This window comes from Maribacter antarcticus DSM 21422, from assembly GCF_000621125.1.
GTDB classification, from domain to species: domain Bacteria; phylum Bacteroidota; class Bacteroidia; order Flavobacteriales; family Flavobacteriaceae; genus Maribacter; species Maribacter antarcticus.
Genome location: NZ_JHZC01000005.1, coordinates 230,687 through 288,357 on the forward strand (window position 1 = coordinate 230,687; position 57,671 = coordinate 288,357).

At 35.9% G+C, this 57,671-nt stretch carries 45 protein-coding genes (2 of these 45 running past the window's edge); 25 read left to right on the forward strand and 20 right to left on the reverse strand.

Features of this window, described 5'->3' with window-relative positions:
- The 11 genes from Q360_RS0104505 to Q360_RS0104560 all read left to right on the forward strand — a co-directional run.
- Positions 1 to 38, forward strand: partial view of a hypothetical protein gene (locus tag Q360_RS0104505; protein WP_027076033.1) — the 3' portion only. Its footprint begins 418 nt before the window's first position; 38 of the gene's 456 nt are visible here — the last part of the coding sequence; the start codon falls outside the window, past its left edge; the stop codon is at positions 36 to 38.
- 346 nt (positions 39 to 384) lie between these two features.
- Positions 385 to 906: a hypothetical protein gene (locus Q360_RS0104510; RefSeq protein WP_027076034.1), complete on the forward strand. Its 522-nt coding sequence runs from the start codon at positions 385 to 387 to the stop codon at positions 904 to 906.
- 232 nt (positions 907 to 1,138) lie between these two features.
- Complete coding sequence (locus tag Q360_RS0104515; RefSeq protein ID WP_027076035.1) at positions 1,139 to 2,485, forward strand: M20 family metallopeptidase; 1,347 nt, start codon at positions 1,139 to 1,141, stop codon at positions 2,483 to 2,485.
- A gap of 600 nt (positions 2,486 to 3,085) precedes the next feature.
- The gene (locus Q360_RS0104525; RefSeq protein ID WP_027076036.1) at positions 3,086 to 4,390 is read left to right on the forward strand and encodes an NCS2 family permease; all 1,305 of its coding nucleotides are present in this window, start codon (positions 3,086 to 3,088) and stop codon (positions 4,388 to 4,390) included.
- Positions 4,391 to 4,398: 8 nt separating this feature from the next.
- The gene (locus Q360_RS0104530) at positions 4,399 to 5,184 is read left to right on the forward strand and encodes a 5'-methylthioadenosine/adenosylhomocysteine nucleosidase (RefSeq protein ID WP_169734627.1); all 786 of its coding nucleotides are present in this window, start codon (positions 4,399 to 4,401) and stop codon (positions 5,182 to 5,184) included.
- Positions 5,185 to 5,246: 62 nt separating this feature from the next.
- Positions 5,247 to 5,957 (forward strand): DJ-1/PfpI family protein, encoded by a 711-nt coding sequence (locus Q360_RS0104535; RefSeq protein ID WP_084273356.1) that lies wholly within the window; start codon positions 5,247 to 5,249, stop codon positions 5,955 to 5,957.
- 702 nt (positions 5,958 to 6,659) lie between these two features.
- Positions 6,660 to 7,568: a hypothetical protein gene (locus tag Q360_RS0104540; protein WP_156950006.1), complete on the forward strand. Its 909-nt coding sequence runs from the start codon at positions 6,660 to 6,662 to the stop codon at positions 7,566 to 7,568.
- Between the two features lie 110 nt (positions 7,569 to 7,678).
- Positions 7,679 to 8,458, forward strand: coding sequence for a hypothetical protein (locus Q360_RS0104545; protein ID WP_027076040.1), 780 nt, complete (start codon positions 7,679 to 7,681; stop codon positions 8,456 to 8,458).
- Positions 8,459 to 9,126: 668 nt separating this feature from the next.
- A complete protein-coding gene (locus Q360_RS0104550; protein WP_027076041.1) occupies positions 9,127 to 9,606 on the forward strand; it encodes a hypothetical protein in 480 nt (159 codons plus the stop codon).
- 109 nt (positions 9,607 to 9,715) lie between these two features.
- Positions 9,716 to 10,183: a hypothetical protein gene (locus tag Q360_RS0104555; protein WP_027076042.1), complete on the forward strand. Its 468-nt coding sequence runs from the start codon at positions 9,716 to 9,718 to the stop codon at positions 10,181 to 10,183.
- On the forward strand, positions 10,183 to 11,997 hold the full coding sequence (locus Q360_RS0104560; RefSeq protein ID WP_027076043.1) for an adenylate/guanylate cyclase domain-containing protein: 1,815 nt from the start codon (positions 10,183 to 10,185) through the stop codon (positions 11,995 to 11,997). Before Q360_RS0104555 ends, Q360_RS0104560 begins: the two co-directional genes overlap by 1 nt.
- A 61-nt stretch (positions 11,998 to 12,058) precedes the next feature.
- Here Q360_RS0104560 and Q360_RS0104565 read toward each other — a convergent pair whose 3' ends face one another.
- The 5 genes from Q360_RS0104565 to Q360_RS0104590 form a co-directional block, all read right to left on the reverse strand.
- Positions 12,059 to 12,736: a type 1 glutamine amidotransferase domain-containing protein gene (locus Q360_RS0104565; protein ID WP_027076044.1), complete on the reverse strand. Its 678-nt coding sequence runs from the start codon at positions 12,734 to 12,736 to the stop codon at positions 12,059 to 12,061.
- Positions 12,737 to 12,862: 126 nt separating this feature from the next.
- Positions 12,863 to 14,023: an iron-containing alcohol dehydrogenase gene (locus Q360_RS0104570; RefSeq protein WP_027076045.1), complete on the reverse strand. Its 1,161-nt coding sequence runs from the start codon at positions 14,021 to 14,023 to the stop codon at positions 12,863 to 12,865.
- A gap of 48 nt (positions 14,024 to 14,071) precedes the next feature.
- Positions 14,072 to 14,704 (reverse strand): NAD(P)H-dependent oxidoreductase, encoded by a 633-nt coding sequence (locus Q360_RS0104575; protein ID WP_027076046.1) that lies wholly within the window; start codon positions 14,702 to 14,704, stop codon positions 14,072 to 14,074.
- A gap of 36 nt (positions 14,705 to 14,740) precedes the next feature.
- Positions 14,741 to 15,325 carry a TetR/AcrR family transcriptional regulator gene (locus Q360_RS0104580; RefSeq protein WP_027076047.1) on the reverse strand — a complete coding sequence of 195 codons (585 nt, stop codon included), beginning with the start codon at positions 15,323 to 15,325 and terminating at the stop codon, positions 14,741 to 14,743.
- A gap of 297 nt (positions 15,326 to 15,622) precedes the next feature.
- Positions 15,623 to 17,803, reverse strand: coding sequence for an amino acid permease (locus Q360_RS0104590; RefSeq protein WP_245603188.1), 2,181 nt, complete (start codon positions 17,801 to 17,803; stop codon positions 15,623 to 15,625).
- Positions 17,804 to 18,240: 437 nt separating this feature from the next.
- Between Q360_RS0104590 and Q360_RS0104595 the strand changes: the two genes are divergently transcribed.
- The 3 genes from Q360_RS0104595 to Q360_RS0104605 are packed head-to-tail and all read left to right on the forward strand — an operon-like array spanning position 18,241 to position 22,164.
- Positions 18,241 to 19,614, forward strand: a complete 1,374-nt coding sequence (locus Q360_RS0104595; protein WP_036195042.1) for a family 4 glycosyl hydrolase — start codon at positions 18,241 to 18,243, stop codon at positions 19,612 to 19,614.
- A 37-nt stretch (positions 19,615 to 19,651) separates the two neighbouring features.
- Positions 19,652 to 21,445, forward strand: a complete 1,794-nt coding sequence (locus Q360_RS22280) for a sodium:solute symporter family protein (protein WP_051554565.1) — start codon at positions 19,652 to 19,654, stop codon at positions 21,443 to 21,445.
- Positions 21,446 to 21,477: 32 nt separating this feature from the next.
- Positions 21,478 to 22,164, forward strand: a complete 687-nt coding sequence (locus tag Q360_RS0104605) for a galactosamine-6-phosphate isomerase (protein WP_169734628.1) — start codon at positions 21,478 to 21,480, stop codon at positions 22,162 to 22,164.
- Between the two features lie 660 nt (positions 22,165 to 22,824).
- Here the strand turns inward: Q360_RS0104605 and Q360_RS0104610 are convergent.
- From Q360_RS0104610 to Q360_RS0104630, 5 genes are all read right to left on the reverse strand, one after another.
- Positions 22,825 to 25,161 (reverse strand): ABC transporter permease, encoded by a 2,337-nt coding sequence (locus tag Q360_RS0104610; protein WP_027076051.1) that lies wholly within the window; start codon positions 25,159 to 25,161, stop codon positions 22,825 to 22,827.
- A gap of 617 nt (positions 25,162 to 25,778) precedes the next feature.
- The gene (locus Q360_RS0104615; protein WP_027076052.1) at positions 25,779 to 27,746 is read right to left on the reverse strand and encodes an aconitate hydratase; all 1,968 of its coding nucleotides are present in this window, start codon (positions 27,744 to 27,746) and stop codon (positions 25,779 to 25,781) included.
- Between the two features lie 242 nt (positions 27,747 to 27,988).
- Entirely contained in the window at positions 27,989 to 30,244 is a 2,256-nt protein-coding gene (locus tag Q360_RS0104620) for an FUSC family protein (protein WP_027076053.1), read from the reverse strand.
- Positions 30,245 to 30,556: 312 nt separating this feature from the next.
- The gene (locus Q360_RS0104625; protein WP_027076054.1) at positions 30,557 to 31,747 is read right to left on the reverse strand and encodes a PAS domain-containing sensor histidine kinase; all 1,191 of its coding nucleotides are present in this window, start codon (positions 31,745 to 31,747) and stop codon (positions 30,557 to 30,559) included.
- Positions 31,748 to 31,771: 24 nt separating this feature from the next.
- The gene (locus tag Q360_RS0104630) at positions 31,772 to 32,569 is read right to left on the reverse strand and encodes an alpha/beta fold hydrolase (protein WP_027076055.1); all 798 of its coding nucleotides are present in this window, start codon (positions 32,567 to 32,569) and stop codon (positions 31,772 to 31,774) included.
- A gap of 457 nt (positions 32,570 to 33,026) precedes the next feature.
- Here Q360_RS0104630 and Q360_RS0104635 point away from each other — a divergent pair, with 457 nt between their 5' ends.
- The 5 genes from Q360_RS0104635 to Q360_RS0104655 all read left to right on the forward strand — a co-directional run bounded on the left by Q360_RS0104635 (position 33,027) and on the right by Q360_RS0104655 (position 39,330).
- Entirely contained in the window at positions 33,027 to 34,121 is a 1,095-nt protein-coding gene (locus Q360_RS0104635) for a nickel-binding protein (RefSeq protein ID WP_027076056.1), read from the forward strand.
- Between the two features lie 130 nt (positions 34,122 to 34,251).
- Positions 34,252 to 34,755: a YybH family protein gene (locus tag Q360_RS0104640; protein WP_027076057.1), complete on the forward strand. Its 504-nt coding sequence runs from the start codon at positions 34,252 to 34,254 to the stop codon at positions 34,753 to 34,755.
- 21 nt (positions 34,756 to 34,776) lie between these two features.
- A complete protein-coding gene (locus Q360_RS0104645) occupies positions 34,777 to 36,159 on the forward strand; it encodes an FAD-binding oxidoreductase (protein ID WP_027076058.1) in 1,383 nt (460 codons plus the stop codon).
- 740 nt (positions 36,160 to 36,899) lie between these two features.
- The gene (locus Q360_RS0104650; protein ID WP_027076059.1) at positions 36,900 to 37,916 is read left to right on the forward strand and encodes a homoserine dehydrogenase; all 1,017 of its coding nucleotides are present in this window, start codon (positions 36,900 to 36,902) and stop codon (positions 37,914 to 37,916) included.
- A gap of 10 nt (positions 37,917 to 37,926) precedes the next feature.
- Positions 37,927 to 39,330 carry an aldehyde dehydrogenase family protein gene (locus Q360_RS0104655; RefSeq protein WP_027076060.1) on the forward strand — a complete coding sequence of 468 codons (1,404 nt, stop codon included), beginning with the start codon at positions 37,927 to 37,929 and terminating at the stop codon, positions 39,328 to 39,330.
- 73 nt (positions 39,331 to 39,403) lie between these two features.
- Here Q360_RS0104655 and Q360_RS0104660 read toward each other — a convergent pair whose 3' ends face one another.
- From Q360_RS0104660 to Q360_RS0104680, 5 genes are all read right to left on the reverse strand, one after another.
- The gene (locus Q360_RS0104660) at positions 39,404 to 39,901 is read right to left on the reverse strand and encodes an Lrp/AsnC family transcriptional regulator (protein ID WP_027076061.1); all 498 of its coding nucleotides are present in this window, start codon (positions 39,899 to 39,901) and stop codon (positions 39,404 to 39,406) included.
- 472 nt (positions 39,902 to 40,373) lie between these two features.
- On the reverse strand, positions 40,374 to 43,640 hold the full coding sequence (locus tag Q360_RS0104665) for a hypothetical protein (protein ID WP_156950007.1): 3,267 nt from the start codon (positions 43,638 to 43,640) through the stop codon (positions 40,374 to 40,376).
- Between the two features lie 11 nt (positions 43,641 to 43,651).
- Complete coding sequence (locus tag Q360_RS0104670; protein ID WP_027076063.1) at positions 43,652 to 44,524, reverse strand: ABC transporter ATP-binding protein; 873 nt, start codon at positions 44,522 to 44,524, stop codon at positions 43,652 to 43,654.
- A 20-nt stretch (positions 44,525 to 44,544) separates the two neighbouring features.
- Positions 44,545 to 44,961 carry a DoxX family membrane protein gene (locus Q360_RS0104675; RefSeq protein ID WP_027076064.1) on the reverse strand — a complete coding sequence of 139 codons (417 nt, stop codon included), beginning with the start codon at positions 44,959 to 44,961 and terminating at the stop codon, positions 44,545 to 44,547.
- A gap of 2 nt (positions 44,962 to 44,963) precedes the next feature.
- Positions 44,964 to 47,321: a TonB-dependent receptor gene (locus Q360_RS0104680; RefSeq protein ID WP_084273358.1), complete on the reverse strand. Its 2,358-nt coding sequence runs from the start codon at positions 47,319 to 47,321 to the stop codon at positions 44,964 to 44,966.
- A 143-nt stretch (positions 47,322 to 47,464) separates the two neighbouring features.
- Here Q360_RS0104680 and Q360_RS0104685 point away from each other — a divergent pair, with 143 nt between their 5' ends.
- Positions 47,465 to 48,469 (forward strand): helix-turn-helix transcriptional regulator, encoded by a 1,005-nt coding sequence (locus Q360_RS0104685; RefSeq protein WP_027076066.1) that lies wholly within the window; start codon positions 47,465 to 47,467, stop codon positions 48,467 to 48,469.
- A 564-nt stretch (positions 48,470 to 49,033) separates the two neighbouring features.
- On the opposite strand, the gene Q360_RS22285 is transcribed toward Q360_RS0104685, so the two are convergent.
- The gene (locus Q360_RS22285; RefSeq protein ID WP_051554566.1) at positions 49,034 to 49,768 is read right to left on the reverse strand and encodes a M23 family metallopeptidase; all 735 of its coding nucleotides are present in this window, start codon (positions 49,766 to 49,768) and stop codon (positions 49,034 to 49,036) included.
- A 6-nt stretch (positions 49,769 to 49,774) separates the two neighbouring features.
- Positions 49,775 to 50,485, reverse strand: a complete 711-nt coding sequence (locus Q360_RS0104700; protein ID WP_027076067.1) for a hypothetical protein — start codon at positions 50,483 to 50,485, stop codon at positions 49,775 to 49,777.
- Between the two features lie 145 nt (positions 50,486 to 50,630).
- Here Q360_RS0104700 and Q360_RS24440 point away from each other — a divergent pair, with 145 nt between their 5' ends.
- The 5 genes from Q360_RS24440 to Q360_RS0104720 all read left to right on the forward strand — a co-directional run bounded on the left by Q360_RS24440 (position 50,631) and on the right by Q360_RS0104720 (position 53,900).
- Positions 50,631 to 51,653, forward strand: a complete 1,023-nt coding sequence (locus tag Q360_RS24440; RefSeq protein WP_051554567.1) for a sensor histidine kinase — start codon at positions 50,631 to 50,633, stop codon at positions 51,651 to 51,653.
- 9 nt (positions 51,654 to 51,662) lie between these two features.
- Positions 51,663 to 52,337 carry a LytR/AlgR family response regulator transcription factor gene (locus Q360_RS0104710; protein WP_027076068.1) on the forward strand — a complete coding sequence of 225 codons (675 nt, stop codon included), beginning with the start codon at positions 51,663 to 51,665 and terminating at the stop codon, positions 52,335 to 52,337.
- A 367-nt stretch (positions 52,338 to 52,704) separates the two neighbouring features.
- Positions 52,705 to 52,956, forward strand: a complete 252-nt coding sequence (locus tag Q360_RS26275; RefSeq protein ID WP_211251568.1) for a cyclic nucleotide-binding domain-containing protein — start codon at positions 52,705 to 52,707, stop codon at positions 52,954 to 52,956.
- Between the two features lie 9 nt (positions 52,957 to 52,965).
- Complete coding sequence (locus Q360_RS26280) at positions 52,966 to 53,298, forward strand: Crp/Fnr family transcriptional regulator (protein WP_211251569.1); 333 nt, start codon at positions 52,966 to 52,968, stop codon at positions 53,296 to 53,298.
- 74 nt (positions 53,299 to 53,372) lie between these two features.
- The gene (locus tag Q360_RS0104720; protein ID WP_027076069.1) at positions 53,373 to 53,900 is read left to right on the forward strand and encodes an NADPH-dependent FMN reductase; all 528 of its coding nucleotides are present in this window, start codon (positions 53,373 to 53,375) and stop codon (positions 53,898 to 53,900) included.
- Positions 53,901 to 54,399: 499 nt separating this feature from the next.
- Here Q360_RS0104720 and Q360_RS22300 read toward each other — a convergent pair whose 3' ends face one another.
- The 3 genes from Q360_RS22300 to Q360_RS0104740 form a co-directional block, all read right to left on the reverse strand.
- Entirely contained in the window at positions 54,400 to 54,855 is a 456-nt protein-coding gene (locus tag Q360_RS22300; protein ID WP_036195046.1) for a hypothetical protein, read from the reverse strand.
- 24 nt (positions 54,856 to 54,879) lie between these two features.
- Positions 54,880 to 56,652 carry an FAD-binding protein gene (locus tag Q360_RS0104735; protein WP_051554568.1) on the reverse strand — a complete coding sequence of 591 codons (1,773 nt, stop codon included), beginning with the start codon at positions 56,650 to 56,652 and terminating at the stop codon, positions 54,880 to 54,882.
- A 134-nt stretch (positions 56,653 to 56,786) separates the two neighbouring features.
- Positions 56,787 to 57,671 carry the 3' portion of a LysR family transcriptional regulator gene (locus Q360_RS0104740; RefSeq protein ID WP_027076071.1) on the reverse strand. 21 nt of this gene lie beyond the right edge of the window, so the window shows 885 of its 906 coding nt (coding positions 22–906); its start codon lies beyond the right edge, outside the window — the gene reads right to left on this strand; it ends in the stop codon at positions 56,787 to 56,789.

Below are 57,671 nucleotides of genomic sequence, written 5' to 3' on the forward strand. Positions count from 1 at the left end.
TGGTAGATTCTCGAACGTCAGAAGGATTAAAAGAATAGATAGTCATGAGCGTTTATAACGGGTAAGGAGATTCTGTTGTTTTAACTAGCTATAAGCTAGTAATTTCTATTGTTTGGTTCTTTAGTTATTTCCACTTCCTTATAGTTTTTCAGATTACCAGAGTTCTTTGTATTCCACCAAATTATTCCCAAAACAAGTACTATTACCTTAGAGGGTTAATTTGACAAGGACACGTGTAGTACTAAAATATACTCCTAAAAGTAAATACAAACATAATAGCGGTACCAGTACAGCGCATAAAGACAATAGATAAAACTTGAACAAGCTATTGTGGTTTTATAAAACACCTATTAAATTAGTATTTTGATACCTAGAGTTTACAACATGACATTATTAGGTATAGGATCACGAATACATCACTCACAACACGGGAAAGGTGTTGTAACAAATATATCGTCCAAACAGTATTGGGTAACTTTTATAGAAAAAGGTATGGAAACCATAGACATAGCTGATGATTTTGAGGTCATTGAACGCTTGGAAGGTAAAGTGGATACCGTAAGTTTTTTTGACGTTGAACGTTCTTTAGTTAAGATATTGGAAAAGTGGAACGATACCCACGAGAAAGTAGCCCTAGCGGACAAATGGCGTGGAGGAAAATTAATTTTGGAACCGGGTGATGCCGTTGCCTATAAGGAAATTCCTATCGATACCTTCTTTCATAAAATAGTAATGGTACGCGACCGTATCCGTGTGATGGAACAAAAAATAAACAGCAGTAAAAACTTGGATGACCAAGAGAAGATAGACCTTCAGCAATACATTACCCGTATTTACGGCAGTTTGACTTCTTTTAATGTTTTATTTAAAAACAAAAACGATTATTCTGTGGGGCAACGCACATAACTGAGAATATCTATTCTAAAGCGCCACTATTTAGTAGGAATAACAAATTCCAGAACTACTTAACCTAATTAACTATCAAATGCCATACTACATTTAGTAAAATAAATGAACATATGGGCGCTTTTGCTGCTAGCAACAGCTCCCAATTTGTATTGGGGGTGTTTTGAACCTTAAAATTATGGAGTCCTAAAAATTTAATTTATCTTTTATGTCCTAACCGATATGAAGCTATATGTGCACTGAACACCAAATACCAAGAAGAACATTCATTAAGACAACAGCTAAAGCAATGGCAGCAATTCCCATGCTACCAGTACTAAAAACCCATAAACCCTCAAACAAAGCTCTTAAATTGGCTGAAAAACATAGAAAGGAGCTTATCGACGTATTGGAAAAACTGATACGGGTACAGAGTATCGAAGGAGAATCGGCCGCCAATGCACAAAAGGTGGTAAGCGACTACCTCTCAAAGCTACCCTACCGCATAGAAGAAAGCGAAGACCAACCAAGTCACTATGAAGAGCATCCTGAATATATGGCCCCTAGCCCAGCGGGTGATGGTCCATTTGTTAATATCGTAGGATGGCCAAAGAAGCAAGGAAGCCAACAATTTGCAATGTTCTCTCATATCGATACCCATTCGATAGAAGAAGGATGGTCCACCGACCCTTTTGAACCTAAGATAGTAGGTAATAAGCTATACGGTTTGGGAACATCCGATGATAAGGGTGGGGTAGCGGCCATGCTCGTTGCCGCCACTATTCTTTCCAAAACCGGAAAACAATTACCCGTTGTCATGAGCCTTCACGGTAAAGGTGGTGGCGGTCGTGGAAGTCTACCCGTTTTTGAACGGATACGAAAGACAAACCATAATATTGGAGCTGTACTTTATGTACACCCTGCCGAAACAGGTCGGGGAATGGAAGATATCAAAAATTCAGTACAAGGCATTGCCGACTTAAAACTAGAAATGACCGGATGGCGTGGAGAACCACTGGAAATTGGAAGTATCGACTCTGCGAAATGGAAGGATGGCGGAAGTGCAGTTGACCTTTGCTTAGCGTTATTGGAAACCTTGAGGAAGACAATCTATAAAGATGTTATGGTTAATATTGGGATTATAGAAGGCGGCGATCGCATTGGATCTGTCGCCGATAACGTCAGCGTCACTTTTCGGCTAAAGTTCAAGGAATCTAATACCTGGAGGGCACTTTTTGATGATTCAAATAAAGTAATTACCGAGTTTGTGAAGGCTCGGTCAACATCCGGACATTCATATACGGCAGAACTTAAAAGTGTTGGCTATATGACCAATCCGGGCGCTGTAGATTGGGAAGCATCAGAGAGTAAAATAATTCGAAACTCAATTACTGAAATTACGGGTAAAGCACCAACGGCATATCCTAATCATTATGCTGGCGACATTAGGTATCCTATACGCTTATTAGGTGTTCCAGCCTATGGTATTGGTTCTCTTGGTGGAAATTTTTATATGCCTAACGAATGGGTAGATATAGATGATTTAGTTAAACTGGTCGCAGTTCTCGTCGACACTATTGGTAATTGGCAAAAGGATTGATTCTGTGATGATTTTTGCATATAACTTGTTTCATAACGAATTAAGCTATGCGGCATAAAAGTAAAAAATCTAGCAAACCTTGTGTTTTTTGAACGTGAGTGTGCTTCGCCATCTTTGGCATTTATTTTTCTTTGCCAGCGCTACAATTCGCCTACGTTTTTAAAAGTACTCCGCCTTTAAAAGTTATAGTGTCTAAAAAAGAATAAGACTGAACGCTTTAGGTATTTTATAAAAACCATTGACACCTAATTAATCGTCAAGGTATTAACAGGTAGTATACGAGTTCACTAGCTTGTTCGTCCTAGGTTTTTGAGAAGGAAGATAGTTGGAACGTGGCATCGAAGAAGGAGCTGCACACATACCTTATTTGAGTATAGACAAGGTATTTGTACCTGCGTGTGAAATGGTATTGCACTCAAAAGGGAAAAGTGCAAAAGCATTATTTTTACACCGTATTACAGGTTGAGATTCACTAATAAAAAGAGATATTTAGTAGGCATATGATAAAATAAAACCGCTCCATTGCTCATTTTATAATTGCACAAAAAAATCACGCTCAATCTGTAAAAAAGAAGTCACTTATCAGTACTTTACGAGTTCTTGAAAACGAATAGGAAATTTATACAGACTGAAATTCTTGCTGGGATAAGCTCTTTCCTTGCGACTTTTTACATCATAATTGTAAACCCTGCTATTCTTTCAGAGACAGGTATGCCATTTTCAGCGGTCGTAACTTCTACCGTTCTTGTATGCGCTTTTGGTAGTATAATGATGGGGGTTTATGCTAAAAACCCATTTGTAATTGCACCAGGAATGGGTCTTAATGCCTTTTTTACCTATACAGCTGTTTTAGGCTTAGGACTTAGTTATGAAACTGCTCTTGGAGCCGTTTTTTGGGCGGGAGTGCTATTTTTAATATTAAGTATATTAAAGGTTCGAGACAAAATAGTACAATCTATTCCACATGCATTACGCTTCGCTATCGCCGCAGGCATAGGTCTTTTCATTTGTTTTATCGGTTTTCAAAATGCTGGTTTTATTGTCGATGATGCTGCAACCTTAGTTAGTCTAGGCTCTATAAAAGACCCCATGTGTCTTACTTTTTTAATTGGATTGGGAATAACCGCTGTTTTGGTCGCTAAAAAAGTGCCAGGCGCAATGATTATAGGTATTTTGTTGACCACCGTTTTGGCTTGGCCTATAGGAAGGTGGTGGGGAGACGCTTCTTTAATTAATTACGGAACACCAACACTAGTAAATTACACAGGAATCTTTTCGATGCCAAATTTCAGCCTGTTCCTCAAAGCGAATCTGGTGGGCTCCATTCAATATGCGTTCCTTCCCATAATTTTTGTGTTTGCCTTCACCGATTTATTTGATAGCCTTTCGACATTTGTTGGTCTTGCAGAGGCATCTGGCTATAAAGATGAGGAGGGAAATCCAAGAAATCTTAAAAAATCACTCTTTGTAGATGCGGTCACCACCATCTTTTCAGGCCTTGTTGGCAGTAGTTCTGGAACTGCATATATAGAATCCGCAGTAGGTATTCGCGAAGGTGGAAAAACAGGACTCACAGCAATCACAGCTGGAGTGTTATTCTTACCCTTTTTGTTTTTCTCTCCATTATTATCTGTAGTTCCTAGTATTGCCAGTTCCATTGCCTTGGTTTTGGTAGGCTCTTTTATGATGAAACCTTTAACCAAAATCAACTGGAGTATGCTAGATGAGGCCATACCTGTTTTTTTTACCATGATTCTAATGCCCTTAACATACAGCATTACTACCGGAATTATTTTTGGTTTCTTAAGCTGGACTTTACTTAAATTGTTTGCTGGTAAACGAAAAGAAGTAAATCCTGTACTCATTATAATTAATATATTCTCGCTCCTCTACTTATGGTTATAAAACAAATAGTGCTCGTTCTAATATTCCTTATTGTTTACACAGCAACAGGACAACGTATTGCTATTATGGGCGCTATGGATGAAGAAATAGAATTACTAAAAGAGGAATTAAAAAATAAAAAAGAGATACAGAAAAACGGCGTAACTTTTTTTACAGGAAAACTTAAAGGACAAAAAGTTGTGCTTTTAAAGGCGGGTATCGGCAAGGTGAACGCAGCCTATAGCACAGCCATTCTGATGACTAATTTTAAGTTAGACGCCCTGTTATTTACAGGCGTTGCTGGGGGCTTACATCCAGATATTGAGCCGGGAGATATTGTCATCTCCGATAAGCTCATACAATACGATTTTGGAGAACTGAAAGCGGGTTCATTTGAAACCTGGCCCACAAAAAATCTGGCCAAAAATAATAGAAATCCACTATATCTTACTGTAGACCAGGATTTATTAGCATTAAGTAAGAAGGTATCCGATCGTATTACCTTGAAACCGCTAAACGATAGAATTCCAAAATTCTTTGTAGGTGTTATTGCTACTGGAGATACCTTTATGAGCGACCCCAAAAAGGCAAAAGAATTATATACCAATTTCAAAGCGCTTGCCACTGAAATGGAAGGCGCCGCCGTTGCTCAGATATGCACCATGGCAGCAATACCTTACATTGTGATTAGAAGTTGTAGTGATAACGCAAATACCCAAGCACATGCAGATTATTTTAAGTTTATTACCGTTGCCGCTGTTAATTCTGCTCAAATGGTACTAGGAATATTGGAAAATTACGAACTAAAAAAATAGTTGTAGGTACCTAAATACTTTCCAACATAAAAGCAATATATAAACTACTAAAAGCAAAGACGATGAAGTCAAATTCAATTTATAAACTTTTCTCGCGGTATATCTTAGTGGTACTTCTTATATTCAGCAGTCACTCTTTTGCTCAAGAAAAAATGACCGACCAATCTAAAACAGAAAACAAAGAAATAGCCTTTTTACTTTTCGACAATTATGAAACCCTTGATGTATTCGGCCCTGTTGAAATTTTTGGCCGTCTGGCGGACAAATACACCTTAAAATTCTATTCGCTTGAAGGGGGGGTAATCAAAAATAGTCATAAGGTATCTGTTATGACAGAAAAGTTAACTACCGCTACTAAAAACTCCTATATATTCTTAATACCAGGTGGTATGGGAACACGAAAAGAAGTCAATAATGAGGTACTCATTAATTGGATTAAGGAAATTTCAAACTCCAGCGACTATGTATTGACTGTTTGTACCGGTAGTGCACTTTTGGCCAAGTCTGGGCTGTTAGATGATAAGCAGGCCACTTCCAATAAAAGGGCGTTTTCATGGGTGGTCACAAATGGGCCTAATGTAATTTGGGACAAGAAGGCACGTTGGAAAGTTGATGGAAAATACTATACCTCTTCGGGGGTCAGTGCCGGAATGGATATGGCATTAGGATTTTTGGCGGATAGACATGGAGTTGATTTCGCAAGTAACCTTGCCTTAGAGATTGAATATAATTGGATAAAGGATAAGGATAACGACACGTTTAAAGCCAAGTAAAAACTGCTATTCAAAATTCATCTAGCAAACTTCGATTGTAAAGACACTTAAACACCCCTAGGTTATAGGGCTACTACTATTTATACACAGTGCCTATCAAGAACCTGAACTCAAAGTAATATTGGAGGTAGCACGTATTCATATCTACTTTCCAGGCCGTGTCTAAAACACCGTCACGCTTTGTATTTTGGCGATTGCAATAATTTAAATGGTATTTTGTGTGATAATTTTATGGAATTGGATACCAATAGGGTGAACAAAAATTGTACTACTATGAAAACAGCATCTAAAAACCAGCGTATCCGAGAAAATCTAATAAAATGGTATCTATGTGAAGTACGCCTTTTTAAACGCATATTTGGTATAAAATAAAAGTACTACAATAGCTTTATATTTTATACGTATAAAATTCCCGAGTATGTTTATACTGGCTAGAAAAACAAAGACACAACGCCTTGAGATACTATTCATACCAATACAAAAAAGGGCCTAGAAAGCCCTCCCGAGAGTACCTTTAACCTTTCCATATTACACGGTATTGTATTGATACCATTCATGATCTTTAAGCACCATTTAATATAAAAAGAAGTAGGTAATTGTGTTACCTTTATCTCTGCGTTTATAGGTTGAATAACGCCACGCTATAACAGCTACTAGGTTTAGCTAAGCCGATCAAAAAAAACGTGAATACAAGTTTGAGAAATGAGTCATATCCGAATAAAAATGTTGCTAAAGAATTCTATGCCCTACTACGCATTAATAGGCCTTATGCTATTAGGGTGCACGTCTACCAAAAAAATTAAACAGAAGACAATTCTTTGGGGTGCTAATCAAAATTCTACACAAGTACATAGCAGTAGTGGAGATACAGCAACTGCTGCTGCTGCTGCGTATGAGTATGGTTTTGATTATCATAAATATATTAGCCTAAAACCAACGCTAACAACGCCAATCCTATCCATTGCTAAAGATTCATTGGCACATATCCATACTAATACAGCGGTAAGCAAAAGTACATCACCGGCTCTAGTAGAAAGTAAAAGTCTAGTAGCAGATAAGATAGTAGAAAATTATCTAAACAGCGAAAATAAGGAGCCTGGAGGTCATTGCCTTTCGGTAAGTAAAGGTCGTTTTGAACAGGCGTATAAACAGGTTCATGGTCATTTGCCTTATCAAGACCTTCCAGATAGTATGGCCTCAAAATTCCATACCCCTAAACAGGTGTTTAATTTGCTATACGTTTCCGCTTCTGAAAAACACCCGGAATGGCAAAGCCTTCCAGAAGAATATAGGGGTAAGGGCAATGCTGGTGCTATTGCTTATGCCGGTATGGGAACATTGGTTGATACGTCAGGAATTTGGAATGGCCAATTAAAACCCGGAGCACTCATACAAGTTTGGTGGCATAAAGCAGATTATGAAAAGGTAATGCTAGGTGCAAATGTCAAAAAACTAGATCCTTATGGACATTCGTTTATTTTTATAAGCTATGTGCGCAATAAAGACAATGAAATTACTGGGCTTAAAATAGCCGATCAAGGTTTTCAAAGTTACAGACCTTTAATCCCTAGAGATTATGAAGTGTGGTGGGCGGTGAACCTTAGTGTTTAGAGGACTAATATTTAGTAACCTAATAATTTAGAATTTTTAATGTAATTTCTTCTTACCTAATACGTTATAAATATGGAGCATGACTCCTAAATTTATAATCTATAAAATCCATGTTACTTTTTTCCCTACTATTTTATTTAGGCTTTACGACCGAAATGCCACCTAAAATAGACCAGCTGGCAGCCTATAGCCTTGTCGCTAAAAAGCTGCTGCCTATAGCGAAAACCAGAAGTTTTAAGGCAGGGACAACCGTTGAGTTTAAAATAGATTTAGATAGTATTGGTGATTCTTATGCCAACGCTAAAGTTGATGCCAAGGAACTTCGTTTGCGTTTAAAAGAAGGCCTACGGTCGGGTACTATTTCTTTTGACAACATCAAAACAGCTTTTACCAATCAATTAGTAGATAAGATTATACCACACTGGTATGGTACTCAATGGAGTTTTGGGGGCCATACAGCTATGCCTAACCAAGGTAAAATTGCATGCGGTTATTTTATATCAACCACCCTGCGCGATATGGGTATAAATATCAACCGGTATGAATTGGCTCAAAAATCACCTATTGACGAGGCTAAAATGATCAGTTGTGGCTCGGTAATTAACAAGGTTGTTGAGGATACCCCGGAAAAAGCATTCGAAGAGATTGATCAATTAACCAAAGAAGGACTCTATTTTATAGGTTTTGACGCGGGGCATGTGGGTTATCTTTTAAAACGTGAAGGCGAACTATTTTTAATCCATTCCAATTATCTATCTCCGGTATCAGTTTGTATGGAAACGCTCAAAGAATCACGAGTTTTCAAGAGTTTTACTAAATTTCATTTGGTAGCTATTTCTCATAACGATACCCTTTTACAACGGTGGTTAGACAATGGTACAGTGTTGTAACAGAGAACACCACACCCAAGGCACTTCTTTCTTATTATTTGAACCTATTCGCTAGATAGTTACTACATCTTCATATATTTTTTCTGTTGAAGTTTCTTCTCAAAAGGGAATGAAACCGGAGTGTGGGGTTCACGAATATCCTTAAAAAAACAAACATGTAATGCTACACGCATTAACTAACTCACGCTAGCAGGTCAGGCTCTGTGCGTGAAGTGGGATTTTACTTTGTTATTTATTTCCTAACGCATACCTCTGGCGCATTCAACTAGGTTCTAGATTTTGTATACTAGATGTTCAAATGAACTAAGAAGAAAACAATAAAATCTTTGAATTAAAATCGGACGTCCTATACAAATAAGCGCTGTTTCTTGTTTTAATTAATAATACGCTCTCTATTAAGGACTAGGCTTGTTAAAAAAATTATGGAGAAATAATAGAAATGTAGTATCTTAACCCTTGTAAATTTCTCCCAATTATGTATGTTTTGATAAATAAATAGCTCCTTTCGAGTAGTATTTATAAACATTCATCCTTAGCTATTAGTTTTTTTTTCGAATTACACTATGTTGACATCAATTGAATAGTCAAACTAAAACTTGATACCATCATAAAATGAGTCATTTAAAACCTTAAAAGATAAAACATCAAAATACTTTTTTTTATTCATAATGATAGTTGAAAAAGATACAGAAATAAGTGCTACAGATATCCTATTTATTTTAGAAAATATATGGGAAAAATCTAAACCAGAGTGGTTGCTGACGACGGAAGATGAGCGCAAGGAAACCTTGGTGTTTATTCAAAACCGACTTAAATCTGCCCACCCTTATGGATATGCTAAAATTTGGAAAACAGCCACTGGTGAACCTATAGGCATTCTTGGAGCATATAAAATTGAAGATAAAAGATATGAGACGTTTTTTATCTGTAGCCGACACATGGAGGAACATGCTATGAAACTGAGCTTTGAAATGCGAAAAATCCTTCTAGACTTATCCATTGAATATAAAGGTTGTGCCCTTGGCCAATATGCAGAGGCGCACCGTACAGACCAACGCTCGTGGTTTCGTTTTCTGGGATTTAGCTATAAACCCGAAGGTAATGTTGGAAACAGGCGGTATTTTGAATATGTGTCTCCCAACACATGATACGATAAAAATTTATGTGATACTTGAGTATTTATAACCTAAAATCTAAACGCTTACTATTTGATATTCAGTAATTAATCTATTATTAACCAAACTAAAAACTACAATTATGTGCAATGGAAACAATCCACCGGCAACACCGGTAAATCATTCAATTATTCTAAAAGTAAACACATCAGGTATTCCGGCACCGGAGAACCCACCAAACAATGTAGATGCCTATTGTTCTTTTGAAGGCCAGACGGGAGGAGTAACCAATGAAAATTTTGAAGTTTCGGTTGCCAATGGTGATACCGTAACCTGGAGCGGTGTACCAAACCCTGCAAATGCGAGTGATGTGATAAAAATTACCGAAATTGACTATGAAGCGGGTACCAATCTATTTGGAACTGCTGATTTGTCTCCCATCGGTGGTGCAGCTACGATTACAGGAACTATTGCAAATCTCACAACAACGGATGTTGAAACCTACACTATAAAATTTGAAGTATACAACAATAGTATTCTTAAATCTAGTGGTGGTACCAGTGTATACCAAATAGATCCAAAGCTTAAAATGAAACAAAAAGCAAAATAATGAAATGTAGAAAATTAGCCTATTGTTTTCTGATAGGCTCATTTTATTTTTTCAGCAATGTTATTCTTTCACAAGATCAACGAATTGCGGATAGTTTGGTGGTTATTTATAATGCAGATACCGCGCAGGGGTTAGAAAAATTGGACTTGCTTCATGCCTTGTCGTTTAATGAAATAAATAATTTTGATGTAGCATTAAAATATTCAGAAGAATTAATACACTTATCCAGACAAAGTAGCAATTATGAATACCTGAGTTATGGATATTTTCAAAAAGGATATGCCAAACAATATAGTGGAGATTTGGAGGATGCTTTGTCAGCCTATTTTCAAAGTGCTGATGTTGCTAAAAAAGAAAAAATAGTATCCAGTGAAGGTAGTGCCTATGCTGCTATCGCAGACATATATTCGATTTCCGATAATTTTGATAATGCAATGCTCTATTATCAAAGGGCAATAAAAACACTGAGAAAATCACCACAAAAAAGAGAAGACACAGTACTTTTAGCAACCTCTATATTGAATGCAGGCGATGAGTTGCTTATTCATAAAGTATATGATTCAGCCTTAGTTTATTTTAAAGAATCAGGAGAACTTTTTGAAGAAGTAGATTATACCGCAGGAAAAGCATTTAATTTGGGGAATATAGGCATGGTACACGCCTATACCGGTAAAAATGACCTTGCTGAAAATAACATTCACCAAGCAATTCGTATTTTAGAAAAATCTGAAAATTATTATCCCATTAGTGTGTATTTGATGGCGATGGCCGATATTTATGTAGAGAAAAAGGAACACCAAACTGCTATTGATTACGCCCAAAAGAGTCTTAGCTTGGCAAAAAAATATGGTTTAATAGAACAGCTTGCCGATGCCAATGAAAAATTAGCCAAGCTTTATGAGGGTGTTGGGGACCAAGTGACCTCGTATAGCCACTATAAAGACCATATTGCCTACCGGGATAGTTTACTTAATATTGAAAAAGTCCAACAATTGGCCAATCAACGTACCGACTTTGAGGTTTCTCAAAAGCAAGTAGAAGTCGAGCTATTAGAAACACAGAAAAGAAATCAGTTAATCGTCTTGGGTTTTATCGGATTGCTATTAGTAGCTTCCTTATGGTTTTACCGCACCATTTCAAAAGAGAAAAAAAAATCAGAAAAACTTTTGTTGAATATCTTACCAGAAGATACCGCCAAAGAACTAAAAGCAACTGGTGCGGTAAAAGCCAAAAAATACGATTCGGTAACGGTATTATTTACAGACTTTAAAGGTTTTACTAGGTATTCAGAAAAACTATTGCCAGAGGCCTTAGTAGAAACGATAAGTTTTTACTTTTCAAAATTTGACGCTATTATAGACAAGCATGGTTTAGAAAAAATTAAAACCATTGGCGATGCCTATATGTGTGCAGGTGGCTTACATGATACTGAAGAAGATCATGCCCAACGCATGGTCCATGCTGCATTTGAGATAGCTACTTTTGTAGAAGAAACAAAGAAAGATGTAGCGGCGAGTGAATTGACTTTTGATATCCGCATTGGAATCAATTCAGGCCCTGTAGTAGCTGGGGTAGTGGGTACCAAAAAATTCGCCTATGATATTTGGGGCGATACGGTAAATGTAGCCTCTCGGATGGAATCGATGTCTGAACCTGGAAAAATTAATGTGTCCAACAGTACCTTTGAGCTTATAAAATCCGATTTTGATTGTGACTATCGTGGAGAAATAGAAGCAAAGAATAGAGGAAAAATAAAGATGTACTTTGTTACCGGTGCTAAAAAGGAAGTGTTAGCGATGACTAATGGGTGCTAAAATAAAAAAAGGGTGTCTCCAAGAGACACCCTTTTTTTCTGTTATTAAACCATCGCTAGTGCTACTTTAAACTTTCCAATAGTTTTTCGGCAACCAACTCTGATGATGCAGGGTTCTGGCCTGTAATCAAATTACCATCTTGTATAGCATAGGCTTCCCAGTCTCCTTTTTTAGAATAGATTCCGCCATTGTTATTCAGCATATCCTCTACTAAAAACGGAACCACATCGGTAAGTTGTACCGCAGCTTCTTCCGTGTTCGTAAATCCGGTAACTTTTTTACCGTTTACTAAGGGTTTCCCATTGGTGTCCTTTACCTCTTTTAGTGCTGCCGGAGCATGACATACAAATGCTATAGGCTTGGCTTGACTATTAAAGGTTTCAATTAATTTTATGGATGTAGCATCATTTGCTAAATCCCATAAAGGTCCATGACCTCCAGGATAGAATACAGCATCAAAATCATCTGGATTCATATCTGCCAATACTTTAGTGTTAGCAATACGCTCCTTTGCTTCGGCATCCGCATTATACCTTTTTGTAGCGTCAGTTGCGGCATCTGGGCCATCACTGCTTGGGTCTATCGGTGCCGCGCCACCTTTTGGTGTTGCAATGGTAATATTGGCACCCTTGTCCAATAAAGTGTAATATGGACTGGCGAATTCTTCTACCCAAAATCCTGTTTTTTTACCGGTGTCTCCCAGTTTATCGTGCGATGTTAATACAAATAATACCTTCATTTTTTTACCTTTTTAAATTTCTGTTTTTTCTTCTGAAACGTTTTCAGAAGGTCTTTCTCCTTTGTTCTCTTCGTAGCGTAAAGCTATAAATATTGTTAACCTTGGTGTTAATAATTCTAATATAAGTTAGTACGCCATTTTTATAATTTTTTCAACTTTATCTGGGGATAAAGATTGATGCTCACCTAAGCCCAACCAACCACGATCGGTAAATCGTTTGGAAATGGTTTCGGCTGTTCCTTCGTAATTCTTAGTATAATCAGATAATTTAGTATCGATGCCTAATTCATGGAAAAACGCTTCGGTTTTTTCAATAGCAGCATACGCTTTATCATCTATACTGCCTTCTGTTATGTTCCAAACACGCTCGGCATACTGGGCTAATTTTTCTTTTTTAGCTTCAAAATTAAATTTGTAATGACTTGGAGTAATTACGGCTAAAGTACGTGCGTGATCTATACGGAATAATGCAGTTAACTCGTGTCCAATCGCATGTACAGCCCAATCTGTTGGTACACCTTTTTGTATTAATCCGTTTAAAGCCATTGTACAACTCCACATAAAATTAGAAGCCGCTTTATAATCTGTTGGGTCTTTTAATACTTTTGGGGCCACTTCTATAACTGTCTGCATAATGCTTTCAGAAAAACGATCTTGTAATAAAGCACCAATTGGATAGGTCATATATTGCTCCAAAACGTGTGTAAAGGCGTCCATAAGTCCATTTGCCAATTGGCGCTCTGGAATAGAGTGAACCACCTGCGGGTCTAAAATAGAAAATACAGGAAACAGCCCTGGTCCGCCCATCGCTAGTTTTTCTTTGGTTTCCTTTCTTGTTATTACGGACCCTGAATTCATTTCGGATCCTGTTGCTGGTAATGTTAACACGGTACCGAAAGGCATTCCTTTTTCGGTCTTCATATTTTTACTTAAAATATCCCAAGGCGTATCGCCTTTAAATAAAGCTGCAGCCGATAAAAATTTGGTACCATCTATTACAGAGCCGCCACCAACAGCTAATAAGTAGGTGATGTTTTCGTCTTTAATCACTTTTAAAGCCTCCATTAAAACAGCATACTCAGGGTTTGCAGGGATACCTCCAAACTCAATGACGTCTACGTTTGCCAAAGCTATTTTTACTTGGTCGTAAATGCCGTTTTTCTTTATGCTTCCGCCACCGTAAAGGAGTAATACTTTAGCATCATTAGGAATTTCGTTTTCTAATTTTTTTATAGTGTCCTTTCCAAAAATAATTTTGGTCGGATTTTTAAATTCAAAATTGTTCATCTTTTTTTCTTTTTTTAATCTTAATTTTTGTGATTTTCAGCAAATAGCTTACGCCATTACAGTCACTAAATGATGCATTGGTTTTCTCACTTTTGTTAAGTTTACTAACCAGTCATTATCTTCTTTTCTATACCCTATGGGCAATAAAACAGTACTTCTTAAGCCTTTTTCGCGTAGGCCTAAAATTTCGTCTACCTTGTCTACACTAAACCCTTCTATTGGTGTACAGTCCACTTTTTCGTAAGCTGCGCCAACCATGGCTGTACCCAACGCGATATAGGCTTGCTTAGCAGCATGATTAAAGTTTTCTTCTGCATCTTTCTGTGGATACGAGTTTAAAAGCATCTGACGGTACTTTTCCCAACCTTCGTTTTTAAATCCACGAATTTCGTTCGTTAAATCAAACATGTAGTTAATTCGGTCTACCGTATAGGTATCCCACGCTGCAAAAACGAGTAGGTGAGAGCAGTCCGTGATTACAGATTGGTTCCAAGCTACAGGTCTTATTTTTTCTTTTAGTTCCTGATTTTTAATTACAAAAATCTCGAAAGGCTGCAAACCACTTGATGTTGGTGCCAAACGAGCTGCTTCTAAAATACGTTCTATTTTTTCTTCAGCTACTTTTTCTGCATTCATTGCTTTAGCAGCATATCTCCAGTTTAGTTTATCTAATAATTCCATATATTCAATAGTGTATCTTAGTTTTATTTGTAATCATTATGTTATGACCTTTATACTGTTCCAAGCAGATAGATAGGCTTCTTCAATATGTACTTTATCTAATTTAAAAGATCCACGCTTTTCAGACATGATTAAAAAAGATAATGGATTTATTGCATAAGCATATAGTAGATAGTTGGACAAAGGCTTGATAATACCTTCTTTTTTGCCACACTCCCAAAGGTCCAATAAGGGCTGTAAATGCTTAATACCTTCTTGTAAACTAGGTTCATCAATCATTGGTGTATTGTCACATTGCGCTAAAAACATAGCATTTTCACATTCTTTAAGTTTAAAATCTGCAATACGCTTCCAAATGATTTTAAAACCTTCTTCTACAGGCATATTTTGGTTGTAGGTAGCAAACGCATATGTGGTATATTTTGCTTTTACTTCCATATAGGTTTGATTTACTAAATCTTGCTTATTTTCAAAATACAAATAAATAGTAGCAGGAGATACGTTTGCTATTTTTGCAATTTTACTCATTGGAGTGGCATGAAAACCATTATTGTTCACTAGCTCAATAGTTGCTTTTATGAGTGCATTACGTTTATCAATACTTTTTTGAAGTGGAGCCATTTTGTTTTTGATTCTTGTACAAAGATATATAAAAATGAACGTTCATTCTTTTATTTAGCAAAGATTTAGGAGTTTCATACCTAATAGCACGTCAACAATGCTATTGATAACAAAATAGTCTAGACATCAATACGATCTTGAATTTATAACAAATGGTTCGTACACCCCTTGTATCCCTTTGGCGGAGAAGACAAAGAGGTGTATGTGGCCTTTTGTAGGCGTACAGGTCTAAAAAGTACTATTGAATCTGGTGCTCAAAAGGACAAAATCAGTATTGCCTTTTAGCATCCCTATGTTTTATGCCTTTTCTTTACTGAAATTCAAGTCCAATACATTAAAATTATTAGCTGCCTTTACTAAAAGGGTAGAGCCAATAGTTTCAAACAACTGATTGTTTTTAAGGATAAACTCAGCTTGTTTTTCTATTTTAAAATTAGGGATACCTACTAAGGTTAAATCTGTAGTTTTAGAATGTTGCTTAATTATGGTGTAAAAAGATTCTTGTTCTACGGCATTATTGATAATTATAATTTCAACATTAACCCGTAAATCCTCCACAAGTTTAGAAATTTTTGAGTTGATTAAAGCCTTGTTTACATTGTTGTTATTTACAAACAAAACGCGAATATTTGTATTGTTCCATTTAGGGGATGCAATGATAAATCGCGCTATATTTAACATCATTTCAGCATTTTTACTATCGGTTTCCCGCCACCAAAGATCTACCGTATGGTAGTTGCCAAACTTTGTCTTTCTATCAAAATCCAAATACAATAAATTATAATCCAGATACAAGAGTGTTTGCGTCATTTCAGCATATTCTTCTGAACTTTCCAAACCTTTAGGCCAGCCCATCATTATCGTATTGGGTTCAACACCAGAAAACCCAAACGTTGTAGCTATGTTGGTAATCCCTTTATAAATATTATCCACTTTTATCTGCCGTGCAAAAATACCAAGGTCTTTAAAATTATCGTCTCTAATAACCTGTTCGGTTTTTTTAAATGGCCTATGATTATTTTTATCGAGAATCAATTTAAAATTGGTAACGATACCCGTGCGTCCAGAAATGGTTTTAGCCAGCTCCAATAAATAGGACTGATGGGTGCTTTGTCCACTAAACAGAATAACATTGGGGTTCCAATTGGAATCTATATTAACTACGCGGGCATCTATCCGTTTTAATCCTTTGTTCACCACATTTTCCCAAACACTTCGCCAAACATCGTTAGATTGTAATTGCACTTCTTTTTTCTGTAACCCAAAATATAAAGCCCCAATGACTGCCAGGGCAGCGAGCATAGCAAACATATCTAGCTTGAACATCACCGTAAAACAAGCAATAAAACCGAGGAGGCCAATCCAGCGTTTAATTTTAAATGTGGGTTGAAAGTCTGGATTTGCCCAACTTTCTAAGAAAAATGAAATATTAATAAAACCATATGCTGTTAAATAAAACATAGAAACCACACGTGCAATAATATCTAATTCACCAATCAAAATTCCGGCTTCGGCGATAATAAAAACCAATAGCATGGCATTTACGGGTTCCTTATTTTTTCCCTTACCAAAACCAAATAGTTTAGGTGTCACCTTATCAATAGACATGGCTTGTATTATTCTAGGTCCTCCTAAAATTCCTCCCAATGCAGAGGATAGGGTAGCACCCCAAATACCGGCGACCACTGCAGGCGCGAAAAGTGCTATTTTCATTAAGATATTATATTCTGTTTTTAGCACTTCAGAATCAACCGTTACCGCTAAAAATACAGCAAGGGCAAGGTAGATTAAAAGCCCCCCACCAATGGCAAATAAGGTGCCACTAGGAATAGATTTTTTAGGGTCTTTAAGATCACCACTCATAGCGATACCGGCGGTAAAACCGGTCACAGCAGGGAAAAATACAGCAAATACAACTTCTAAAGGCACGGCATCCATTGTAGAAAAAAGAGGAATACTATTTGGTGTAAATTCAGATGCCCCAAAAAAGACCGAAACCAGAGAAATAATAATAGCAGCTAGAATAATATACTGTGATTTTAGGGCTACAGAGGTGCTTATTAGTGCTAACAGCGTAAGTGCGATTAATGCTAAAGTGCCTGTTAATCGAAAATCATTAATGGACATACCAAAGCCAAAAAAAGCATTAAAGCTTTCTGCAAAACCAATTAAATATAAGGCAATTGAAAAGGCAGTTCCTATAGATAATGCGATACCTATAGAACCTCCGATTGGAATTCCCATGCTGCGTGATAGCACATGGTAAATACCACCAGCACCTATTTTTTTATCCGTAGCTACTGACGATACACTTAAACCTGTTGTAACTGCAATAAGGTGCGCGAGTACGATGATACCTATGGCTCCTATAAGTCCGGCATTACCAACAACCCAACCTAGGCGCATATACATGATAACCCCTACAATCGTTAAGATAGAAGGGGTGAAAACGCCACTAAAAGTTCCAAACTTTTGCATTTTTCCCATTAAAAAAATAGCTCTTTAATTTTGGTAAGGGAAAGTAACTATTCTTTTTGTAATTACAGGAGATTCAATCTAAATGAAGGACAATTAATGTTTTCCCTTTAAGACAACTAAAATCGCAAACCAAAGCGATTGGTATAGTTTAAATATTCCTAAAGAATAAATAGAAGTACTGGAGTGTGTTATCCGAGTTAGTATAGGTAAACATCATATCCATTGTAAAATGCTACGAAATGATTCGGTAAGAATACAGCAACTAGTTAGGGTATAAGTTCAGGACGCGGCTTTCTTCATAATAGCTTAAGCCTTTACGTGGAAACTTTGGTTATCGGCATTGTGCTAAAAGAAAATGGGCATGCGCTCGGTAATTTGTTTCCGCCATAAAAACCAATTATATTTAGGCCACTATTAAAAATACAAAAGCGAAACACATGGTTAAAATCGCCTATATCGGTGCAGGAAGCTTACAGTTTGGACCGATTATAGTACAAGACATTCTAATGAGCTCAACATTGTGTGAAAATGGTTTAGAAATCCATTTGATGGATATTGAAATAAGCCATTTAGATCATGTAATCAAGCACGGAGAATATGTCAAAGAAAAGTTGAACCGTCAAGCTAAAATCCTAGCAACAACAGACAGGAATGAGGCTATTAAAGACGCTGATTTCGTCATTTGCGCCCTTGAAAAAGACCGTAATGTATACTGGTCTCAAGATTTTCATATCCCTAGAAAATACGGTTTCAAACAAGTATACGGTGAAAATGGGGGCGTAGGATCGCTATTTCATGCCTTGCGCAATATCAAGGTGATTATGGATTTAGCGCGGGCAATGGAACGCTTATGTCCAAATGCCATGCTTTTGAATTTTTCCAATCCCGAACATAAAATATGTGAAGCGGTTACACGCTTGACCGCTATAAAAGCAATTGGATTATGCCATGGTGTTTTTATGGGTAGAGAACAACTGTCTGAATTATTGGATGTTCCCTTAAGCGATTTGCAAACCAAAGCCTGCGGTATGAATCACTTTACTTGGTTTCAAGAGATTGTTCAAAAATCTACAGGAGAAGATTTATATCCAAAATTGCGAGAGGTAGAAAAAAAAGGCGATTGGTTGGCCAAATGGCACGAACTGGCCTTAGGTAGAATTTTATTTAGACGGTTTGGACAATGGCCTTCGCCAGCTTCCAATCATTACGGAGAATATCTTCGTTGGGGAGAAGAATTTGTGATTCCGCAAGTGCAGTTTTTCTACGACCCTTATGAGGGTCATCCTTGGGAAAACAATCAAATCCCTGAAGGGGTATATACCGTTGATCGCGTGGATTATGAACGCGAATGGACCAAAGATTGGAATAAAAAACTTTTACCGGTAGGCAGTACCGAAGAAATTGAATTAGAAAATGAGGATGGTAGTTTTAAGAGCTCCGGCGAAATAGCCACCCAAATTATGGAAGCTGTAGTGAGTAACAAAAAACAATGGCTTGAAGCTGTGAATGTGCCTAATAAAGGGGCGATTCCAAATTTACCGAACGATTTGGTAGTCGAGCTTCCCGCCTATTGTGATGCAAGCGGTATTACGCCTGTTCCCATGGAACCCATTCCAGAAGGCATTGCGGCGACTATTAGATTGCATGCAAGCATTCACAAACTCTTAGTGGAAGCCTACGATGAGCAATCTAAAGACAAGTTAATACAAGCAATCTTAATTGAACCAACAGTAAACTCATATCGGAATGCTATAGATATGTGTATGGAGATGCTGACGTTGCAAAAAGAGGTGTTGCCTCCGCTCCATTAAATGCGTAGCGGCTGCCATAAACTAAAACGGTATACCTATGGGACTTGAATTCCTAGATTGGGCCGTGATTGCAGGCTATATGCTGGTATCTGTAGGCCTTGCCTTTTTTGTAGCAAAGCATAAATCAAATAATATCATAGATTTTTTTGTCGCTGGTCGCAACTTACCCTGGTGGCTTTTAGGTACTTCAATTGCTGCCACGTGGTTTGCTACAGATGCACCATTAGCGGTAACGGCATTGGTGCGTAGCAAGGGTATTTATGGTAATTGGCTTTGGTGGTATTTAGGTACCGGCATTATGATGATGGTGTTTTTCTATGCTAAATACTGGCGTAGGGCAGAAATATTAACCGATGCAGAAATGATAGAGCTACGCTATAGCGGTACATCTGCTTCGGTGCTTCGTGGATTTACAGCGGCGTTCTTTGGTATTTTCAAAAACTGTATTTCTTTAGGATGGGTAATTCTAGCCATGCTAAAATTTTCGAATGTTATGTTGGGTTGGAGCGCTGAATTTGCGCTTGGTATTACCTTAACTTTTGCGCTGGTTCATACCCTAACTTCAGGAATTAAGGGTGTTGTTATATTGGATATGTTACATTTTTCTGCCGGTACCATAAGTACGATTGTACTAGCTATTTTGATATTAGTTGAAGTAGGCGGGCCAACAGCGCTAGCCAGCCAAATTGCAGCAAGAACGGATGCACCAGAAGGCGTATTGGACATGTTCCCTGACTTTTCACATATCGGAGCTACAGAAATGATTTCATTTGTATGCCTCATAGGGGTATTATGGCTCGGGCAGGCCCAAGGGGACGGTTATATCGTGCAGCGGCTATTTTCTGCAAAGAATGAAAAACATGCAATCAAAGCATCGCTATGGTTCGCTGTAGCGGCCGTTGTAATTTTAACTTGGCCATGGATTGTGGTTGGCTTGGGGTCTATCGTTATTTTACCCATTTCCGAAGCTTCACCAGCCTTATTAGCAGACCCTGAACTGGTCTATCCTATGATGATAAATGCCGTACTGCCTGTTGGGCTTAAAGGGCTTCTGGTAGCGGCCTTTATGGCGGCTTTTATGTCTACAGTGGATACGCATTTGTGCTGGGGTGGCTCGTACATGGTCAATGATATTTACAAACGTTTTGTAAACACTAAAGCCAATGACAATCATTACCTCATGGTTTCTCGGTTGAGTATTGTGCTGCTATTATTACTATCAACCGCCGCTGCTTGGCAAATGGATAGTATTGCTGGGGCTTGGATATATATTATTGAAATTGTTTCAGGAATCGCCATCATTTTAATGCTACGTTGGTTTTGGTGGCGTATCAATGCCTGGTCAGAAATTACGAGTATGATTTCGGCTTTAGTTTTAGCCAACGGTTTTTTATGGATTAAATGGATTCATAACTTCGGATGGATTAGTGACTCCTTATATGAACAAGTACGTGGCTGGTACCAAGATGATGTTGCCCTAATCCGAGCAACGGTGATTCTGCTACTTTGTACATTAATAAGTCTTATCGTCACTTTTGCAACGAAGCCTGTAGCTAATGACAAACTACTTTCTTTTTATAAAAAAGTACGCCCAAAAGGATGGTGGGGGCCTATAGCGGCACAATTACCAGACCTTGTAGACACCAGTAGTTCGCGAGATTCTTGGCTAGGTTTTATTTTTGGCGTCATCTTTTTAAATAGTGTTTTATTTAGTGTAGGGCATTTGGTATTGGGCGGGTATACCATGGCACTAGTATTGCTTTCTATTGGCGGTATAAGCGGATGGGTGACCCTGAAATTAGTAGCAATGGCAAAAACTCAAGAAGCATAATGAACATTAGTTATTTTTCTAACGCTAGCGCAATGAGTCAAAAGGCGGCGGCTATTGTTTTGGAGGACCTAGACAAAAATCCTGAGCTATTACTTTGTGCCGCTACCGGAAGCTCCCCAAAAATGCTCTATCAACTTTTAGCCGAAGAAGGTCAAAAGCCATCGAGCTTTTTTCAAAAAACTCGGGTCATTCCTTTGGATGAATGGATTGGCTTAACCACTTCTAAAGGATCTTGCCATGCCTATATCCAAGAACAACTAGTAGTGCCTTTGCAAATCTCAAAAGACAGGTACTTTGGTTTTAATGCAGAAGCAGCTGATTTAGATAAGGAATGTGAGCGTATCCAAAAGTCACTTCAACAGGAAGGTCCTATTGACTTGTGTATTTTAGGTTTAGGAAAAAACGGACATTTAGGTTTTAATGAACCTGCTACCGAATTAAAATTACATTGTCATGTGGCTACCTTAGCTCCCCAATCGCAAGAACACGCTATGATTGGTAGTGCGCCAACAAAGCCTACAAAGGGCCTTACCTTGGGCATACAAGATATACTTGACGCTAAAAAGATACTATTACTGGTTTCTGGGGATGGTAAAGCGGAGGTAACAAAGCAATTGCTTTCTGGTAGTATTACAAATGACTGTCCTGCTACTTGGCTTTGGAGGCATAGCCATGTAGAATGTCTTATTGAGCATGATATTGTAAACACAGCTACTTAAAAGACTAATCAAAACTATTTCAATACCATTTCAACCCTTCTATTTTTCTTGCGGATGTTGGACCACAGGTATATTTGGCACTTCACTTTCTTTTCCCAACGGTACTTCTCGCTCAAAATTTCAGAGATACTAAATCTCTAATTTTAAACTGACTTCAGAGGTAGCAGAACACTTGTTATCGGAGCCCAACGTGGAGGGGAGTGAAATCAAAAAAGCAGCTTAGGTTTGAGATTCCGGAGTTCATTAGCACAAACAAACACGCCATAAATAAATGTATGTGCAATGGTATTTTACTATAGCTTTAAGTACACTACAGATATACGTAATTGGTTTTTTATTAAAATAGTGTATTCTTGGAAGTCTCATTTCTACACTAAGCTTTTCTTACTTTACAAACACTAGCCACTATGTTATGGTTCATATAAACAGCTATCAGAAGCTATTTGTGAAATGACACATGACGTCTTGAGATTATCTATCCATTTTCATTTAGTATAGCAGCAGCGACAAAAGATTCTTTAACTTTTTGGTTAGCAAGCTACGAATTAGAGGCTAAAACTGTTTAGCTGTATAGCCAGACTGTTATTGCTTTTATGATGTGTTGTTTGTTGGTTTTTATGCTAATTTCCTATTCACGAATTTTGTTTTAACAGTAGAGTGTTATTCGTTTCTTAAGCTTTTTAAGGGATTTGTAGTAGCAGCTTTTATTGATTCAAAACTAACTGTAAGCAGAGATATGCCAATTATTATTACCGTAGTTAGGCCAAATGCCCACCATGGCATATGTATTCTATATTCATATTCTTCTAACCATTTGATCATGAAATAGGAAGAAATTGGTGTTCCAATAACAACGCCAGCAAGGATCAATTTTAAAAAGTCTCGTGTTATAAGTGAGGTAATCGTAAAAACTGAGGCACCTAATACTTTTCTAATACCAATTTCTTTGGTTTTTTGTTCTGCTGTAAATAGGACCAGACCAAACAAGCCCAAGCAAGAAATTAAAATGGCCAAAATAGCAAAGTAGGTTGCTAATTTGTAAAATATAGATTCGCTCTTATAGAGTTTCTCATATTCCTGATCTATAAACCTATACTCAAAAGGAAAAGCTGGATTTAAAGTAATATGAAGCGCTTCTAAAGCTGCTAATGTTTCTTTTTCATTGCCCGTACTATATTTAACGAAGGCTATATTAAATTCTGAATACCCTTCACTTCTAATAATCATTGGGAAAATCGATTCTTTTAAAGAGCCAAAGTGAAAATCTTTAACTACACCTACAATGGTTCCTGAATTTCCCCAAAACGATAGGGGTTGCCCTATCGGATTTTCCATCTTCATGGTATTCATCGCCGTTTCATTAATAAGGTATTCAATGTTTTCAGGGTTATTATGAATAAGTTCTCTTCCCATAAGTAATTCAACACCATAGGTGCTAATAAAGTCAATACTTGCAACCATTCCTGTAAATAATGAATTATCATCAGCGCTCTTACTGCTCCAGATAACTTCTGGTGACGTACCATAGTCACCTAGAGGAATATGAGACGTTTTTGTAACTGATGTAACTCCAGGAATTTGTAGCATACCACTTTTAAAAGCATCAAAATTATTTTGCAAATCTTCTGACAGCGTGATTGCTAATAAATCTCCGCTATCGAAACCTATATTTTTATCTTGGACAAAATCAATTTGCTTTGAAATAATAATCATACTGCTAATAAAGACAACCGAAATGCTAAACTGAAACACCACCAACCCTTTTCTAATCCATTTGGTTCTGGAGCTGGTTTCAATTTTTTTCTTAAAAAGATCCGTAGAACTAAAGGAGGAAAGTAAGAATGCAGGGTAGCTTCCAGATAGAATTGCTGTTAAAAGTGTGATTATGAAAACCATTACCCATGTAGATAGCGGCAAATTTAATAGGTCTATATTTTTTTCTGTTATTTGATTAAATGCGGGTAGCGCAATGGCAATGAAGAGTACAGCAAAAAATAGACTTGAAAGAGAAAAAAGCATAGCTTCTCCTAAGAATTGGATAATTAAACTACTTTTACTTGCTCCTAGCACCTTTCTGACCCCTATTTCATTAGCTCTTTTCGTATAGCTGGCAGAGGCTAAATTCATGAAGTTAATGCTTGCAATTAGCATAATAAGCAAAGCTATTACCCCAAACAATCGTACATAGGTTATTTTTCCTTCCCCTTTTGTAATGTCTGCATAAAGATAACTGTCTGCGTACGCTTGAAATCGAATTTCTAGACCTAGTTCATAGTCCTCTAAAAATGATTTTAGTTTTTGTTCTAACTGACCAATATCTGTTCCTTCTACCAACTGAACGAAGGTATAGGTCCCTAGGTTCTTCCATTCATTCATCCACTCATTTTCAGCAAAAAGAGAATCAAAGGGTAAATAATAATCACTCTTCTCCGTGGAATCTTCACTGTTTAATTCAAAAACCATAGCTATTTCTAGCGCTTTTGAATTTTCGTAAGTGAGTGTTTGTCCTAGGGCAGCTTTTGAGTTTCCAAAGAACAATTCGGCCATTTCTTTTGAAATAGCTATGTGGTTTGGAGCTTTTAATGCCTTCGAAGCATTTCCTTCCAAAATCTGAAATGAAAACATTTTAAAATAATCTTCGCTTACAAACTTTCCATTTTGCTTTAAAACGGTATTCCCATTGGAGAAGGTACTGTTTCTACTATTGTTAGTCATAGCAGTAACGTTCTCAATCTCCGGAATTTTCATCTTTAACTCTTTATAGAGCAGCGATGGCGTGCCATAACCGAATGCAGTACCATCAGACGATGTAAGGTAAATAGAATAGAGTTGTTCTATGTTTGCATGATACGTATTAATACTATTTTCACTTGATATCCATAAATAGATGAGTAAAAAGCAAAATAACCCTGATGTCAAACCTAAAATATTGAGCAAGAATAAAACCTTATTAGCTATAATATTTCGCCACGCTATGCTGATATAGTTTTTGATCATACTAGGTATCTCTAATTTGTTCTATGTTACCTGAAAATTTCAAAACCAAAAATACGGGCACTATGATTTTCATAAGTTTGGTTTCACTAGAGACGCAGAATTTCAGCAAAGGTTACATCCAAGAATAAAGGTTCTGGGATATTTTACACGAGTTATTACGAATTACTTTTAACATCAATTGGAAGAAGCTGCGAGAGGATGCGTCAGGAAAATAGCAGCTCTATAGGATATAATGCCATCGCGCCAGCTATCTTGAGTATAGCTTTCGCTTTTGGGCTAAACCTAGAGCACAAAATAGGCTAAACTGTTCCCCGTTATGTAACTTAAGCTTTGGTTACGGCACAAAGCAAAAGCTCAAGTAGCCCTCTTATTTTTGAGCGGGTTGGTGGTCTGGCGTATGTACTAGATTTTTTTTATTCTTTAAAATTTCTTTTCAAAAGGTAATGGAATACGCTGCTGCCCGAAGCTACAATTGGAGTGAAGTGAGAATGTGAGTCATTTAAAACACCATTTTTCTAAATTTAGTTACAAAGACAATAGTATAGGTTCTACTGATTCTAATCAGAGGTGTAGTAAAATCAACAATTTATACATTGGATTCATTTTAGGTAGTTGACCTAAGAAGAGAGTTTATCCTTAAAATCGTTTATCACCCCACCCTTTAGTAACAACTCTATCTGCCTATCGCTAAGGCCATGCTTAGTGAGAATTTCCATAGTATTGTTCTTGTTTTTTACCCTAACCCTTATAAGGCCTTTATTCATTATATCTTCCCTTAGGTTTTTAAACTCGATTAAGGCCCCTTGTTCGATAGCGTCATAATTCTGTGGGTTTTCAAATTCTAAAGGAAGAATACCGAAATTTATCAGATTCTGCCATGCAATGCGTGCATAATCCTTGGCAATGACCGCCACTTGGCCTAAATATTTTGGTGCGATTGCAGCATGTTCCCTACTGCTGCCCTGTGCGTAGTTTTCCCCGGCCACAACGATATGACCTCCATATTTTTCTTTGGCAAGCACCGCCCGATCATAAAACTTTTCATCAATTACGGAGTAGGAAAATTTACTTATTTCAGGAATATTACTTCGAAAAGGAAGCACCTCCGCACCTGCTTTTAATATTTCATCTGTAGAGACATTGTCCCCCATTTTTAATAGTACGGGAACTTCGTATGCTGATTTTAGTGCGTTCATCTCTGGAAGAGATTTGATATTGGGTCCCTTTTTAAGTTTGATTTCCAGATTGTCCTTGGTCGGCGGCACCAACATATCTACATTGATAATTTCCTCATCTGGGAACTCATATTGCGGATATTCCATTCCGAACAGATTTTTAAGATCTCTAGGGTCTGTAATTTTCCCCATTAAAGCCGAGGCAGCAGCTGTTTCGGGACTACACAGATAGACCTGATCGTCCTTTGTTCCAGAGCGGTCTGGAAAATTGCGGGGCATCGTCCGTAGACTTATGGTGCCACTTGCCGGAGCCTGTCCCATACCAATGCAGCCCATACATCCAGACTGATGATAGCGCGCGCCTGCCTTTATCAGATTGGCAAAAGTTCCGTTCCCAATCATATTCTGAATAATCTGTCGGGAAGTAGGGTTGATATCGAAGGATACTTCTTGATGTACACTTCTATCCTTTACAAGAGCACCTGCCATCCAAAAGTCCCTCAGTCCTGGATTGGCGGAAGAACCGATGACCACTTGACTGATTTTTTTATTTTCCACATCGCGAACGGGGACAACATTTCCGGGGCTTGTGGGCAAAGCGATTAAAGGAACCAGTTCGTCCAGTAGAATTTCATGCTCCAAGTCATAAGAGCAACCTTCATCCGCTAAAATTTTGGTCCAATCGCCTTCCCTTCCCTGGGATTTCAGAAAGCGACGGGTTTCCCCATCACTTGGAAATACCGTTGCAGTAGCACCGAGTTCGGCACCCATGTTCGCTATAACATGCCTATCCATAGCACTCAAATACGTTAATCCACTCCCATAATACTCTATTATTTTACCAACACCCCCTTTAACACCAAAACGACGTAACATTTCAAGTATGACGTCTTTGGCGCTTACCCAATCGGGAAGTTTACCCGTCAGTTTCACGCCCATGATCTTTGGCATTTTTACAAAATAGGGTTGCCCGGCTATGGCAGCGGCCACATCCAATCCACCTGTGCCAATGGCAAGCATCCCCAAAGATCCAGCAGCACAACTATGACTATCGGAACCTACTAGGGACTTCCCCGGAATTCCAAAACGCTCCATATGAACGGGATGGCTTACCCCATTACCGGGCTTGCTGTACCATAGCCCGAATTTTTGAGCCGCAGAATATAAAAAAAGATGGTCGTCCGCATTTTTAAAATCGGTCTGTAATAAATTATGATCTACATATTGCACGGCCACTTCGGTCTTTGCCCTATCAAGACCCATCGCTTCCAGTTCCAACTGCACTAAAGTCCCTGTAGCATCTTGCAATAATGCCTGGTCTATCTTTAGACCAATTTCTGTTCCTGGCTTCGCTTTCCCGGTTATCAAATGAGATTGTATTAATTTTTGTGCAACGTTTAATAAGTTCATGTTTTTGATTTTAAAGACTACGTTTACGTAAAGTGCGCGACAGGTTTGTCAAGAGAAAGTATCACGGAATTAGGAATTCCGATACATTGAACTGCCCAAAACGAATTCTTGTTGTTGCTATAAGGTAAGAATAGTAAGGGAAGAAGTCCTGCTAAAAGTGAACTATTCTACTTATCGATGTAGTGAGCTGCAACTACTAATGAGAAGCATGCTAACAGTATTTCCTAAAAAGTAATTAATAGCTACTGGTCATCTGCAAGAGAAGAAGCATAGCTTTCGGTCGCCTTTTTAAGGTTTTCTGAAAGGGATTTCAACCAACTCATATGATTGGAAATCAAATAGGCTTCTTGAAGTCCATGCAGCGTTTCAGTGTCTAATTCGGTATTCCCTTGTCTGATATTTTCATCTCTCATATTTGATAATTGCTGGTATTTTCCCAACAACGTATCGTGTGCATGTTCAGCAGTTTCTTCAGTAACTTTTTTATTTGTTTTTGCATGGTCTAAGCTATCGTAAGACATCTGTAGTGTATTGGAGATTCTTTTGATAAGCACATTAAATTCTATGGAAACAGGGGTAGTTTTATGACTGACGATAAAATTACCGATGGACGCGATTGCCGAAATCATTGTCTGATTAAGGGTTACAATTTCATAAATCAACTGAAATTCTTTCTGTTTCGATTTTGGGTCTTGGGTCAATCGTTGGAAGGCAGCATTTAAATTACTGATGGCAAGAAATGCTTCTTTCCTTGCCACATTATAAGAGAGTTTATATTGCGATGTATCTTGATACAAGGCTTGTGTTGCTAAAAGATATTTTTTATTCATTTCTAAAGCTTTGAGAAGGACCTGTTTTAAGTTATTAGCTTCCCAAGTCGGTAAGAGTAGATAAGTAGCAACGACAGCAATAACGGATCCAATAATAGTATCGATGACGCGGTATTGAATCACTTCAAAGGCATTTGGATTAATGAAGGAATACACAAAGACGATACTAATGGTAATCAACGCGGCAGCAGACTTATAGTTCTGCTGAATTAATGAAAATGCCAATACCAAAGAAACAACAGCCAATACGGCATAGACCACTACATTTTGAGTAAGCAGCACAATACCAACAGCAACAGAAGCACCGATGAGTGTGCCAATGATACGATCTTTTGAACGCTCTTTGGTTAGACCATAGCTAGGTCGCATAATAACAACGATGGTAAGCAAAATCCAATAGGTGTTTTGGATCTCAAAAAGAAAGCCTAACAGGTATGCAAATACAATTGCTATGGCAAGGCGCAAAGAATGTCTAAACATCGTAGAATCCAAACTAAAATTTTGAACAAGGATATTCAGTCTGTATTCTTGGAGCGTTAAAAACTGACTCGAATCTTGTCTTTTTAAAGATAGTTTTGAGGCATCTTTGACATTCGCCATTACACGTCTAATAGCCCTTATTTCTTGAAGCAGTTGTTCTTGATAATCATATAGGTTTTTCAATACCAAAGCACCTTCACGCGCCTCAGGTAATGTGACGGAATCAATGTAATTTGTAATAGATGCATTGGCCTTTGATAATGCATCTATTAGCATATCTTTATTTGGTATTTTATCCTTTTGAATTAATAATTCGGATAAACGTATGAGATGGTTGCCCATGATTTTACTCAGTTTTTTGGAAGCTTTTAGAAATTCTTTCCGCTTCCCAAAAATGCCGTCGATTGTTTTGTAATCCAAATGCTTTGCTTCTATCAATTCGAAAATATTGATAGAAGAGATAAAAATTAAGAGCTGCTTTTCTTCATAATGCGTGCGTCCAGAACGCTTACGTTGGGTAAGCAGCGCTTCTCTAAGTGTTTCGTGCTTTTCGTTAATTTGATGTTGAAGGACGAAGGTTTGTTTGAGGAGTTCGTCACGCTTGGTTTTCTTTGTTAATAATTTGGCTCGTAATTTTAGATACCCACCAATAAGCAGAAGCGTATCTGACAATAGCTGGTTCTGATCTTTTTTAGGTGTAAGTATTTCAAAAATAAAGGATACAAGCAAATACCAAAGGCCACCAACGCCCATTAAGGCAATCTGAGCCAAAATCTCATGCGCTGTTTCTTTTTGAATGGCAAAAGCTATTACCATGGCCAACAAGCCAGAAAAGGACACCAAAGACGCTCTAAAACCATAAACCGAAATCAGCGACACAACAAACGTAATGAGGGTAAGTGCTACTAACAAAAGGGGTAGGTAAGGTTTTGAAAATAGGATTATGGCTGTAACAACCATCGTTAATCCAATACTGACCAAAATCGCATTGACCTTACGTTTGAAACTTCCTGGTATGTCACCCGGCACATTTAAAAAAGTACCAACGGCGACAGCTGGTGCATATTCAAAATATCCTAAAAAATACATTAAGGCAAAAGGCGCAGTAATTCCTACCCCAAGCCGAATTCCTCGATCAAAGCTGGAGCTTTTTAGAAATAATTCTAGTTGTTTGCGTATTTCTTTCAAGCGGTTTTATAATTTTATTTTAAAGTTAGGGTAATTGAGGTAAATTATAGTCTCGGTAGATTCTTTTAGTGCGTGTTTGATCATGAATACCGAAAGTATAAGCAAGGATAAGGTTGAATAAATAAAATCTGTAATTAAGTATAGTTTGAGCATATAAATAAGTGAGTGCATTAAAATTAATCTACCGTATTAATAAAATACGTAGCATTCATGAGCTCTCATAAAACAATATATCGTTAATAATTCTGGTTAACGTAAACTATTAAATTATACCCTCATTTATTATATAAAACAAAGGTCGTTTTCTTATTATTATATATTTTTCTTTAATATTATTTTGAAAGTACTTCCTTTATCTACTTCACTTTCTACAGTTATAGAACCACCTACTGCTTCTATTTGGGTTTTAGTCATAAAAAGCCCAACTCCCTTAGAATCTGGATGCCTATGGAATGTGTTATTTAATCCAAAAAGTTTAGGTCCATGTTTTTGTAAATCTATCCCTAATCCATTGTCTTTAGCAATAAGCATTATTTCATTGTTATTAACCGCTGTACAGAAATGAATCTCAGCAATACGATTAGGTGACCTATATCTAATGGAATTAGACAAGAGATTTAGCATAATACTTTCCATGTAAAGTTTTGGATATTCGATGTTAGGGGCTTCAGAAAAGTTGGAGGTCACTACTGCTTTTGAATCCAATATTTGAGTTTCTAAAATGACTAGTGTTTTATCAAAAACGAAATCAAAAATAATAGGATCATGTGTAATGTCTTTATTCCCTTGTATTTTTACCGTCTCAATTAATTCATTCAATGTTCCATTAAGATTATCTATAACTGTTTCTACTTTAGAGAATAGCATGGCCTTATCTTCTAAATCTGTACTTTCTTTATAGAAATTCTTTAATAGCAAAAGGTTACCAACAGGCGCTCTTAAATCATGAGATGCGATATGCGCAAAACTTGTAAGCTGTCTATTCTTGTTTTCTAAATGCTGGTTGACTTCCTCTAATTGTAATTTTTGTTTTAAAATTAATTCGGCACGACTTAGCAATTCTTTATTTACATCTATCAATTCATTAGAAAGATCATTCGCCTTTTTTTTGGCTGTTAAAAGTTCCTGCTCATATTTTTTTCTTTGAGAAATATTGAATACTGAAGACTGCGTAAATAAGTGAAGTCCCTCTTTATCTTTTATTTCTACTGAGTTAATGAGCACAGGGAATTTAGTACCATCTTTTTTTATAAAATTGAAATTTATTTCTTCTATAGTTCCGCTTAGCTTTAAGGCTACAGAATAAATATTTTCAAAATATATTTTCTCTCCCAGAGAAAGAAAATCTGTAAACTTTTTTTCGCCTATTAGTTCTTCTCGCGTATAGCCTGTTAGATTTAAAAACTTTTTATTGGAATCAACGATAGTACCATTAGGTAAGGAACAAAAATAACCACTAGGAAAGTTGTTATAAAGTTCTTTATAATCTGTATTAAAATTCATTAACTGTTCTGGTTTTATGATGAACTATGTTAAATATTGTTTCATTGCCTCAACGGTCTGATTAGGGTCACTAAGGTGAGGGCAATGCCCTGTGGTCTCTAATACTACAAGTTTACTATCAGCTATATTATCATGCACAAACTGTCCTACTTTAATGGACGCAATAGCGTCAGTATTAGATTGTATGATAAGGGTATCAGTAGTAAGTTTTTTAAGATCACTTCTATTATCTCCTAGAAAAGTGACTTTTGCAAAATGCCTTGCTATTTCAGGATTATTTTGGCAAAAGCTTTCTTCTAACTCCGCTGCTAATTCTGGTCTATCAGCATTGCCCATAATAACAGGCGCCATAGCACTAGACCAGCCTAAATAATTAGAATCTAGAGTTTCCATAAGATTGTCAATATCGTTTTGAGAAAATCCGCCAAAATAATCTTCACTGTTAATATATCGTGGAGATGGACAAATCATAATTAATTTTTTAAAAAGAGAAGGTCTTTTTATAGCAGTAAGCAGCCCTATCATAGCGCTCACTGAATGCCCAACTAAACAAATATCCTCTAAGTTTAAAGCGTCACATATTTCGATTATATCATCCGCATAACCATCAAGCGAACTATACTTGTCCAAGTCATATGAATTCTCATCCGATTTCCCTGAGCCTACAAGGTCAATAAGAATTATTTTGTACTCGTCTTTAAGTTGGGGAATAATAAATCTCCACATATTTTGATCACATCCATATCCATGAACCAAAAACATAGATTTGCTACCAGTGCCATGCATGGTAATATTGTTTCTGGCTATTATTTTTTTTAACATTCAGTTAGTTTGAGTATAAATATTATTTTTTTTATCTTGTATTAGCAACACTTTAAAATTTTTAACCCTATTTAATTATTGGTTTTACATTTTTTCAATTTACTATATTGATGAAAGCTAATTCTTAATTGAGGCTTAAGTATTTATAAAGGTATCGATGATGAGTAAAGTTAAACTATTAACGGTTTTTAAGAAATCAATGTGTTGAAGTATTCGAAAATTTCTCCTTTAGAAATTGTACTGCTTAACATACTATTAATGGTTGCGATAAAAAGGTAATGGAACAGGTATTATACGAGCCAACGGTAGGAGGGAAGGCACTGTGTGTGGAATGGAAATAAATTAAACAATATCAAAATATTTTCGGCTTTTAATCAAGTATATTCCTCTGAAATTCAGTAATTTGAAGTTATTCCCCCTTAGAAAGTAACACCAAGTTACATACAAACTAAGAACCATGCCATTATTTTTAGATTTACATGAGCTTCCAGATGGGATAACTGCAGCACATGTCGCAGAAATGCATCAAGCCGATTTAGATATTGAACATGAATACAATTGTCGTGGACTAACCTATTGGTGTGATGAAAAAAGAAAAACCGCATTTTGTTTAATAGAAGCACCTAGTAAGGATGCACTCATAAAATTACATGAAAATGCTCATGGTGCTATTCCCACGCGTATTATTGAAGTGAATGATACGATTGTCGAATCTTTTTTAGGGCGTATTGAAGACCCAGAAAAAGCTAAGAATATACGCCTCAATATAATAAACGACCCTGCATTTAAAACCCTAATGGTTGTTAAAATAAAACGGAAATCTTTAAGAACTAAAGAAGTAAGCACCTTAAACGCAGCTCTTCGAGGCTATATAACAACTATAAAAACAGTAACATCTCAACATAATGGTCGGCTTGTAAAACAAGAAGCGAATACCTTTTTACTGGCCTTTGATTCTGTAACAGATGCCATACAATGTGGCATAAAAATTCAAAACACGCACCATAAAGTTATTACACCAGACATAGAATTTAAAATAGGAATTAGTGCTGGTACACCTGTAACTGAAAAAGATGGAATTTTTGAAGAGACTATAAAAAGTTCAGATTATTTAAGTGATGTTGCTAAAGGCAATTTTTCTATTTCAACAGTAGTGAAAGACCTTTATGAAGGCGAAAACCAAAATAAACCGTTACTAAATGTAAATTCTATTACTGTATTAACAATGAAAGAGGAGACGTTCATGACGCTTTTAATGACCTATACCGAAAGTATATGGTCACAAACTACAATCGGTGTTAGTGATTTTGAAGAAAATTTAGGCTATAGCAAATCTAAATTATACAGAACCATGATGGATTTGATTGGCAAATCTCCCAATATGTTTTTAAGAGATTATCGCTTAAAAAAAGCATTGAATTTAATAGAAATACAAGACAGTAATATTTCTGAAATCGCCTATCAAACTGGGTTTAGTAGCCCTGCCTATTTTTCAAAATGTTTCCATAAAAAATATGGAATTTTACCTTCAGTCCTTTACAATTCAAAATAAATTATTGTTTTTCAGATAGTTACAGTATATTTTTATTTGGTCTAAAATTGTATTTATTTGGTCTAAATGTAGAATTTTAGAAAATTATTCTTTTCTAATTTTGTCGAGAACAAATTAAATGCATACAATTATGAAGATAAAATTTAGAGTAGTATTGTTAATGATTTTTGGAGTTTTAACCACAGGTTGCTCTCAAAATAACGACGAAGAACAAGAGATTAAAATTGATTTAGTTTCTACAGAATTTCCAGAGGCGAAGCAAGAAGTTCTGGAAACTTTTGGTGCAATTGCCCAAAGTATTAAAGATGGTGATTTAGATAAATTAATTTCCTTTCATGCCTATGGTTCAAAGTTTACTGAATTTAAAAATGGAGAACCAAGAAATGGCGGTGTAGCTAATGAAGCACACGAACGCAATGTTTTCGGTTCCGTTACTGAGGTAGTGAAGTTCGATGCAAAAGATTTACAAATTGCGGTGTATGGTGACGTAGCTAATTTAACCTTTCACTCTGATTTTCATCTCAAATTCGGAGAGGACCTTGTTGTGATAAACGACCAAATTACCTTGTTATTCGTTAACACAGCTACTGGGTGGAAGATGGTTCATGAACATCATTCACCATTAAAACTATAATCCGCTACTAAAAAATACTTTATGAAAAACGTAAAAGGTTTAAGCCCAGAAGTAATAAATTCCTTTAAGAATAAATTAGTCGGAAGCATTGTATTACCATCAGATACAACGTATAAAGAAACACGTAAAGTATACAATGCGATGATAGATAAACAACCAGGGGTATTTGCGATGTGCGAAAATACAGCTGACGTTATTGCTTCTGTAAACTTTGGAAGAGATAATGACCTATTGGTTGCCATAAGAGGCGGCGGACATAACGGGGCAGGTTTGGGTTTATGTAATGATGGCTTAGTCATTGATTTATCAGGTATCAAGTTTGTGGAAGTTGACACCCAAAACAATACCGTAAAAGTTGGAGGCGGAAACATTTGGAATGAAGTTGATAAGGCAACACATGAATTTGGTTTAGCTATCCCTTCTGGAATGGTTTCAACCACAGGTGTAGGCGGATTAACCCTTGGTGGTGGTATTGGTTATTTAACACGAAAATATGGCCTCACCATAGATAATTTATTAGAAGCAGATATGGTCTTAGCCGATGGTACTTTGGTAACCGTAAATGCCACCAACAATATAGACTTGTTTTGGGCTATAAGAGGTGGAGGTGGTAATTTTGGTGTGGTGACGTCATTTACTTTTCAGGCACACCCTGTTAAAATGGTTATGGGTGGGCCAACCTTATGGCCTATTGAAAAGGTTGAAGAAATTATGGCGTGGTATAATACATTTATACAAGAGACATCGGAAAATTTAAATGGATTTATAGCTACTATGGTTATTCCTGAATCCCCATTTCCAGCGCATTTGCATAATAAAAAATTCTGTGGTATTGTATGGTGTTATGTAGGAGACCCCGATAATTTTGAAGTGCTATTTAAGCCAGTATTAGCTCTTAATCCTGTTTTTGCACATGTAGGCGAAATGCCTTATCCGGCCATACAAAGCATGTTTGACGGACTCCTGCCACAGGGATTGCAATGGTATTGGAGAGCTGATTTTTTTAACGAATTAGGGCCAGAAGTCCGTGCAGGGCATTTAAAATTCGGTTCAAGTATTCCTACACCCTTATCGCAAATGCATTTATACCCACTTGGTGGTGCGGCGAGTAGAATTGGTGCAGAAGAAACCCCTTGGGCGTATAGAGATGCTAAGTATGCCGGAGTCTATATAGGAGTCGATCCAGACCCAAAGAACGCGACTAAAATCACCAATTGGTGTAAGTCATACTATGAAGCATTACATCCGTATGCAGCCGGTGGCGCATATTCAAATTTCATGATGGAAGAAGGTCAAGAGCGGGTTAAAGCCAGTTATAAACATAATTATAATAGATTGGTCAAGATTAAAAACACGTATGATCCGAATAATTTGTTTAGAGTAAATCAGAATATCAAACCTTAGTAAGCTTATGTTTTGGTTGTAATAGCAGCATGTTAATTCAAATTCCTAGAAAATATTCCAAAATATGGTGGCAGTAATACCAATTGAGGTAATACGCTCAAGGTTCTAAAGCTGCCAGAATTTTTGACGTTTCTCAAAAATCCACTTCGCATTTTTAGTATTTTAAGTCATCGTAACTACTTTGGTTGGGAACCTATCAAAATTACCTACAACTTATAGCTACTTTATATAAGGTCAGATTATGACTCATTTCTAAATCATAATGTCTTGCATTATGGCACTTTTCTTGGGTACGTCACAAAACAAAAGGTGTGTAAGACCTCTTATTTTTGAGCAGGTTTGCGCACAGGCGTAATTAGCGCTATATCTTCTTTGCTTTTTTCTATTTAAAAGCTCTCTTCTCAAAAGGTAATGGTACAGGTATTATGCGAGCTGACGGTAAAAGGTGAATGTAATGGAAAAATGAAACTCATTATATTTTTACTACTCTATCAAATTTTAATATCAGGTTAAATTAAAAAACACAGTAAAGTTAAATCTCAGAATTCTCCAACAAAAATTTATCTGCTTTTTAAGATAGTACACAAACGATTTAAATTTTGTTTTAAACATGCTTTGCATTAATAATCGCACATAATTCATTTAAAACATTTAAAAACAGAATAGTTTACGGTAATAAATATATAATACGAATACATACTTAGTTTTGTGCTCTAAATGTGAATTTAAAATAACTACAAATGGTTAAAATAGTATATGTAGGATTTGGTATTGTATCACAAGGATTAGCTAAAATTATTTTAAATGCTAATTCTTTATTACCAATACCTCAAAACACGGAGATACAAACGGTAGGAATCCTAGATACGATAAAAGGGAGTAAGATTGATGAGGATGGAATCGATATGCAGAAAGTGCTTACAAATGCTACTAAAGGAGATTATAGTTTGTTAACAGAAAACATACTTGACATTAATAAAGCAATACAAGAAATTAATGCGGATATCATAATTGAGGCTAGTTTTACAGATATAAAATCTGGGGAGCCAGCGATATCCCATATTGAATCTGCTTTAAATTCTAAAAAGCATGTTGTTACTACTAACAAGGGACCTTTTGCTGTGGCGTATAAACAAATTTACAGCTTGGCTAAAATAATGAAAAAAGTTGTGGCAATTGAAGGTACTGTAATGAGTGGTACACCAGTCATAAATGTTTTAAATAGCAGTCTTTTAGGTTCAGGTATCACTGGTGTAAGTGGTATTATGAACGGTACCTCTAATTATATTTTATCTAAAATGGAATTAGGAATGTCTTATAATGATGCACTTTCACAGGCACAAAAACTAGGATATGCAGAAGCTGACCCTACAAGTGATGTTGAAGGATTAGATACTTTGGCTAAGGTCATGATTTTGGCAAATGTTGTTTTTGATGTGCAATTAATTCAAGAAGATATTGAGGTTAAGGGAATGTCCAAAATCACCCTTTCAGATGTAAAAGAAGCTTCATCAAACAATAGGAGATGGAAATTAATTGGAAGCGTTTGGAAGGATAATAAAGGTATCGTTCATGGGGCAGTTTGTCCTAAACTAATTTCAATGAATGATTCATTATACGGTATTTCAGATGCTACTAATGCATTAAAAATCACCTCTAGTATTTTAGGAGATACTACGGTAATTGGGGCAGGAGCAGGGAAAATTGAAACCGGTTTTGCCTTATATAATGATATCATATCAATAGTTAACAGTTAAAACACAAAACATGGTGATAGATAAAAAAAATATAATTACGGTACCTGTTTATAATAGTTATACTGGAGAAGAAATCGGAACAGTACCGCAGTCAACGGAGCAAGATGTTATGAATGCACTTGACCTAGCAAAAAAAGGAGAGGCAATTGGTAAAAAAATGGCCGCTTCAGAAAGAATTTCAATTCTTAAAAAAGCCGTAACCATAATGGAGCGAGAATTTGATGCTTTATCGAATCTCATTGCAACGGAAGGTATTAAGACAATTATTCAGGCAAGAAAAGAAGTCACTAGAGCGGTGAATACGATGCAACTTTCTGCAGAAGAAGCAGGAAGGATAATTGGAGCAACAATTCCGTTTAACGCTGTTCCAGGTTCGGAAGATAGAGTTGGGTATGCAAACAAAGTTCCTATTGGTATTGTTGTTGCCATAACCCCATTTAATGATCCTTTAAATTTGGTTTGTCATAAGTTAGGACCTGCAATTGCAGCAGGCAATCCAGTTATATTAAAACCTAGTGATTATACCCCTTTAGTGGCCATTAAGTTTGGAGAAATTCTTTTTGAATCTGGTTTACCAAAAGAAATGCTCAGCATAATTACAGGCGCGCCAGAATACTTTGGTGACGGACTCATTAGTGATGATAGAATAAGATTGATAAGTTTTACTGGAGGCGTAGAAGCAGCAAAAATTATACAGAAAAAAGCAGGTCTAAAAAAAATAGTGATGGAGCTTGGTTCAAACGCACCTGTTATAGTGCTATCTGACGCTGATGTGGAAGATGCTGTTAAATCTTGTGTTTCAGGAGCATTCTTTGCAAGTGGCCAAAATTGTGTTGGTGTAAAACGAATTTTTGTAGAAGAGACTATTTACGATTCATTTTTAACTGATTTTTCTCAATTAACGTCTACTTTAAAAATTGGTTCACCATTATCAGAAGATATTGATATCGGCCCTATTATAAGTAAAGAATCAATGAATCAGATCGATCTGTTTGTTGCCGAAAGCACAGCGCATGGAGCAAAAATAATAAGAGGAGGAAAAACAATTGGAAATTGTTATGTACCAACCATTTTGGAGGCTGACTGCAAGAATGATATCGCCAATTGCAAAGAAGTTTTTGGACCTGTCGTAACTATTTCAAAAGTAAAAAACTTAGATCAAGCTATCGTATGTTGTAATAAATCACCTTTTGGTTTACATACCGCAATTTTCACAAATGATATTAATAATGCACACAAGGCAATTAACGAACTTGATTGTGCTGGTATAATGATTAATGATTCCACAGATTATAGAATAGATGCTATGCCTTTTGGTGGCGTTAAAAGCAGCGGAATAGGCAGAGAAGGCGTAAAGTACGCTATTGAAGCAATGTCTGAAACCAAAATTGCTTGTTTTAAATTAAAAAGGTAGGCACCATTTATGTTCTTTCAATTGTCATTACAGCGCAGAAGATTTAGTCATTTTTTTAATTGGTTTTTCTCCTTTATTCATGCTCTAAATAAATAGGAAACAATTGGTTTTGCGAAAAATCATAAATCAAAGAAGTTTCTAAGCTTTTTACATAATCTTTTGTAACATGATCCATTACAAAATCCCTTAAATGATTTTTATCTCTTACTGCAATGTAAAGTAGAAAATCTATTTGACCCGCTAAGTGGTAAATATTAACAACCTCAGATAACAAAGACATTGAATTTTTAAAATCTTCGACTTGATCTTTTGTGTTTTTAGTTAATTTTATGGCAACCATTGCTTCTATATTCGTACCAAGTTTTGAAGAATCTACAAAAGCATGAAACCCGAAGAATATTTTTTTTCGATGTAATTTCCGCATCCTTTCAGAGCAGGTAGATTCTGCAATACCAACTTCTGCAGCAATTTGCTTGTTAGATAGTCGAGCATTCTTCTGTAAGAGTCTAATTATTTGTTCGTCAGTTTTATCTAATTCGTTATTAGCATTATTTTTTCGAATAATATCCATGTTTATTATAATTTTGTTGTTTATATCAACGTTAAAGAATAATAATACAAAATTATCTTTAATTAAAGTAAATATGGTTGATAAACCTAAAAGTATCCTTTTATGATAGTATGTAAAACAGGACTAATGCGTTTCTAACCAGAAGATGCGTTGACAAAAACAGGCTAAGATAATGGAAGTGAAACCATATCTCATATTATATCAAATAGCCTGCAAAGGGCTATCCGGACTTGCACTAGTATAAATGTGCCATACTGTCTTGCGTTTAGCGGCATAAAACAATGGGCCTGGTAGCCCTCTTGTTTTTGGAGTGGCTAGTATCGCTGGCGTAATTGGGACTATGTCTCCTTTCTATTTTTCTTCTCAAAAACTTCTTTAAAAAAATATAATGGAATATCCTTTGCCCGAAGCTAGCGTGTCCTGAGCATAGTCGAAGGGATAGGAGCGAAGTGGGAATATGTATGGAATGGGATTATTCTTGCTTATTTATTTCTTCAAAAAAATAGTTGATTTCATTTCTAGTAGGTTTTGAAATACTTTTTAATACGGTCATATAATAATTTTTAAAAATAAAAGGTTGATGTTTAGAACTATCAAGCCATTCTTTTGTGATTCTAGTAAATTTAATGTTTCCCAATTTTTCTTTTAGCATATGTAAGCCTATAACTCCCTTTGCTGTTTCGAGATATTCTATGCCGTCTGCATATAATAGTGCTGGTTCTTGGTTAGGTTCATTATTTTTTTCTTTGGCATAAAAATCAGCTTTCTTTTTTAGAATCAGAGTATGAGCTTGCTTACCAAGTTTGCGTTCTACTACTTGAAGGGCTAAAGTCTCTGGAATAGCATTTACTAACATCTCTGCACCTTGTACATTAGCAACAATTCCTTGCTCTTGCATCCAGTGTTTAATAATTTGAGAAACCGTACTATGGTATACGTATGCTTTATCTTTAAGCGCAGCGGTATCTGCATACCAACCTTCTTTTTCTGATATGGAGATACTATTTGGGTAGGCATAAAAACGGTCACTATAATAATTGATTTCTGACAAGCGAACTTCTTTATACGGATACATTCCTAAGTTATTATTAACATATTGAATACCATCTGTTATAGCTTTCAGATATAAATCTATATTAAATTGATGTTTAGGGCTTGATAAAATAGTGACATCTATCCCATCCACAACGCTACTGCGAACTAAGTATCGGGCAGAAGCAATATGCCAATTAAATGAACTTGATGGAGTTATAGTATACCTTCGAGTTATGCGTCCATTTTCTTCCTTTTCTGAAATCAATGAACCAGGAGCTAGCGGGATTTGCCCCGCTACGGTACTGATGGTAATGGTTCCTGATACGGCTAACGCGTTCGAGTCAAAGTAATTTTGCGTACATGCAAGGTCGTCATTAATAACAGGCATTCTCGAATTGATTTTAGGGAGGCCTTGTTCTTCACGCTTTCGATTTTGAACTAGTTCTTTATCATCATCATACCCTATGCTCGGAATAAAATCAAAAATACTTCCAAAAGAACTGTTGTACGTTAAATCTGTTTGTGGCTCTCCACCTCCCTGTGATAAACCGATGTATTGTTTTTCGGCTTTGATCGAAATTTTAAGTGTATCCCCGGCGTGTAATCCTTTAGGAATTTTATAGGCTAAGACATCGTGATGTGTATCTTCAAGTACTTCGGAAATAATACCTCCATTAAACTTGATATTATGAATTGTAACTGCCTGCTTTCGGTTTAAATAGACGGTATCGATAGTTGCCGAAGTTGTATTAATACTTAAAATTTCTGAAGAAAAAATAGCTTTCCTTTGTAATGGAAACAAATCGAAAGTAGCATCCAAATTGATAATCTTAGGCTGCTGTATTTTTTTTAAGTAGCTATATTTCTTTTCATAGTCTGCGTTGTTCTTTTCCTTTATGGTGCTCAGCGTAAAATTCTCTTTCCCTATTGTTTGATTAGCAATAAATGATTGCAGGAGAAAGAAACCTGCAAGCGCAAGTACCGTTATAATTTTACCTAACCACGAGAGTTGATTATTATGTATTGATAATTTGTTATACCATTTTTTAGACACACCACGATTCCAAAATAATATGCCTAGAAGTATAAATACGGTAGCTAATAATGTCCACATTAAAAAATACCACTGTGCCGCTGTTTTCCAGATACCATATCCACTTACTTCAGAATAATCTTCTAGACCTGGTACTGCTGCAAAGGCAAAACGTGTCTGCTCTGCAAGCCCTAACTCAAACGCCATAATCATTGCAAAAAAGAGCCCTATACTTAGCACGTGTGTTAAAAAACGGTTTCCTGTTATTCCTGAAATAAAAAAAACTAAAGCAATCCAAAGCACATAGGTTAACCAGCCCCAATTATAGCCTAACGTATCATATATATATAAGTCTAGTTCTATTAATCCGGCTCCTCCTTTTACAATTTGTATTACTATGCCTATGACCATAAAACTCAAGGCTAGCACAAATGCTACAGCACTCATTGCACAAAATCGAGAGAGTTGCGTTACCCACACGGGAACTGGGAGTGTATCTGTAATACTATGGATTTTCACCGTTTTATCTTTAAAGAAAAGTTCTCCTGACCAAGCCATAATTAATATGATAATAAACACGCCAAATGAAAGTCTAAAATAGGTCATTGTAGAGGTGAGGGGAGCGGTCGCACCTATATAATAGCTCGCATTCCAAATGAGATTTTGTAGGATTGCCATCATTAAAATAACGCCTATAATAACTTTAAACGATGCTGGACGAACTACATTTTTAAACTCAAGAACAGCAAGAGACCAAAGCTTCTTTACGTAATCAAAACTAGTAAAGGACAAAGCTTGTTGCGTTAATTTATGGTGTACGAACCCTATTTTATTTTGAGGTTTCGAGTCTATTTTTTTAATCGATTTTTTTGGAGAACCAAAATCCTTGAACGTAAATTTAAGAACACTCAAAATAAGTAATACAGCCGCTATTGAAAACCAAATTAAACGATTTGCTCTAAAATTACCATCCAACGGAATATATGCTGTATTTCTTTCTAAACTTGTAAATGACAAATTCATTTCTTCAGTCGCAACAAATCCAAAAGGATCTCCTAAAGCAAGAAAATTTGTAATTCCACTTGCTTCTGAAGTGGTTTGCATTAATAAAAATGCAATGACTGTCGCTAGAATAGAAAGATATGCTACTGCCATTTTTTTTGAAAAAACTAGCGAAAAAAAGAACAAAGACGTTAGTAAAAATAGATTTGGTACTGTAAGAAAAATGAAACCGTGTATTAATTGACCCAAAGGCAAAGGTCCAAATTGATGCGCTTCTCCTATACCAGAATAAGGAACTAATACCATACCTACGATATAACCTGTTGCAAGTAGCACATTAAATAAAAAAGCAGATAAAAATCTTGCTAAATAAAAGTGTTTTTCATGTATAGGAAGTGTGTATAACCAATGTCCCGTTTTGTGCTGTATGTCTTTGTATAAAGCTGTACCTGTGACAATGGCAACAATAATGATCATCAGCATACCACCACTTGCTAAATTCTTATAGAACACAGATGGTGAATTGATAAAAAGATCTTCATTGATATAGTAATCAAAATTACCTTTGGTATACCAAATGCCTTGAAAGACCAACATTAGATAATAAAGCAACGTTGACCAATGGAAGAAACGCTGACGTATCTCGTAAAAAAGAATTTTTCCTATCATATCGTTATTTTTTATTCCTGGGTATACAATAGATTAAAGTATGCATCTTCTAGACTCGGCTGTTTTTGATAGAAAGCACTATCAGGGAGATTATTCGCCACTACGGTTACCATCATTTTACCCAAATGAAAGCGATTTGATATGACTTTATATTTTGTTTTATAAGATTCAAACTCTGAAATATTAATTTTTTTTTCCCAAACCTTTCCAGAGAGAGAGATCTCAATTTCGCTTGGTTTACCTGTTAGCAATACTTCCCCTTTTCCTATAATTGCCATATCATTACAAAGGGTACTCACATCTTCAACAATGTGCGTAGATAGTATTACTACTGCATTTTCTCCTAATTCTGCAAGAAGATTATAAAAACGATTGCGCTCCATTGGGTCTAGTCCTGCTGTGGGCTCATCTACAATGATAAGTTCTGGATTTGCTAATAGTGCTTGAGCAATGCCAAAACGCTGCTTCATACCCCCAGAATAACTATCTAGATTTTTTTTACGTACCTCATATAAATTTACTCTTTGTAATAAAGCGTCTACTTGATTTTTACGTTCACTTTGTTTTATAATACCTCGCATATCTGCGATGTGTAATAGAAGTTCTTGGGCCGATACGTTGGGATAGACGCCAAATTCTTGAGGTAAGTAGCCCAGTACTTTTCGCAATGCTGACGGGTTTTTCAAAATATCAATATCATTAAAAAAAATACTACCACTATCTGCATCTTGTAGTGTAGCGATGGTGCGCATTAAGGTAGATTTACCTGCCCCATTTTGTCCTAGTAGACCAAACATACCTTTGTGAATGGTGAGATTGATATTCTTTGCAGCGGCTACGCCATTACTATATGTTTTTGAAAAATTTTTTATTTCAAGTTTCATAATAAGTGAATTATATGGTGTTAGAAGATTCCACTTTCTTCAGCAAACAAGATGTTTTTAAGAGGTTTACGCTTTCGCGAAAGCAGAAACAGCACCATCAAAAACAACAAAGCATCAAAAGCAATAAACAGCACGTATTTTGAGAAAAATAGGTGCGTCATTAAGAGGCATAGCAGTAAGGGAACGAGCATAATACTGCCCAATAACCAAGTGCGTTTAAAAACTAAAAGTAAACCACATAGTAATTGAAAAAAACCAACAAAATAAAGATAACCCGCACCCTGTAAGAGCTCGTAAAAGGTAAAGAATGATTCATGTGCCTCAGAAGCATCTGCCCTAAAAACAGAAGGGTTATAGGGCAGGAACAGCTTCTCAATACCTGCGTAGATAAAGATAAAGGCTACTAAAAATCGAATGACATATGCCACTATGTTCATTGCTATAATTTAGCCGTTAAAGTAACACCATAGGTTTGAGGTAAACCAAAAGAGGCTGCGTTAAAGGTACCCACACCATAGCCATAGCTAAAATAGGTTACGTCTGCAATATTTTTACCCCATAGAAAAAAGTCTATATGTTTTGAGGTAATCCCAATACGACTATTTAGTAAACCATACGCATCTTGCGTTGCATCGTTAGCAAAGTTAAAAGAAAACTCAGATTTATAATTATAGTCTACACTAGCTTCTAAATTCAGTTTCTTATTCAGCGGTTTGATGTAATTTATATTAAGATTTCCATTAAATTCTGGTGACAATGGTAAGTTGCGCCCAGAAAGATCATTTTCTTCACCAGTCTGAAAATCTATGGGTGCATACGTAAGTATCTCCGTGTTTAAATATCCAAAATTCATATTAAAAGTTAGCCCTTTAGTCGCAGCCCACTTACTCTCTAACTCTAGTCCATAACTTCTAGATTCCCCTATATTATCTATTCCAATTATAAAACTTGTTAGATCTACAACCGTAAATACTTGTTGATTTTCGTAACTTATGTAAAATCCTGTTAGGTTTAGTTTAAGTCTATTTTCAAAAAGATTTGTTTTGATACCTGCTTCATAATTAAATGTAGTTTCTGGATCAAAAGGTGCATCAGCTGAATTGATAACAAACGTATTTATTCCTCCTGGCCTAAAACCTTTTGCCACATTTGCAAACACAAATACCTTATCGTTTGCTTGATAACTAAGCGCTATTTTGGGTGAAATGGCATTAAAATCAGCACTTTCAGAAAAACTAGATGCTGGAAATGCAGTTGTTGTATACGTTCTAGCAACAGAGGCATCAGCCTCTTCATAATCAAATCGAAGTCCACCTGTAAAGGTTAACTTATCGGTTATATCATAAGCCGCCTGGCCAAATAAAGCAACACCTTTTCGCTCTAAATCTGGTGAATCAATTTGGCTAAAGGGTGCAATGCTTTCAAAATCTGGAATAACTAAACCGATGTCGCTACCATTAATATTTGTGTCAATCCTTGTTTCATTGTTAAGATATGCAAACACACCTGTTGTCCAATTTAACTTTTTATCTCCATTGGAAGCGAGCCTTATTTCTTGTGAAAAATTAATATAATCACTCTCTTTTGATGCCGATTGAATATCGAGTGTTGAAAAATCAAATTCATCCAGACTAAATTGATCTGTAACTTGGTAGGCAGTAATAGCATTTAGTGAGAATGTATTAAAATTGTATTTAAGATTAAACGCTAGATTTTGAGTAACCGCAGTCTGTAATACATCGGTGTTAAAATTTACTTGATACGGGGTATTCTCTAAAATATCCTGAAACGTATTATCTGGAGAACCCGTTACAAAAGCATAGGCATTAGACTCTCTTCTTTGCACGTTATAGAGAAGCCCTAGTGTTAGTCTATCATTTGCAAAGTATTTCAATCTCAAGTTTGCGTCTACAGATTTTCTGTTTTGTAAATCTTTATTGTTAAACTCATTTTTCACAAATCCATCTCGTTCGATAATCGAACTGCTAGCTCTAAAGAATAATTTATCTTTTACAATGGGCGCGCCAAAACCAAAACCTATCTCCTTTGCATTAAGATTACCATACCCAAGTGTAGCGAATCCTGTGAGTTTATTTTGAGGTTTTTTTGAGGTGACTTTAATAACGCCTGCAAGCGCGTTACGACCATATAAGGTTCCTTGTGGTCCTCTTAAAATTTCTATTTTATCTACATCACTTAAGGATAATGGAAACGCTAAACTCGAGAAATATGGAACATCGTCTACATAGATTCCTACCGTAGGATTTACATCGATGGTAGAAATTCCACGCGTAGAGATGAGGGTAAAAATACCGGTACCTCCATCATCAAAAGTATTAAAGTTAGGTGCAATACTACTTAACTCACTAAGTTCCTTAATCTGTAATTGTGCTACTTCCTTTGCGGAGACCGCAGATACTGATGCTGCTGTTTTTTGAATATTCTGTAGACGACGATTAGCCGATACTATGACCTCATCTAATTCACCTGTCGTTTTTTGTAAAACATAATCTATATCATTTTTTTGATTCTTTTTAAGAAGTATTGATTCAGTGATACTTTTAAAACCTAAGTAGCTGATTTCAATAAAGTAACTGCTTCCCGAGATATTTTCAATTATGTACTCACCATTTTCATCGGTTGATGCACCTTTTCCTGTTTCTAAAAGAATGACGTTTGCTCCTACTATTGCATTTGATCCATCCGTCACTTTACCTGAGAGTGTTGTTTGTGCGTTTGTGATACTAAAACAGCAAACTGCCATTAAAAAAATCGTGGGGAAAAATAGTTTTTTCATATTAGTTGAAAGTGATTTTGTTATTTTTATTTAGACTTATTATAAATAATTATTTATTTTCACAAATGTATTATAGTTTTGTGATTTGTAGAAAATAAATAGAGACGGCAAACGGAACAAAAGAGACGAAAAAAGAAAAACAGATGCAAATACAAATTACAACAGAAGATTTCTATGAAATGGTTATCGAAAACAGCTATGGTAAATCGTTTTCTATTGATGAATGTGAAGTTCTTGAATTATCCCAAAGCACAGATTTTATTTTTGGAAAAGGTACCTACCGTGAGATAATTTTTAATGGCGTACATATTGGGTATGGCTTAATAGATATTAAAAATCCGACAGCCCTACATTTTAATTTAGAAGAAGAAGAAAGTATTGGGATGCATTTTATACTTAAGGGATCTATATTGACTTCCATTAAACAGTTTGGAAACCAATTAGAAATGCAAACAAACGAACATAGTATTTTTTACTCTAATGGTATTTCCGGGAAAGCAAACTGGAAAATAACCAATGGAATGGAACTGTTTGAAATTAATTTATCCAAGTCTTTTTTTGAAAGATATCAAACAGCTTTTAAAACTTCATTCCCAAAATTTAAGAAAGCTATTACGGAAGGTACTTCAGCTATCATATCTAAGCAGATGGGTAAAATATCACCTAAGATGCTATTTATCATCAAAGAGATAATTAACTGTCAACATAAAGGTATTTACAAGCGTTTGTTTCTTGAATCTAAAATTATTGAATTACTCATTTTACAAATAGAATCTTTAGAAAATCAACCTACAACAAAATCATTATTAATTAAACCTTCAGAAATTGAAAAAATACACTACGCAAAAGAAGTAATTATATCGCGGCTTAACAATCCGCTTTCGCTAACTAAATTGGCTAGAGAAATTCAAACAAATGAATGCACATTAAAAAAGGGGTTTAAAGAGGTTTACGGAACAACCGTTTTTAAATACATCAATGATTTAAAAATGAATGAAGCAAAGCAGTTACTCCTTGAGGGTAGTCTTTATATTACCGAAATAGCTGATCGTTGTGGTTATAAAAATGCCACACATTTTTCAGCAGCCTTTAAGAGGAAGTTTGGTCTTACTCCAAGTCTATTGAAATTGGGCAATCATGGCCTTTAAAACTAATACCGGAGCGACTTTTTTGGTTTTTATAAAAAATCACCTCTAAAAAAGAGGAGGGAAGTTTGTAATCCCAAATGCAAGCGTTGGTACATTATGTTTTAAAATAAACGCCATTAAGCCTTTATTTTCATAAAGCAATCTAACGGTTGGCTGTACGGTAATTTTACGTACACGAGAAAAAGGAAGTACCAGTCGGTAATTTTTTATTCGGTGAGCCGCTGCGCTTGACTTAAATTGAATACAATTGCTGCTATCCGATTATGCACTAGTATAATTGTGCTATACTGTCTTGCGTTATGCGGCATAAAAACTAAAGATTTAGAATCTTTAGTTTTTTGAGCGAGTTGCAGCGCTGACCTCTGGTTCAGCATAATAGCAAAAGGTCTACAAGACCAATAATTTTTTGATCGAGTTGCAGCGCTGGCATATCTACAAAATCTTCTTTGATTTTTTTCTTTCTAAAAACTTCTTCTTACAAGGCAATGGAACACGTATTATGCGAGCCGACGGTAGGAGGGAAGGCAGTGTGTGTGAAATGGGTTTACGATAGCGCTACTACTTTTAATTCTTTCTAACTTCTTGCCCTTTTACTGGCTCTCCTTGTTCTACAAGCGCATCACCTTCAAAGTAATTCAAAAATTGAGTAGGAAGTCCTAATCCTTCTAATACACCTGCTGTTCCTTGTAATTGATAATGTACGTGTGGCGCATCTGATGCACCGCTATTTCCAGCCTGGCCAACTTCTTGCCCCTTAACTACATTTTCTCCTATTGCAACTATAATCGAACCTTTTTTTAAGTGTGCCAGTATTGAAGTTTCGCCGTTTAAATGATCTATTGTAAGGTAATTACCCCCTGGTTGGTTTCTATTAACCGTACCTGGTTGGTTATCGTCAACAGTATTTACAACTGCTATAATTTTACCATCACCAGGTGCATTCAATCGTTTTCCAAAACAATAGTGGTTTTCATTTTGCTTAAAATCAACCGCATAATTTATCTTTCTTACTGTCCCATCAGGTAATACAGTATCTAACACCATAAGAAAATCAATAGCATAGCGCTCCCCTCCGCCGCGATTGATAAAATGGTGTGCACCTTCTCTATGCGTTTTTCCGCCATTAATTACATACCATTCGTCTTCAAAAGGTAATTCTAACGCTGTACTAGTTTGGTAATTTAAATAGATGTCTTCGTCTAGCCTACCTTCATCTCCTATTAAAACCTCTGAACAAGAGCTTAAAACGAAAACAGATACACTAAACAAAATATGCGTAAATAACTTTATATGTTTCATACGTGTTTAAAATTTAAAGGTAACACCAAGGTTAATCTGATGTTGTAATTCTCTATACGCGTTAGAAATTTGAATCCTATCGTAGTTAAAATTATAACGTGCTATTACATCAAACTGATTAGAGAGCGCGTAGGTATATGCCGCAGTCCACAGAAGACTTTGATACCGCTTTAGCGAATAAAAATTTTCTTCAAAAGTGGAAGTCCGCCACATTATAAATGGCAGGGTGAGTTTAGATGATAGGGATTGTTTTTTAGCTACCTGATACCTGAAACGAACAGCTACCCCTAGTTTTTGTTGAAAATCATATAGGTCCCATTGAAAATAAGAAGAGACATTGGTTTGCGCTTGTAAACCCAGATGTATGGTAAGCTTATCATGGTACAAAACGCGTTTTAAGGCCGAAATATTCAATACTACTTTAGAATAGCTGTCAACATTCAGCATTGGAATTACGTCTGATGTCAATTCTGAATTTAAATAATCCAACTGTATTTCAAATAGTTTTTCTCTTTTAGTAGTACGTGAATATTTTAATTGATAGTTTAACCCAGTATAGGAATAGCGAGAGACGGGAGCAAAAGGTAAATTTTTCAAAAAACCAGAAGTATAACCCGTTAAAAATTCAAATTGATTCTTTTGATCTGTATTTGTTTTATTTTGAGCCGTAAGATATAAACTAGATATGCCTAGAAACGCAAAAAGATATTTTTTCATTTTTATAAGTACAATTTAAATCTAAGGTATCGGAAAAGTAAGTTTCCAAAAGTAATAACTTGATAAACGTTGCATAGTTAATGATGAACGTAGAAAAACAGATTGACCCAAAAAAATATGCTTTCCTTTGTTTAAAATCATCAAAATGAACACTTCCAAAATAACAGTAATTGCGGGGCATGTCTTGTTCTGGTTATTCAATTATTGGTTTATGACTATGGGGTCAGAGTTTAACTGGAATGGTTTTACTACTACGTCTGGTAGTTTTGGGTATGCCTACACCTATGGACTTTTTTTTAATGCTGTTGTATTTTACGCACAAGTTTTTTGGTTATTCCCAATCGCACATAGAAACAAAAAAAGGCTAAATTTTTATGTGCTATCCAGTACGGTAATGCTACTAATTACAGCTGTAGAAACGTATTTTGATACCGTCTTACAGGGTAGTTACAATGTGCAAAATGAACCGTTGTTAGGCAGTATAAGCAGCAATTTTATAGTGCATATCATATATACCATAGCAGGCTTTTATTACAGTCTTACGTTTGAATTAAGAAAAACTAAAAAAGCAAACCAAAAACTATTAGAAGAATCCTATAAAACAGAACTAAAATACTTGAAGGCCCAATTAAACCCGCATTTCTTATTTAATGGAATCAATAGTGTCTACCATTTAATTGGAAAAAATAATGACTTAGCGAAAGAAACATTACTCCAATTCTCAGGATTATTGCGCTATCAATTATATGAAACTAGCGCCCATATTCTATTAGAAAAAGAATTAGATTATGTATTAAAATACATCAAAGTTGAAGCGACGCGTAGAGGTTCAGATATGGTACTAAATTATGAGGTTACCTCCGAGAATCCTACCCTAAAAATAGCCCCTTTGTTGTTGATTCCTTTTATTGAAAATGCCTTTAAACATTGTAGTAGCCATGTAGATAATACGGCGAATACAATCACTATACATATTAGAGAAGAAGAAGAGAAGCTTACGCTAAATGTAGTCAATAGCTATGATGAAATCCCTTATAAAAATGCAGTTAGCGGAATAGGGTTAAATAATGTACAAAAGCGATTATCCTTATTATATCCTGAAAAACATCAACTCCATATCAACAAGGAAAAAGCGATGCATCGTGTACAGCTTTCAATTCGCTTATAGCATACAAATATGAAACATCTCAACTGTCTAATTATCGATGATGAACCTATAGCTAGGGAGGCTATCGCAGACTATTGCAAAGAGATTTCATTTTTAAATGTTGTTGCCCTATGTAAAAATGTACTGCAAGCAAATACGTACCTAGAAAATAATCAAATCGATTTAATTTTTCTGGATATCAATATGCCCATACTATCAGGTATTGATTGGTTAAAAGGGCTGAAAAATTCTCCTTTCATTATTATGACTACCGCTTATGAAGAGTACGCTTTGGATAGTTTCAGCTACAACGTTTTAGACTATTTAGTTAAGCCAATTTCATTTGAGCGTTTTTCACTAGCCGTTAAAAAGGCCAACAACTATGGTGTAAATGAACGTGAAAAAGAAGTATTGTTTTTAAAAAGCGAAAAACAACTTAAAAAAGTGGCTTTAAATGATATTCTATTTGTAGAAGCCCTACAAAATTATATCAAAGTGGTAACCGTAACAGAAACTATAATTACACAGCTGTCTTTGAAAAATTTTAAAGCGCAATTACCAAAAGATGATTTTATTCAAACCCATAAATCATATATCATATCAAAATATAAAGTAGATAAAATCATAGGAAATAAAATTAGTATTGGCCCCTATGAAATTCCTATAAGTGTCCGCCTAAAAAAAATAGTGTTGCATAGTTTTTAAGTTTCTTTTTTTTTAAAAGTTACAAGTACCTCAGGTAGTTTAAGTATCCCTCAATAAGGTATTGCTATTTTACCTAATGTCGAAGTATAGGTCATTTCCTGCGCTATATTGTCTTGCGTTATACGGCATAAAAACAGAAGGTCTCTTTAGACCTTCTGTTTTTTGAGCGGGTTGGTGTATTGGCATATTTGGCACTCTATCTTCTTTAAATTTTTCTTCTAAAAACGCTCTCTGAAAAGGTAATGGAACACTTTTTACATGACGACGCAGGAGGGAAGTGTAATGTGTATCAAATGGTATTCTTTGCGGTTTCTATAATAATCCACTTATTAGTTTCTTATATTAAATCTTCCCAAACTGCATAATTATGATAGCCGAAGAAAGCATATATATCCCATTACTTAAAAATATCAAAGATATAGTAGCAATTTCTGAAAGTGATATACACTTAGTTATGGAAGCTTTCAAGCCTAAAAAGTTATCAAAAAAAGAAATCTTACTATTTAAAGGAGACCAATCTAATCACATGCGATTTATTGCTGATGGCTGTTTAAGGTCCTATTATATTAATGAAGAAGGACAAGAATACATACTTCAGTTTGGAATAAATAATTGGTGAATCAATGATTTGTATAGTTATTTAACAAAAACACCAGCCCAATACTTTATTCAAGCACTTAAGCCTACGACTGTTTTACAAATTCATAGAGATGAACCGGGCAAACTTTTTGATGCAGTACCAGCACTGGAACGGTTTTTTAGAATAAAAATCGAAAAAGCATATGTGGCGAACTTAAATCGCACAGTAAGGTCAATGAGTGAAACAGCCGAAACCCGTTATCTGAATTTTATAAAAAAACATAGTGATTTAGCGCAAAGCGTACCGCAATATATGGTCGCTTCTTATCTAGGCATAAGCCCCGAACATTTAAGTACTATTCGAAAAAATAGCCACCAATAACATTTCTTAACATACCTTAATTTTTTTATGATGAGATAATCGGAAGTTTGTACTGTTAACTAAAAATAGTACACATGAAAAATATCATTGCATTTACAGGGAGCACTAATCCTAACTCGATTAATGAGCTATTGCTCATCGCAACAATTAATAAATTACCTAAAGCTTCAGTGCATTTAGTTCCGTTAGCTGAGAAGAATATTCCTATCTACAGTCAAAAAATTGAAGAAGAAGGCATTCCAAACGCCATAAAAGAGCTTTTTAAATTATTTACAAAAGCGGATGGTTTTATTATAGCATCACCAGAACATAATGGACTTCCTTCTGCCTTTCTTAAAAATATTATTGACTGGCTATCTAGAGTAGACCAAAAGTTTTTTGGCGATAAACCAGTTATGCTAATGAGTACGTCACCAGGTGAATCTGGAGGTGCATCACATTTACAAACATTAGGTAAGCTTATGCCCTATTGGGCTGGTAATTTGACTAGTGCTTATTCTTTAGGAGCTTTTAATACCAAATTTAATATTGAAAATTTAACCATATCTGATGCCAAAGAGGATTCGAAATTAAATGAAGCCATACAGGCTTTTATAAAGTAATTAAAGTAATACCAACATAAAATTATAAATATAAACAAGGTAATAGCATTGGTCTTAGTAGCATTATAAATCCAATTATGAGGGTTGAATCTTTCTTAAGATACCTTAATTTTTTTATCTCAAAGAAGAGCAAACTTTGTAGTGCATTTATAAATAAACATGATGAAAAATTTAAAGTTCTTTATATTCCTGGCATGATACTGGTACTTATGGCACTGTTTTTTATTCAAAGACAACGAATAGACTATAAATAACTGAAGCTAACAATCACCGTTGGATTTCAATTGAAGTTACCATGTTTAATCGGCCTAAGAGAATTTTGGTAAAACACGCGAGAAAATAGAGGCAACCAAAGGAGCATTTATTTTTCGGCGAGATGATGCGGCTGCCTCGTTAGTAATCACGTGTATTACCGGACAAGGACAACACTGCATCTCGCTCCAAGCTAAAGATGTACTTTGGGTACATTTTCTTAATGCTCGGCCGTCTATAAGCCTTTTTAATACAACCTCCTTTTGTACAAATCACCACCCAAAACTAATGCAGCCGATATAATCAAAACATTTTTGATGATGTATTGCCCCTCTAAAGTTAAAAGTAGCGGATTACCATTCTGAAAGGTAACATCTGGCAAAAAAAACAGGGGCATAAACGTACCTACCATTTGCAAAAACAACAAGCCAATAGCAATTCTATATGTTTTTTTAAATAAGAAAAAGACACCAATACAAATTTCCCAATATCCAATAATATGTAACCAAACGTGAGGTTTGCCAAAGGGCATCCAAGAAACGGTTTCTTTTAATAAACCTTCGGCTGGCGATAAACCAAGAGGTTTTAATGCCCCAAACCAAACAAAAATAATCGCTAACGAAAACTGTAAAGCAGGTTTGCCGAACTTTCGCATCATTTTGCTTAGTGAATTATCTATTGCATTGAATGATTTTATGCTCATAAAAAGATGATGTTTTAATACAATTTACTCTAATAGCATTCCGTTAAAGTCTTCTATTTCCTTTGTGCTATTGACTATAGCATCAAGTTCTTTTGAAAGTGGCTTCAACTTTTCTTTTATTACTTTTAAAGTAGCATTGTCTTGCAGTTTAATTTTAAAGTTTGCATCGTACGCAATACTTGTTTCTGTAAAATCACTACGTTGGTGGGCACCACGACTTTCTTTACGAGCTATACCCCCTAAAATAGTAGCCTCTGCAGACATAATAGAGCCTTCTAAATCAAAAGCCAACATCAAATCTTCAAACCCTTCTGAATCTGGTCGTACATCTAGGTTTTTAAGAGATTCTTTTAGTTTATTGATTTTCATTAGTCCCTTTTGAAGTTTATCTTCACTTCTAACTACACCACAATATTCCCACATAATATTTCGTAATTCACGCTGCAAAGGTCGTGCAACTTCACTTCCATTTTTTATAAATGAATCTATTTTTTCATGTGCTTTTGCAATTACTTGACGAGATCGATATTGCACATCCATATCTAAAGAGCGTGTTGCCGCTGCTTTTCCTGCACGTTTTCCGAAAATGAGTATTTCTGCAAGCGAATTTCCACCCAATCTATTTGCACCGTGTAAACCACCTGTTACTTCTCCAGCAGCATACAGACCCTCGATATTAGTAGCATGGTCATCTGGTTCTACAACAATACCTCCCATAGAATAATGCGCTGTTGGCGAGACTTCCATCGGGGTGGTTGAAATATCAATCATTAATGTATCTAAAAACTGACGGTACATTCGTGGTAGTTTTTGAATAATAAATTCTTTTGATTGGTGGCTTATATCTAAATAAACACCCCCATTAGGTGTTGCTCTACCTTCGGTTATTTCCGTATAATTTGCCATAGCAACACGATCTCTTGTAGAAAGTTCAAGTCGTTTTGCATCGTAGTTTTTCATAAATCGTTCTCCATTGCCATTAACGAGATGACCCCCTTCCCCACGGACAGCTTCGGTTACTAAAGTTCCTGCAATTTCTTCAGGTATCACCATTCCTGTGGGATGAAATTGAACCAATTCCATATCTGTCAACGTACAACCAGCTTTAAGTCCAAGATAAAATCCATCACCAGTATTTTCGTTTCTTCGAGATGAACTTTTTCGCCAAATTCGTGTATGACCACCAGCGGCTAGTATCACAGAGTCTGCTAAATAAACAGTGCGTTCACCACTTTGAATATTAAAGGTCATTGCTCCAAAACAGGTCGCATTGTGTACTAATAATTCAGTTACATATTGCGAATCATGTATTGGAATTTCTAATTCTTTTGTTTTTTCAATAAGTGCCATAAGTATAGAGCGCCCAGTGTAATCTCCTGAATAGCACGTTCTACGATGCGTGTGTGCCCCAAAAAAGCGTTGATCTAGTTTTCCATTCTCTAATTTGGCTAAATTAGCACCCCATTTATCTATCTCAGTCACAAGTTCTGGTGCTTCTTTTGCCATAAGCTCAACCATTCTTGGTTCAGACAAGCCATACCCCTCAATCATCGTATCTGCAAAATGCTGTTTCCAAGAATCTTCTGGGTCTACATTTCCAAATGCAGCATTTATTCCTCCTGCAGCCAACACCGTATGCACATCTTCTTTTGTTCTTTTTCCTATTATGGTTACTTCAACTCCAGATTTTTTTGCTTCGATAGCTGCTCGTAAACCCGAACCACCACTCCCAATTACGAGCACATTAGAAATGTTTGTTTTGTGTTTTATTGTTGTTGCTGTTGTTGTCATTTTCATAGTATGTTATTTTTACACAAAAATAATCATACCGTTTTTTTTTTTCAATAACAGAAAACGATTACGCTAATAGGAAAAAACGATTGGTTTTATATAAATTGTTCCTTCTTTTGAACTGTGCGATTGATAATAAATTAGAATTTGTTGTTTGTAAGTAAACTTGATAACTCATTTACAAGTTGTTTAATAATGCGTTTCTTTTCAAAACCTCTTGTAGACACCAAATTCACATCTAATTCTAAGGTATTGTCCTTAAATGTATATATGTGATTTTTATGATTTTTTGACATGTACGTTGCCGCAATTTTTGGTAGAAACATAGTGCCGCCGTTCACATCGATAATGTTTTTTAAAGTTTCCAAATTCCCCTTTAAGTACTTGATATTGAATTTTCTTAAGGTTTCGGAGGATGGTGTTTCCAAATCCTTCATTTGACGAATTAAGAGGTCTCGTAAATCTTCATGTAATAGAATTTCATTAAAATTGATATCTGACAATGAAATCATATTACTTTGTTGATGGTCCAATTCTGTCGAATAAATGCATAACTCCTCTTTATATAATTTTTGCTCATAATAGCCGTGTGTTAAGGATGGATTAATCATAACGGCAGCATCTACTTGCTCATTTATTAAATAATCTTCAATACGACGATCGCTTAATTCTAAAATTTTTATTTCTAGTCTTGGATATTTTTCCGAGATCGTTTTTATAAAGATTGGGGTAATGTATGGCGATAAAATTTCAGTAATAGCCAAATTAATTTGCCCAGAAATTTCGTTTTTATGTGCCAGTGCCATTTGTATAAATTCTTTTTGTTGAAAACGGATTTCTTTTGCTTTTACAATAAGATCCAAGCCTTTTAATGTGGGTACAACGGGTTGGCGTGAACGGTCAAAAATTATGATGTCAAACTCTTTTTCTAAACGTTGTATTTCTTTACTTAGCGTGGATTGGGCAATATCACAAGCTATAGCTGCACGTTTAAAATTACGATACCTATCTACCGCTATTATATA

Bases quoted from the DNA above. Each gene is read 5' to 3' on its own strand.
- Q360_RS0104510 (WP_027076034.1), top strand. From the start codon at position 385: ATGACATTATTAGGTATAGGATCACGAATACATCACTCACAACACGGG.
- Q360_RS0104515 (WP_027076035.1), top strand. From the start codon at position 1,139: ATGTGCACTGAACACCAAATACCAAGAAGAACATTCATTAAGACAACA.
- Q360_RS0104535 (WP_084273356.1), top strand. From the start codon at position 5,247: ATGAAGTCAAATTCAATTTATAAACTTTTCTCGCGGTATATCTTAGTG.
- Q360_RS0104540 (WP_156950006.1), top strand. From the start codon at position 6,660: ATGAGTCATATCCGAATAAAAATGTTGCTAAAGAATTCTATGCCCTAC.
- Q360_RS0104545 (WP_027076040.1), top strand. From the start codon at position 7,679: ATGTTACTTTTTTCCCTACTATTTTATTTAGGCTTTACGACCGAAATG.
- Q360_RS0104550 (WP_027076041.1), top strand. From the start codon at position 9,127: ATGATAGTTGAAAAAGATACAGAAATAAGTGCTACAGATATCCTATTT.
- Q360_RS0104555 (WP_027076042.1), top strand. From the start codon at position 9,716: ATGTGCAATGGAAACAATCCACCGGCAACACCGGTAAATCATTCAATT.
- Q360_RS0104560 (WP_027076043.1), top strand. From the start codon at position 10,183: ATGAAATGTAGAAAATTAGCCTATTGTTTTCTGATAGGCTCATTTTAT.
- Q360_RS0104565 (WP_027076044.1), bottom strand. From the start codon at position 12,736: ATGAAGGTATTATTTGTATTAACATCGCACGATAAACTGGGAGACACC.
- Q360_RS0104570 (WP_027076045.1), bottom strand. From the start codon at position 14,023: ATGAACAATTTTGAATTTAAAAATCCGACCAAAATTATTTTTGGAAAG.
- Q360_RS0104575 (WP_027076046.1), bottom strand. From the start codon at position 14,704: ATGGAATTATTAGATAAACTAAACTGGAGATATGCTGCTAAAGCAATG.
- Q360_RS0104580 (WP_027076047.1), bottom strand. From the start codon at position 15,325: ATGGCTCCACTTCAAAAAAGTATTGATAAACGTAATGCACTCATAAAA.
- Q360_RS0104590 (WP_245603188.1), bottom strand. From the start codon at position 17,803: ATGCAAAAGTTTGGAACTTTTAGTGGCGTTTTCACCCCTTCTATCTTA.
- Q360_RS0104595 (WP_036195042.1), top strand. From the start codon at position 18,241: ATGGTTAAAATCGCCTATATCGGTGCAGGAAGCTTACAGTTTGGACCG.
- Q360_RS22280 (WP_051554565.1), top strand. From the start codon at position 19,652: ATGGGACTTGAATTCCTAGATTGGGCCGTGATTGCAGGCTATATGCTG.
- Q360_RS0104605 (WP_169734628.1), top strand. From the start codon at position 21,478: ATGAGTCAAAAGGCGGCGGCTATTGTTTTGGAGGACCTAGACAAAAAT.
- Q360_RS0104610 (WP_027076051.1), bottom strand. From the start codon at position 25,161: ATGATCAAAAACTATATCAGCATAGCGTGGCGAAATATTATAGCTAAT.
- Q360_RS0104615 (WP_027076052.1), bottom strand. From the start codon at position 27,746: ATGAACTTATTAAACGTTGCACAAAAATTAATACAATCTCATTTGATA.
- Q360_RS0104625 (WP_027076054.1), bottom strand. From the start codon at position 31,747: ATGAATTTTAATACAGATTATAAAGAACTTTATAACAACTTTCCTAGT.
- Q360_RS0104630 (WP_027076055.1), bottom strand. From the start codon at position 32,569: ATGTTAAAAAAAATAATAGCCAGAAACAATATTACCATGCATGGCACT.
- Q360_RS0104635 (WP_027076056.1), top strand. From the start codon at position 33,027: ATGCCATTATTTTTAGATTTACATGAGCTTCCAGATGGGATAACTGCA.
- Q360_RS0104640 (WP_027076057.1), top strand. From the start codon at position 34,252: ATGAAGATAAAATTTAGAGTAGTATTGTTAATGATTTTTGGAGTTTTA.
- Q360_RS0104645 (WP_027076058.1), top strand. From the start codon at position 34,777: ATGAAAAACGTAAAAGGTTTAAGCCCAGAAGTAATAAATTCCTTTAAG.
- Q360_RS0104650 (WP_027076059.1), top strand. From the start codon at position 36,900: ATGGTTAAAATAGTATATGTAGGATTTGGTATTGTATCACAAGGATTA.
- Q360_RS0104655 (WP_027076060.1), top strand. From the start codon at position 37,927: ATGGTGATAGATAAAAAAAATATAATTACGGTACCTGTTTATAATAGT.
- Q360_RS0104660 (WP_027076061.1), bottom strand. From the start codon at position 39,901: ATGGATATTATTCGAAAAAATAATGCTAATAACGAATTAGATAAAACT.
- Q360_RS0104665 (WP_156950007.1), bottom strand. From the start codon at position 43,640: ATGATAGGAAAAATTCTTTTTTACGAGATACGTCAGCGTTTCTTCCAT.
- Q360_RS0104670 (WP_027076063.1), bottom strand. From the start codon at position 44,524: ATGAAACTTGAAATAAAAAATTTTTCAAAAACATATAGTAATGGCGTA.
- Q360_RS0104675 (WP_027076064.1), bottom strand. From the start codon at position 44,961: ATGAACATAGTGGCATATGTCATTCGATTTTTAGTAGCCTTTATCTTT.
- Q360_RS0104680 (WP_084273358.1), bottom strand. From the start codon at position 47,321: ATGAAAAAACTATTTTTCCCCACGATTTTTTTAATGGCAGTTTGCTGT.
- Q360_RS0104685 (WP_027076066.1), top strand. From the start codon at position 47,465: ATGCAAATACAAATTACAACAGAAGATTTCTATGAAATGGTTATCGAA.
- Q360_RS22285 (WP_051554566.1), bottom strand. From the start codon at position 49,768: ATGAAACATATAAAGTTATTTACGCATATTTTGTTTAGTGTATCTGTT.
- Q360_RS0104700 (WP_027076067.1), bottom strand. From the start codon at position 50,485: ATGAAAAAATATCTTTTTGCGTTTCTAGGCATATCTAGTTTATATCTT.
- Q360_RS24440 (WP_051554567.1), top strand. From the start codon at position 50,631: ATGAACACTTCCAAAATAACAGTAATTGCGGGGCATGTCTTGTTCTGG.
- Q360_RS0104710 (WP_027076068.1), top strand. From the start codon at position 51,663: ATGAAACATCTCAACTGTCTAATTATCGATGATGAACCTATAGCTAGG.
- Q360_RS26275 (WP_211251568.1), top strand. From the start codon at position 52,705: ATGATAGCCGAAGAAAGCATATATATCCCATTACTTAAAAATATCAAA.
- Q360_RS0104720 (WP_027076069.1), top strand. From the start codon at position 53,373: ATGAAAAATATCATTGCATTTACAGGGAGCACTAATCCTAACTCGATT.
- Q360_RS22300 (WP_036195046.1), bottom strand. From the start codon at position 54,855: ATGAGCATAAAATCATTCAATGCAATAGATAATTCACTAAGCAAAATG.
- Q360_RS0104735 (WP_051554568.1), bottom strand. From the start codon at position 56,652: ATGAAAATGACAACAACAGCAACAACAATAAAACACAAAACAAACATT.